Source organism: Campylobacter volucris (assembly GCF_008011665.1).
Classification (GTDB): domain Bacteria; phylum Campylobacterota; class Campylobacteria; order Campylobacterales; family Campylobacteraceae; genus Campylobacter_D; species Campylobacter_D volucris_A.
This window is the reverse complement of record NZ_VOWJ01000023.1, coordinates 54198-111868: the sequence shown is the minus strand read 5'-3', so window position 1 is coordinate 111868 and position 57671 is coordinate 54198. Positions and strand designations below refer to the sequence as shown.

Annotated in this window: 60 protein-coding genes and 1 tRNA gene (2 of these 61 cut by a window edge); 30 read left to right on the top strand and 31 right to left on the bottom strand. The window is 28.1% G+C overall.

Going from position 1 to position 57671, the window contains the following annotated elements; all coding sequences use genetic code 11:
- Both FPD38_RS04805 and FPD38_RS04800 read left to right on the top strand, forming a co-directional pair.
- Positions 1-511, top strand: the 3' portion of a protein-coding gene (locus tag FPD38_RS04805; RefSeq protein WP_147555610.1) for an outer membrane beta-barrel protein. 137 nt of this gene lie to the left of the window's left edge; only the last 511 of its 648 coding nucleotides appear in the window; its start codon lies beyond the left edge, outside the window; its stop codon occupies positions 509-511.
- Positions 512-519: 8 nt separating this feature from the next.
- Complete coding sequence (locus FPD38_RS04800; protein WP_039664888.1) at positions 520-729, top strand: alkylphosphonate utilization protein; 210 nt, start codon at positions 520-522, stop codon at positions 727-729.
- A 15-nt stretch (positions 730-744) separates the two neighbouring features.
- On the opposite strand, the gene thyX is transcribed toward FPD38_RS04800, so the two are convergent.
- Positions 745-1371: an FAD-dependent thymidylate synthase gene (gene thyX, locus FPD38_RS04795; protein WP_147555609.1), complete on the bottom strand. Its 627-nt coding sequence runs from the start codon at positions 1369-1371 to the stop codon at positions 745-747.
- A 99-nt stretch (positions 1372-1470) separates the two neighbouring features.
- Between thyX and pyrG the strand changes: the two genes are divergently transcribed.
- The 3 genes from pyrG to FPD38_RS08290 all read left to right on the top strand — a co-directional run bounded on the left by pyrG (position 1471) and on the right by FPD38_RS08290 (position 4917).
- Positions 1471-3111 carry a CTP synthase gene (gene pyrG / locus FPD38_RS04790; RefSeq protein WP_147555608.1) on the top strand — a complete coding sequence of 547 codons (1641 nt, stop codon included), beginning with the start codon at positions 1471-1473 and terminating at the stop codon, positions 3109-3111.
- The gene (gene recJ, locus FPD38_RS04785) at positions 3101-4672 is read left to right on the top strand and encodes a single-stranded-DNA-specific exonuclease RecJ (protein WP_147555607.1); all 1572 of its coding nucleotides are present in this window, start codon (positions 3101-3103) and stop codon (positions 4670-4672) included. Before pyrG ends, recJ begins: the two co-directional genes overlap by 11 nt.
- Positions 4673-4788: 116 nt before the next feature.
- Positions 4789-4917, top strand: a complete 129-nt coding sequence (locus tag FPD38_RS08290) for a hypothetical protein (protein ID WP_261798292.1) — start codon at positions 4789-4791, stop codon at positions 4915-4917.
- Positions 4918-5206: 289 nt separating this feature from the next.
- Here FPD38_RS08290 and prfA read toward each other — a convergent pair whose 3' ends face one another.
- The 5 genes from prfA to rsmA all read right to left on the bottom strand — a co-directional run bounded on the left by prfA (position 5207) and on the right by rsmA (position 10165).
- Positions 5207-6274 (bottom strand): peptide chain release factor 1, encoded by a 1068-nt coding sequence (prfA, locus tag FPD38_RS04780; protein WP_147555606.1) that lies wholly within the window; start codon positions 6272-6274, stop codon positions 5207-5209.
- 4 nt (positions 6275-6278) lie between these two features.
- Positions 6279-6542 carry a 30S ribosomal protein S20 gene (gene rpsT / locus FPD38_RS04775; RefSeq protein ID WP_147555605.1) on the bottom strand — a complete coding sequence of 88 codons (264 nt, stop codon included), beginning with the start codon at positions 6540-6542 and terminating at the stop codon, positions 6279-6281.
- A 122-nt stretch (positions 6543-6664) separates the two neighbouring features.
- Positions 6665-7426 carry a pseudouridine synthase gene (locus tag FPD38_RS04770; RefSeq protein ID WP_147555604.1) on the bottom strand — a complete coding sequence of 254 codons (762 nt, stop codon included), beginning with the start codon at positions 7424-7426 and terminating at the stop codon, positions 6665-6667.
- 11 nt (positions 7427-7437) lie between these two features.
- Positions 7438-9378: a ribonuclease J gene (locus tag FPD38_RS04765; protein ID WP_147555603.1), complete on the bottom strand. Its 1941-nt coding sequence runs from the start codon at positions 9376-9378 to the stop codon at positions 7438-7440.
- Positions 9344-10165 (bottom strand): 16S rRNA (adenine(1518)-N(6)/adenine(1519)-N(6))-dimethyltransferase RsmA, encoded by an 822-nt coding sequence (gene rsmA, locus FPD38_RS04760; protein ID WP_147555602.1) that lies wholly within the window; start codon positions 10163-10165, stop codon positions 9344-9346. Before rsmA ends, FPD38_RS04765 begins: the two co-directional genes overlap by 35 nt.
- A gap of 99 nt (positions 10166-10264) precedes the next feature.
- Between rsmA and FPD38_RS04755 the strand changes: the two genes are divergently transcribed.
- The 4 genes from FPD38_RS04755 (at position 10265) to FPD38_RS04745 (ending at position 12330) form a co-directional block, all read left to right on the top strand.
- Positions 10265-10789, top strand: a complete 525-nt coding sequence (locus FPD38_RS04755; RefSeq protein WP_187153106.1) for a purine-nucleoside phosphorylase — start codon at positions 10265-10267, stop codon at positions 10787-10789.
- A 10-nt stretch (positions 10790-10799) separates the two neighbouring features.
- Positions 10800-11855 (top strand): dual-specificity RNA methyltransferase RlmN, encoded by a 1056-nt coding sequence (rlmN, locus tag FPD38_RS04750; RefSeq protein ID WP_147555600.1) that lies wholly within the window; start codon positions 10800-10802, stop codon positions 11853-11855.
- Positions 11852-11962 (top strand): hypothetical protein, encoded by a 111-nt coding sequence (locus FPD38_RS08285; protein WP_261798291.1) that lies wholly within the window; start codon positions 11852-11854, stop codon positions 11960-11962. The genes rlmN and FPD38_RS08285 overlap by 4 nt, the downstream gene beginning before the upstream one ends.
- Before the next feature lie 158 nt (positions 11963-12120).
- Positions 12121-12330, top strand: coding sequence for a hypothetical protein (locus FPD38_RS04745; protein ID WP_147555599.1), 210 nt, complete (start codon positions 12121-12123; stop codon positions 12328-12330).
- A 165-nt stretch (positions 12331-12495) separates the two neighbouring features.
- Here the strand turns inward: FPD38_RS04745 and FPD38_RS04740 are convergent, their stop codons facing one another.
- Together FPD38_RS04740 and FPD38_RS04735 are read right to left on the bottom strand one after the other, a co-directional pair.
- Positions 12496-13086: a glycosyltransferase family 9 protein gene (locus FPD38_RS04740; RefSeq protein WP_147555598.1), complete on the bottom strand. Its 591-nt coding sequence runs from the start codon at positions 13084-13086 to the stop codon at positions 12496-12498.
- A 488-nt stretch (positions 13087-13574) separates the two neighbouring features.
- On the bottom strand, positions 13575-14465 hold the full coding sequence (locus FPD38_RS04735) for an RluA family pseudouridine synthase (RefSeq protein WP_147555597.1): 891 nt from the start codon (positions 14463-14465) through the stop codon (positions 13575-13577).
- A gap of 90 nt (positions 14466-14555) precedes the next feature.
- Here FPD38_RS04735 and purB point away from each other — a divergent pair, with 90 nt between their 5' ends.
- The 7 genes from purB to FPD38_RS04700 all read left to right on the top strand — a co-directional run bounded on the left by purB (position 14556) and on the right by FPD38_RS04700 (position 24633).
- Entirely contained in the window at positions 14556-15884 is a 1329-nt protein-coding gene (purB, locus tag FPD38_RS04730) for an adenylosuccinate lyase (protein ID WP_147555596.1), read from the top strand.
- A gap of 14 nt (positions 15885-15898) precedes the next feature.
- Positions 15899-18268 carry a ribonucleoside-diphosphate reductase subunit alpha gene (locus FPD38_RS04725; RefSeq protein WP_147555595.1) on the top strand — a complete coding sequence of 790 codons (2370 nt, stop codon included), beginning with the start codon at positions 15899-15901 and terminating at the stop codon, positions 18266-18268.
- 16 nt (positions 18269-18284) lie between these two features.
- Entirely contained in the window at positions 18285-20270 is a 1986-nt protein-coding gene (locus FPD38_RS04720) for an OPT family oligopeptide transporter (protein ID WP_147555647.1), read from the top strand.
- A gap of 2 nt (positions 20271-20272) precedes the next feature.
- Positions 20273-21073: an undecaprenyl-diphosphate phosphatase gene (locus FPD38_RS04715; RefSeq protein WP_147555646.1), complete on the top strand. Its 801-nt coding sequence runs from the start codon at positions 20273-20275 to the stop codon at positions 21071-21073.
- Positions 21074-21179: 106 nt separating this feature from the next.
- Positions 21180-22991 carry a threonine--tRNA ligase gene (thrS, locus tag FPD38_RS04710; RefSeq protein WP_147555594.1) on the top strand — a complete coding sequence of 604 codons (1812 nt, stop codon included), beginning with the start codon at positions 21180-21182 and terminating at the stop codon, positions 22989-22991.
- A complete protein-coding gene (gene infC, locus FPD38_RS04705) occupies positions 22988-23509 on the top strand; it encodes a translation initiation factor IF-3 (RefSeq protein ID WP_147555593.1) in 522 nt (173 codons plus the stop codon). Before thrS ends, infC begins: the two co-directional genes overlap by 4 nt.
- A gap of 32 nt (positions 23510-23541) precedes the next feature.
- Complete coding sequence (locus tag FPD38_RS04700) at positions 23542-24633, top strand: DNA adenine methylase (RefSeq protein WP_147555592.1); 1092 nt, start codon at positions 23542-23544, stop codon at positions 24631-24633.
- Here FPD38_RS04700 and FPD38_RS04695 read toward each other — a convergent pair.
- The 12 genes from FPD38_RS04695 to FPD38_RS04640 all read right to left on the bottom strand — a co-directional run bounded on the left by FPD38_RS04695 (position 24630) and on the right by FPD38_RS04640 (position 36256).
- Complete coding sequence (locus FPD38_RS04695) at positions 24630-25496, bottom strand: helix-turn-helix transcriptional regulator (protein ID WP_147555591.1); 867 nt, start codon at positions 25494-25496, stop codon at positions 24630-24632. The genes FPD38_RS04700 and FPD38_RS04695 overlap by 4 nt on opposite strands.
- Before the next feature lie 9 nt (positions 25497-25505).
- Complete coding sequence (locus tag FPD38_RS04690; protein WP_147555590.1) at positions 25506-25811, bottom strand: hypothetical protein; 306 nt, start codon at positions 25809-25811, stop codon at positions 25506-25508.
- Between the two features lie 8 nt (positions 25812-25819).
- A complete protein-coding gene (locus FPD38_RS04685) occupies positions 25820-27514 on the bottom strand; it encodes a LeoA/HP0731 family dynamin-like GTPase (RefSeq protein ID WP_147555589.1) in 1695 nt (564 codons plus the stop codon).
- Positions 27511-29559, bottom strand: coding sequence for a GTPase (locus FPD38_RS04680; protein WP_147555588.1), 2049 nt, complete (start codon positions 29557-29559; stop codon positions 27511-27513). The genes FPD38_RS04685 and FPD38_RS04680 overlap by 4 nt, the downstream gene beginning before the upstream one ends.
- A 99-nt stretch (positions 29560-29658) precedes the next feature.
- A complete protein-coding gene (locus tag FPD38_RS04675; protein WP_147555587.1) occupies positions 29659-29880 on the bottom strand; it encodes a hypothetical protein in 222 nt (73 codons plus the stop codon).
- Positions 29881-29952: 72 nt separating this feature from the next.
- Positions 29953-30147: a hypothetical protein gene (locus FPD38_RS04670; RefSeq protein ID WP_147555586.1), complete on the bottom strand. Its 195-nt coding sequence runs from the start codon at positions 30145-30147 to the stop codon at positions 29953-29955.
- Between the two features lie 19 nt (positions 30148-30166).
- The gene (locus FPD38_RS04665; RefSeq protein ID WP_147555585.1) at positions 30167-30520 is read right to left on the bottom strand and encodes a hypothetical protein; all 354 of its coding nucleotides are present in this window, start codon (positions 30518-30520) and stop codon (positions 30167-30169) included.
- 77 nt (positions 30521-30597) lie between these two features.
- Positions 30598-32094, bottom strand: a complete 1497-nt coding sequence (locus tag FPD38_RS04660; protein ID WP_147555584.1) for a GTPase — start codon at positions 32092-32094, stop codon at positions 30598-30600.
- Positions 32091-33734 carry a dynamin family protein gene (locus FPD38_RS04655; RefSeq protein WP_147555583.1) on the bottom strand — a complete coding sequence of 548 codons (1644 nt, stop codon included), beginning with the start codon at positions 33732-33734 and terminating at the stop codon, positions 32091-32093. Before FPD38_RS04655 ends, FPD38_RS04660 begins: the two co-directional genes overlap by 4 nt.
- Positions 33731-34117 (bottom strand): hypothetical protein, encoded by a 387-nt coding sequence (locus FPD38_RS04650; RefSeq protein ID WP_147555582.1) that lies wholly within the window; start codon positions 34115-34117, stop codon positions 33731-33733. Before FPD38_RS04650 ends, FPD38_RS04655 begins: the two co-directional genes overlap by 4 nt.
- Before the next feature lie 10 nt (positions 34118-34127).
- The gene (locus FPD38_RS04645; RefSeq protein ID WP_147555581.1) at positions 34128-34964 is read right to left on the bottom strand and encodes a GTPase; all 837 of its coding nucleotides are present in this window, start codon (positions 34962-34964) and stop codon (positions 34128-34130) included.
- 191 nt (positions 34965-35155) lie between these two features.
- The gene (locus FPD38_RS04640) at positions 35156-36256 is read right to left on the bottom strand and encodes an HP0729 family protein (RefSeq protein WP_147555580.1); all 1101 of its coding nucleotides are present in this window, start codon (positions 36254-36256) and stop codon (positions 35156-35158) included.
- A gap of 144 nt (positions 36257-36400) precedes the next feature.
- On the opposite strand from FPD38_RS04640, the gene rpmI reads away from it, so the two are divergent.
- The 3 genes from rpmI (at position 36401) to FPD38_RS04625 (ending at position 37922) form a co-directional block, all read left to right on the top strand.
- On the top strand, positions 36401-36592 hold the full coding sequence (gene rpmI, locus FPD38_RS04635) for a 50S ribosomal protein L35 (protein WP_002777995.1): 192 nt from the start codon (positions 36401-36403) through the stop codon (positions 36590-36592).
- Between the two features lie 99 nt (positions 36593-36691).
- On the top strand, positions 36692-37045 hold the full coding sequence (gene rplT / locus FPD38_RS04630; RefSeq protein WP_039617097.1) for a 50S ribosomal protein L20: 354 nt from the start codon (positions 36692-36694) through the stop codon (positions 37043-37045).
- On the top strand, positions 37023-37922 hold the full coding sequence (locus tag FPD38_RS04625) for a DNA ligase (RefSeq protein WP_187153104.1): 900 nt from the start codon (positions 37023-37025) through the stop codon (positions 37920-37922). Before rplT ends, FPD38_RS04625 begins: the two co-directional genes overlap by 23 nt.
- On the opposite strand, the gene FPD38_RS04620 is transcribed toward FPD38_RS04625, so the two are convergent.
- Genes FPD38_RS04620 through FPD38_RS04605 form a run of 4 tightly spaced genes read right to left on the bottom strand, consistent with a single transcriptional unit; the run spans position 37899 to position 41632 of the window.
- Positions 37899-38714 (bottom strand): metal ABC transporter permease, encoded by an 816-nt coding sequence (locus FPD38_RS04620; protein WP_147555578.1) that lies wholly within the window; start codon positions 38712-38714, stop codon positions 37899-37901. The genes FPD38_RS04625 and FPD38_RS04620 overlap by 24 nt on opposite strands.
- On the bottom strand, positions 38707-39456 hold the full coding sequence (locus FPD38_RS04615) for a metal ABC transporter ATP-binding protein (protein ID WP_147555577.1): 750 nt from the start codon (positions 39454-39456) through the stop codon (positions 38707-38709). Before FPD38_RS04615 ends, FPD38_RS04620 begins: the two co-directional genes overlap by 8 nt.
- Positions 39456-40784, bottom strand: coding sequence for a HoxN/HupN/NixA family nickel/cobalt transporter (locus FPD38_RS04610; protein ID WP_147555576.1), 1329 nt, complete (start codon positions 40782-40784; stop codon positions 39456-39458). Before FPD38_RS04610 ends, FPD38_RS04615 begins: the two co-directional genes overlap by 1 nt.
- On the bottom strand, positions 40781-41632 hold the full coding sequence (locus FPD38_RS04605) for a metal ABC transporter solute-binding protein, Zn/Mn family (RefSeq protein ID WP_147555575.1): 852 nt from the start codon (positions 41630-41632) through the stop codon (positions 40781-40783). The genes FPD38_RS04610 and FPD38_RS04605 overlap by 4 nt, the downstream gene beginning before the upstream one ends.
- A 127-nt stretch (positions 41633-41759) precedes the next feature.
- Between FPD38_RS04605 and FPD38_RS04600 the strand changes: the two genes are divergently transcribed.
- Genes FPD38_RS04600 through FPD38_RS04590 form a run of 3 tightly spaced genes read left to right on the top strand, consistent with a single transcriptional unit; the run spans position 41760 to position 43639 of the window.
- Positions 41760-42107, top strand: a complete 348-nt coding sequence (locus tag FPD38_RS04600) for a Fur family transcriptional regulator (protein ID WP_147555574.1) — start codon at positions 41760-41762, stop codon at positions 42105-42107.
- Positions 42107-42802 (top strand): class I SAM-dependent methyltransferase, encoded by a 696-nt coding sequence (locus FPD38_RS04595; protein WP_147555573.1) that lies wholly within the window; start codon positions 42107-42109, stop codon positions 42800-42802. The genes FPD38_RS04600 and FPD38_RS04595 overlap by 1 nt, the downstream gene beginning before the upstream one ends.
- Before the next feature lie 12 nt (positions 42803-42814).
- On the top strand, positions 42815-43639 hold the full coding sequence (locus FPD38_RS04590; protein ID WP_147555572.1) for a DUF6602 domain-containing protein: 825 nt from the start codon (positions 42815-42817) through the stop codon (positions 43637-43639).
- 4 nt (positions 43640-43643) lie between these two features.
- Here FPD38_RS04590 and FPD38_RS04585 read toward each other — a convergent pair whose 3' ends face one another.
- From FPD38_RS04585 to FPD38_RS04565, 5 genes are read right to left on the bottom strand one after another with little or no spacing between them, the layout of a single operon-like run.
- A complete protein-coding gene (locus tag FPD38_RS04585) occupies positions 43644-46793 on the bottom strand; it encodes a type ISP restriction/modification enzyme (RefSeq protein ID WP_147555571.1) in 3150 nt (1049 codons plus the stop codon).
- A gap of 15 nt (positions 46794-46808) precedes the next feature.
- Positions 46809-47804 carry a dihydroorotase gene (pyrC, locus tag FPD38_RS04580; RefSeq protein WP_147555570.1) on the bottom strand — a complete coding sequence of 332 codons (996 nt, stop codon included), beginning with the start codon at positions 47802-47804 and terminating at the stop codon, positions 46809-46811.
- 10 nt (positions 47805-47814) lie between these two features.
- A complete protein-coding gene (locus tag FPD38_RS04575; RefSeq protein ID WP_147555569.1) occupies positions 47815-48045 on the bottom strand; it encodes a replication/maintenance protein RepL in 231 nt (76 codons plus the stop codon).
- Entirely contained in the window at positions 48038-48400 is a 363-nt protein-coding gene (locus FPD38_RS04570; protein ID WP_147555568.1) for a diacylglycerol kinase, read from the bottom strand. The genes FPD38_RS04575 and FPD38_RS04570 overlap by 8 nt, the downstream gene beginning before the upstream one ends.
- Positions 48400-49947 (bottom strand): phosphoethanolamine transferase, encoded by a 1548-nt coding sequence (locus tag FPD38_RS04565; protein ID WP_147555567.1) that lies wholly within the window; start codon positions 49945-49947, stop codon positions 48400-48402. The genes FPD38_RS04570 and FPD38_RS04565 overlap by 1 nt, the downstream gene beginning before the upstream one ends.
- Before the next feature lie 98 nt (positions 49948-50045).
- Between FPD38_RS04565 and FPD38_RS04560 the strand changes: the two genes are divergently transcribed.
- The 5 genes from FPD38_RS04560 to sodB all read left to right on the top strand — a co-directional run bounded on the left by FPD38_RS04560 (position 50046) and on the right by sodB (position 54538).
- On the top strand, positions 50046-50804 hold the full coding sequence (locus FPD38_RS04560) for an exodeoxyribonuclease III (RefSeq protein WP_147555566.1): 759 nt from the start codon (positions 50046-50048) through the stop codon (positions 50802-50804).
- A 180-nt stretch (positions 50805-50984) separates the two neighbouring features.
- Positions 50985-51059 (top strand) — tRNA-Glu (locus FPD38_RS04555).
- A 197-nt stretch (positions 51060-51256) separates the two neighbouring features.
- Positions 51257-53332, top strand: a complete 2076-nt coding sequence (locus FPD38_RS04550) for an anaerobic ribonucleoside triphosphate reductase (protein WP_261798290.1) — start codon at positions 51257-51259, stop codon at positions 53330-53332.
- A complete protein-coding gene (gene nrdG, locus FPD38_RS04545) occupies positions 53304-53819 on the top strand; it encodes an anaerobic ribonucleoside-triphosphate reductase activating protein (RefSeq protein WP_261798289.1) in 516 nt (171 codons plus the stop codon). Before FPD38_RS04550 ends, nrdG begins: the two co-directional genes overlap by 29 nt.
- A 65-nt stretch (positions 53820-53884) precedes the next feature.
- Entirely contained in the window at positions 53885-54538 is a 654-nt protein-coding gene (gene sodB / locus FPD38_RS04540; RefSeq protein WP_147555565.1) for a superoxide dismutase [Fe], read from the top strand.
- 30 nt (positions 54539-54568) lie between these two features.
- Here the strand turns inward: sodB and purM are convergent, their stop codons facing one another.
- A complete protein-coding gene (gene purM / locus FPD38_RS04535) occupies positions 54569-55558 on the bottom strand; it encodes a phosphoribosylformylglycinamidine cyclo-ligase (protein ID WP_147555564.1) in 990 nt (329 codons plus the stop codon).
- A 56-nt stretch (positions 55559-55614) separates the two neighbouring features.
- On the opposite strand from purM, the gene coaE reads away from it, so the two are divergent.
- The 3 genes from coaE to FPD38_RS04520 are packed head-to-tail and all read left to right on the top strand — an operon-like array spanning position 55615 to position 57637.
- Complete coding sequence (gene coaE, locus FPD38_RS04530) at positions 55615-56205, top strand: dephospho-CoA kinase (RefSeq protein ID WP_147555563.1); 591 nt, start codon at positions 55615-55617, stop codon at positions 56203-56205.
- Positions 56206-56958, top strand: coding sequence for a diaminopimelate epimerase (dapF, locus tag FPD38_RS04525; RefSeq protein ID WP_147555562.1), 753 nt, complete (start codon positions 56206-56208; stop codon positions 56956-56958).
- Entirely contained in the window at positions 56930-57637 is a 708-nt protein-coding gene (locus FPD38_RS04520) for a glucosaminidase domain-containing protein (protein WP_147555561.1), read from the top strand. Before dapF ends, FPD38_RS04520 begins: the two co-directional genes overlap by 29 nt.
- On the opposite strand, the gene FPD38_RS04515 is transcribed toward FPD38_RS04520, so the two are convergent.
- Positions 57634-57671 carry the 3' portion of an ATP-binding protein gene (locus FPD38_RS04515; protein WP_147555560.1) on the bottom strand. It continues 1021 nt past the right edge of the window, so only the last 38 of its 1059 coding nucleotides appear in the window; its start codon lies beyond the right edge, outside the window — the gene reads right to left on this strand; its stop codon occupies positions 57634-57636. The genes FPD38_RS04520 and FPD38_RS04515 overlap by 4 nt on opposite strands.

Genomic DNA, 57671 nt, shown 5'->3' with positions numbered 1-57671 from the left:
TAGAGGTACAACTCAATCAAATTTTAATGGTGATTTAGAAGGAAATATTCCTGTTTTTGGTTTAAAAATAGGTTATCGTATCAATGAAAATCATAGAGTATATAGTGCTTATAATTATTCAAGTGAAATGAGTGATGTTATCACAATTCCTAAATTTACAATAGATGGAGAATTTGATACTCATAAAATTTTATTTGGTTATGATTTTACTCCAAAAGTATTTGATAATACAAGAGCTGTTTTGGGACTTTATAGTGGTTATGCTAGAACAGATCTTACTTTAAAAACAACTCTTTTATCTCTATCTGAAAATTTTGATGGTTTTACTTATGGAGCAAAAATAGGTGCTTTATATGAGCTAAATTCTTCAAATGAGATAGAATTTGGTTTTAAAATAGAAAAAACCACCTATACTTCGGAGAATTTTTATCAAAGTGCTATAGGATCAAATTTTTATAATCCTGAACAAACTAATTATGGTTTATATCTAGGTTATACTTATAAATTCTAGGAGTAAAAATGCCAAAAGATGCAAATGGTGCAGAATTAAATGCAGGTGATAGTGTAAGCGTCATAAAAGATTTAAAAGTCAAAGGAGCAGGTGCTACTTTAAAGCGTGGCACTACTATCAAAAATATCAAATTAACAAATAAAGATACCGAGATTGAAGCTAAGGTTGATAAATTTGGTATGATAGTGCTAAAAACAGAATTTCTTAAGAAAATTTAAATAAATTCTCAAAAATTATTTTTGAGAATTTTCTTCTATGCAATGTTTAAAAATGAATTGATGTTCTTGTGGTAAATTTGCAAATAGGGCATTAGCCAAATTTCTAATCTCCCAAAGAGCTGATTTAGAGCCTCTTAAAGTAAGAAAATTTTGCAAACTTCTTGCGTTTATAGTCAAAGTGAGTTCGGTTTTATAGCTTTCTGGTAAGCAGTATTTTGCGATGTCTAAGCTTATGCTATTTTGCAAAATTAAACGCAAATTTTCCAAAGCTTTTATACTTGCATTATCTACTATTTCATTTCCTGTTAATACTAAATATCTTTTAGCATTTTCAAAGTCATTTTCTTTGAATTCACTTTCATTTTTGAGTTCTTTTAAAGTATATCTTGTGCTTTTTACACTAGGGCTAGTATGACGATGTCTTGCAACTTCTTGCAAGCAAGCTCTTGAAATATCTTGTATATAAAAAGTATAATTTAAATGTTCTAAAGTGGAAGCGTGTTTAAATTTATTTCCTACGCGATCGATTAATTCTTTATCTTTTTCTCCTCCACAATCGCCTTTATCAAAACTTTGCCAACAAGTTCTTGTAGCATGTGAGCACACGCTTAGTGGAGTGTAGTTTAATAATGTAATCTTCATCAATTATCCTTATAAAAAATAAGCTAATTTTACAAAAAAAGTTTATAAAAATAAAATTTTTTATTGGTTATAATTTTAAAAAAATAGCAAGGTAATTTTATGAAATTAAAACAAACTAAATATATATTTGTAACGGGTGGAGTTTTAAGTTCTTTAGGCAAAGGTATCGCTGCAGCTTCAATCGCTACAATTTTAAAAAATTCAGGTTTAAAAGTAAGTATTTTAAAAGCTGATCCTTATATAAATGTTGATCCTGGCACCATGAGCCCTTTAGAGCATGGAGAAGTTTTTGTAACTGATGATGGAGCTGAAACGGATCTTGATTTGGGTCATTATGAAAGATTTTTAAATGAAAGTTTGTCTCAAGATAATAATTTTACCACAGGAAGAGTTTATCAAAGCGTCATAGAAAAGGAAAGAAGAGGAGATTATCTTGGTAAAACTATACAAGTTATCCCTCATATAGTGGATGAAATAAAAGATCGTATAAAAAAAGCTGGGGTAGATAAAGATATTTTGATAGTAGAAATTGGCGGAACGGTTGGCGATATAGAAGGTTTGCCATTTTTAGAAGCCATTAGAGCTTTAAAGCTTGAAGTTGGAAAGCATAATGCTATTAATATACATCTAACTTTAGTACCTTTTATAAAAGCAGCAGGAGAGCTTAAAACTAAGCCAACTCAACATAGTGTTGGAGAGCTTCGTCGTATAGGTATAAGTCCTGATATGATTATATGTAGAAGTGAAAAATCTTTAGATAAAGACTTAAAAGATAAAATTGCAATTTCATGTGGAGTTGAAAAAAATTGTGTTATAGAAAGTGTTGATGCAGCAAGTATTTATCAAATTCCATTGAATTTTTTAAGTCAAGATATTTTAAGTGCTATTGCAAATTTGCTTGATTTAAAAGATTTAAAGCCAAATATGAATGAATGGGATATTTTAGTAAAAAGGGTTATAGCTCCAAGCAATGAACTAAACATTGCTTTTGTTGGAAAATATGTTGATTTAAAAGAAAGTTACAAAAGTTTAACTGAAGCTATTATCCATGCTGGTGCAGCTTTAGATGCAAGGGTAAATTTAAAATGGATTGATAGTGAAAAATTAGAAAATTCTAATATAGAAGAAAATTTTAAAGATGTAAGTGGGATTTTAGTAGCTGGTGGTTTTGGATATCGTGGTGTAGAAGGTAAAATTCAAGCTATAAAGTATGCAAGAGAAAATAAAATTCCATTTTTGGGAATTTGTTTAGGGATGCAGCTTTCTTTAATAGAATTTGCAAGAAATGCTTTAAAACTTGAAGATGCAAATTCGAGCGAATTTGACAAAAATTGTAAAAATCCTATTATATTTTTGATTGATGAATTTATTGATTCTAGTGGTAAAAAACAAATTAGAACAAGCAAAACTCCACTTGGTGGGACTATGAGACTTGGATCTTATGAGTGCCATATAAAAGAAAACACCTTGCTTAGTAAGGTCTATAATGGTCAAAAAATAGTAAAAGAACGCCATCGTCATCGCTATGAAGCAAATCCAAAATATAAAGATATTTTTGAAAAAAATGGACTTATGATTAGCGGAGAAAATGATGGATTAGTTGAAGCTATAGAATTAAAAAATCACCCATTTTTCTTAGCAGTGCAGTTTCATCCAGAATTTACTTCTCGTTTGGTGAAAGTAAATCCTGCGATTTTTTCTTTTATAAAAGCATCGTTAGATAAAAAATATGTTAAATAAAGCACAAATTAAACAAATTTTACATCAGCGTTTTGAAAATGATGTTCATGTAAAACTTTGCGATCTTCCGATGCCTTCTTGCTTAAAAGATGTTTTTAAAGGGGCACTGCGTATAAAAGAAGCTATAGAAAAAAATCAAAAAGTTGCTATAGTCGGTGATTATGATGTAGATGGAGTCATTTCTTGTGTCATACTTTCAGAATTTTTTGATGATATAGGTTTTGATTATATAGTTAAAATTCCAAATCGCTTTAAAGATGGATATGGTTTAAATGAAGAAATCATTAATGAACTTGGATCAATTGATTTAATTATCACTGTGGATAATGGCATAGCTGCTATTGAAGCTGCAAAAATGTGTAAAGAAAAGGGTATTGATTTAATTATCACAGATCATCATATGCCACCTGCTATTTTACCTGATGCTTATGCTATTATTAATCCAAAACAGCAAGATTGTGATTTTCCTAATGTTGAAATTTGTGGAGCTCAAGTTGCGTGGTATTTAATTGGAGCTATAAAAGAAGTTTGTAAAATTAATTATGATATGTGTAAATTTATCGAGCTTTTGGCTATTGCTATTATAGCTGATATGATGGAGCTTAGGGATTTAAATAGAGCTTTGGTAAGAAAAGGCATAGAATGTATTAACTCTTCTAATCGTGTTGCATTTAAAGCCATGCGAAAATATTTTGGAAAAGATAAATTTGAAATTGACAATATTAGCTTTTTAATAGCACCATTAATCAATAGTGCAGGAAGAATGGATGATGCCATCATTTCTTATAAATTTTTACACTCAAAGAATATGGATGAGGTGATGGATTATTTAGAGCAAATTGTTTCTTATAATAATAATCGAAAAGATGAAGAAAGAGAACTTTTTAAACAATGCTTAGAACAAATTGATGGGAATAATAATGTAATTATTGCGAATGGCTGTAATTGGCATGAAGGAGTTTTAGGCATAGTAGCAAGTAGATTGGCAAAACATTTTAATAAACCTGCTTTTGTATTCTCAGAATGTGAAGATAGAGCTAAAGCAAGTGTTAGAAGTGTTGGGCAAATTGATATTTTAGAAGTTATAGAAAAAGCCAAAGAATTAGTTTTAAGCTATGGCGGACACAAAGGTGCTGCTGGAGTAATGGTTCATATAGATCAACTTGAGTTATTTAAAAATAGACTTAATGAAATTTGTGCTCAAATTCCAAAAGAAGATTTTTATAGTTTAGATGAAGTTCTTGGTAGTATTGATCCTAACGATGTTGATTTTGAACTTTTAGAACTTTTAGAATTTTTTGAGCCATTTGGTCATAAAAATCCAAGACCATATTTTAAATTTAATCAGCTTTTTGTAAAAAATAAAAAATATATAGGTAAAAATGAAAAACATATTAAATTGATTTTAACCTATGATAATAAAACATTGGAAGCTTTGTTTTTTAATTATGATTATGAGCCAAATATAGGTGAAAATATCAGTTTAATTGCAAGTATTTCCAAAAATAATTTTAGAGGTTTAATTACTCCTCAGCTCACTATAAGAGAGATTATAAAATAGTGTTTTTGGAATAGTTGATTCAAAAATTGCTATTATTGATGATATTTCAAGGTATTGTTTATACTTATGAAGTAAAAATTTTTATTAATGATACTTAACCTGAAATTTTTACAGGTATGATAAAAACTTTAAAAGTACATCTAAACAATATACTTATATTTTTGCTAAAAGCTATAGCTTTGACTGAAAATGTTTCTTTTGAGCGTTATAGCATAGGTATTATAAAAAACCAAAATTATGGATGAATGCAAATTAATAGCATCTATTTGAAGAGTTATGGAATTAGCAAAAAATAACAAAGAGCTTGATACAGTAGCAAGAATTGCGATATGAAATTACATAAGAATATGGTTTAATTAGAATATACTATAACCATCTCTCTAATAAAAAATGTAAAAATCTTAATAAAGTAGCAAAAATTTTTATAACAGTAGTGTTTAAAGTTATAGTAGTAGAAAAATTAGGATAACAAAATTTATGTATTTATTGCTTAAGTTTAACGAAAAATAATACTTGATCTAACAAACAATTAAATTATAAATTTTCTTGTTTTAAAGCTTGAGCTTGATGATAAGCAATCAATGGTTCTATGATTTCATCAAAAAGACCACCTTCTAAAATCGCATCAAGTCTATATAGAGTAAGATTTATTCTATGATCGCTAATTCTATTTTGAGGGAAATTATAAGTGCGTATGCGTTCGCTTCTATCACCGCTTCCAACTTGAGATTTTCTTGCTTGACTTTCTTTTGCTAAGCGCTCTTGTTCTTGCATTTCAAAAAGTCTTGCTTTTAAGACTTTCATAGCACTTTCTTTATTTTTATGCTGACTTTTACCATCTTGATTTACTACTACTATGCCAGTTGGGATATGGGTAATTCTTACAGCACTATCTGTGGTATTTACACTTTGTCCACCATGACCGCTACTACGCATTACATCAATTTTTAAATCGTTTGGGTTGATTTGAATTTCTATATCATCAACTTCAGGCATAATAGCTACTGTAATAGCTGAAGTATGAACTCTTCCTTGTGATTCAGTTTCAGGAACTCTTTGAACTCTGTGAGTACCACCTTCATATTTTAACCTAGAATAAGCTCCATTTCCTTTTATAAGAATGATGATTTCTTTAAATCCACCAACACTTCCTTCGCTTGAACTGACTATTTCGTATTTATAATCACGATTTTCAGCATAGCGTATGTAAGCTTTTACCAAATCTCCAACAAATAAAGAAGCCTCATCACCACCAGTTCCAGCACGAATTTCTAAAAAGATATTTTTATCATCATTTGGATCTTTTGGTAATAAAAGGATTTTTAATTCTTCTTCAAGTTTAGGTTTTAAAAGTTCTAAATTTTTTAATTCTTCTTTGGCTAATTCTCCAAGCTCAAGATCAGATAATAGAACCTTATTTTCTTCTATATCCTCTAAAGTTTTAAGATATTCTTGAGCTTTTTCTACTATAGGTTCTAAATTTTTTTGCTCTTTTGATAGAGCAGTCATTTTGGAAATATCATTGGAGATATTAACATCGATCAAGAGAGCATTAAGCTCATCAAAGCGTGCTAAAAAGGGTTTGAGTTTATCAGCTAACATTAAATTATGCTATTTTATTTACCAACAATGCTAATCTACTTACACGGCGTGAAGCGGTTTGTTTTTTCAAAAATCCACGACTTACCATAGCATGGATGCTTTTATTTGCTACTTTTAATGCATTTATTGCTGCTTCTTTGTCGTTATTTGCTGCTGCCTCGCGAACTGTTTTAGTAATGTTTTTTAATCTTGTTCTATAAAATCTATTTCTTTCAGTTCTTTTTATAGTTTGTCTTGCTCTTTTTTCAGCAGATTTATGGTTTGCCATAATGTTCCTTTTTTATAAATTAAGTTGATAATTATACAAAAAATAAATTAAATTTTTATAAATTTAAGCGATATTAAAGTATTTAGAATGCGAACTATTAAAGTTTAAATTGCTTACTTGTTTTAATATTTTATATTATTAAATTTTAGAAAATCTCTTAATTTATCATACTCTCCATTTTCTAAATAGCGATATTTTCCAGCTTTTAATACACCAAGATCTAAAGCACCAAAAGCCACTCTTTTAAGATCCATTACTTCTAGATCAAAATGTCCAAAAAATCTTCTAAGTTCTCTATTTTTACCTTCATTGATAATTACTTTTAGTTTGGTAAATCCTCCACTTGATCCAAAAATTTCAAAATCCAAAAAAGGAGCAAAACTCATAGATGTTATTTTGGTTTTTGCGTGAGCTCCTTTTGTTTCATTTTGAATTTCTAAACCATTTTGCATAGCCTCTATGACATTTTTATCTACAATACCTTTAACTTTTAAATAATACTCTCTTTCTAAATCACTATGCATTAACGCATTAGCTATTACAGGAGAGTCTGTTAGTAAAAGCAAACCTTCACTTGCAAAATCTAATCTTCCCACACTAAGCCAAGTGCTAAATTGTTTTGGCAGGGTATGATAAATAGTTTTTCTATCTCTATCATCTTTTTTACTAACTATTTCACCCTTTTGTTTGTGATAAATGATGACTGAAAATTGTGTTTTTTTATGTAATTTTTTACCATTTATAAAAATTTTATCATCTTCTTTTACACTATCGCTTAATTTTGCAATCTTGTGATTTATTTTAACCAAACCTTGCTTTATAAGCTCATCAGCTTCACGGCGTGAATATTTGCTATTGTGTGAGATAAATTTGTTAATTCTCATTTTCACTCATTTTATACTACAAATATTGTTGGAACTATGGTTGGATATTTTTTAATTTTTTTAAATATATGTTTTTTTAACACTTGTCTAATTTGTGCTTCTAAAATTTTTGGATTGTTTAAAATTTCATCCTTTATATTTGGTAAAAATTGACTTAAAACATCACTCATTTCTTTAGAAAATGCTCCATCTTGCTTATCTGCTACCAAGCCATAACTAAAAACTCTTGGTTTATTTATAAGTGTTTTGGTTTCTTTATTTAGTTGAGCAATAATGACTACTATACCACTATCTGCTAATTTTTGTCTATCTATTACAACATCATCAGCGATTTGTTTATTGATTTGATTGTCTACAAAAACCTTACCTGTTTTGACTGTTTTTACGCGTTTGATGTATTTTTGACAAAGCTCTACTTGATCACCATCACTCATTAAATAAATATTTCTTTCAGGAATTCCACATTTAATAGCCGTTTCTTTATGTTTGTTTATGTGGTTATATTCTCCATGGACAGGTAGAAAAAATTTAGGTTTTACTAAGGTTAGCATTAGTTTTTGCTCTTCTATACTAGCATGTCCACTTACATGAATTTCGCTAAATTCTTGATAAGCTACTTTTGCTCCTGCTTTTAAAAGAAAATCAAGCACAGCAGAAACATTTGCTTCATTTCCAGGTATAGCTTTAGCTGAGATGATCACTTGATCACTAGGTTTGATTTTAATAAATTTATGCTCATCTGTGGCCATTCTATATAAAGCACTCATTGTCTCGCCTTGACTTCCTGTGGTAACTATAAGCACTTCATTGTCTTTATATTTGCTTACCTCATCTGCATCAATGAAAATTTTTCTATCTAGTTTAATATATCCAAGTTCCATGGTTGTATATAAATTTCTTTCCATGGATCTACCAATGACGCATACTTTTCTTCCATATTTTAAGCCATAGCTAATTGCTTGATAGACTCTATGTATATTTGAGCTAAAAGTACTCATTATTACTCTACCTTTAGTTTTAGAAAAAATTTGATCAAAAGTAGGTCCCACTGAACTTTCACTTTTAGTATAGCCTTCTTTGTATGAGTTTGTACTATCACTTAAAAGGCACAAAACCCCTTCTTCTCCATATTGAGCTAAACGATTTAAATCTGTTGGATAGCCATCAATTGGAGTTTGATCTATTTTAAAATCTCCTGTATGTATTATAGTACCTGCTTTAGTTTTTATGGCTAATGCTGAAGCGTCAATGATAGAATGGGTTATATGTATCCATTCTATATCAAAATCACCTATTTCATAAATTTCTCTTTTGGTAACTGGTCTAAACCATTTGCGTTCAGCTTTTAGTCCATGCTCTTCAAATTTATTTGAAATCATTCCAAGAGCCAATGGAGTAGCATAAATTGGAAATTGAAATTCTTTAAAAAAATACGGTACAGCACCTATATGATCTTCGTGTGCATGAGTGATAATAATAGCTCTAATTTTATTTTTAATCTTTCTTATATAATCAAAATCAGGTATGATAATATCCACTCCATGCATAGTTCCATCAGGGAAACTCATCCCAATATCAACAACAATTGCATCATTGTTTGTTTCAAAAACGGTTATATTTCCACCTATTTCTCCAAGCCCACCAAGAGGTGTAATTTTGATTTTATATTCACTTTGATTATTGTGTTTTAAAGGGTGTAATCTTAACTCATGCATAAGCTTATTTGCTTCTATGCTTTTTGCAAGCTCTATTTGCCAATCTTCATTGCCATTCAATTTTGAAGGTAAATTTCGATTTTTCTTTTTTTTCTTTTTATCATCAGAATTGGTAGAATTTTCTATGTTATTAACACCTTCTTCTGTTGTATTTTCAAAATTTCTTTTTCTTTTATTTTTAAATTTATTAAATTTTCTAGCTTTATTTTGCTCTAAAGTTTTGTTTTCCTCGTTCATAGTTATCCTTTAAATACTTAAAAATTTTAAGGTATTGATCAACGCTTATTTCATGAGCCCTTGAAGTAGGCATTATTTTTAATGTATTGAAAATTTCTAAAATTTTTTCTTTTTTATCTTTAAAATTTGATATTAATTGTTTTCTTGGATTTTGAAAACAAATTCTAAGAAAAGCTTTAAAATCTTCTAAATTTTCAATTTTTTGCTCATAAGTCGCTATTTTTTTGAGCTTCATTACAGCTGAAGTAACTTTTGGAGGCGGATTAAAACTTTCTGATTTGATTTCAAATAATAAATTTCGTTTGCAAATCAACTCACAAAGAACACTTAATGCTGAAAAATTACTTTCTTTAAAATTTGCACAAAATTTTTGCGCGACTTCTTTTTGCACCATAACAATTAGCCCTAGACATTTGTTATCCTCTAAGGCTTGTAAAATTAAATTTGTAGCAACATAATAAGGTAAATTTGCTACCAAAAAATACTCTTTCTTGCTTAAATTTCCATTTTCAAAAGCTAAACTAGCATCTTTATGTATAAGCTCGAAATTTCCACCTTGAATTTCATTTTGAAATTTTTTATCTAAAATAGGAATTAAATCTTTATCGATCTCATAAGCTCTTAGTTGGACTTGTGGGATTTTCAAAAGTTCTTGCGTTAAATCACCTAAGCCAGGCCCAATTTCAACTATATTTGTAGTATCTTTGGGTATGGCTTGAGTGATTTTCATTATCACACCCTTATCGCATAAAAAATTTTGTCCAAAATGTTTTTTTGCTTTTATCATTGATATATTCTATCTAAAATTAATTAATTATAGCATTATTTTAAGCACCAATTAGATAAAATTTACCTTATTTTTTATAAAAGGTTTCAATTGGATAAGTTGATAGTTTGTGCAGGCGGTAATGAGGAATTTGAATTTGCACAAAATATAGGAATAGGCCTTATAAATTCTGCTTTTAATTTAGGAAAAATTTTAAGCAAAACAAGTGCTAAACAAATCATTTTTATAGGAACTTGTGGAATTTATAAAGATGGAGAAATTTTGGATATTTATGAGAGTTCTTGTGCTAGTAATATAGAATATTCTAATTTTTTTGACGGATTTTATACTCCTATAGAAAATAAAATTATATTAAATGTTTCACATGAAACTATTATCAATTCTTCTAACTATATATGTAAAGATAAAACTATAGCTCAAAAATATGCACAACTTGGACTTAGCATAGAAAATATGGAGGCTTATTCAGTGCTTTCTTGTGCAAAAAATCATAATATAGATGCAATTTGTTATTTATGTGCTACAAATTTTTGTAATGAATTTGCCCATGAAGATTTTTTAAAAAATCATAAATTTGCTAAAGAAAAATTAAAAGATTATTTATTTGATAAAAAATTAATATAAAAGGTTTAGATTGATAAATATTTTAGATTACACAAAAGAAGAATTATACGAAATAATAAAACCAAATTTTAGAGTAAAACAAATTTTCGAATGGATTTATAAAAAAAATACAAATGATTTTTTGCAAATGTCTTCTTTACCAAAAAATTTGAGAGAAGAATTAAATAATACTTATCATTTTTCTCCATTAAAATGTATAAAAAGTGAAGAAAGTAAAGATGGTAGTATAAAATATCTTTTTGAGCTTTTAGATGGCATGAAAATAGAATCAGTTTTACTTCCTATGAAAAAAGAGCTTATAGATGAGAATGGAAAAATAATTAAACATGCTAGATATACTATATGTGTTTCATCTCAAGTGGGTTGCAAAAGTGGTTGTAGTTTTTGTTTGACAGCTAAAGGTGGTTTAAAAAGAAATTTAAGTGCTGGTGAGATAGTAGGACAAATTTTATGGATAAAAAAGCACAATAATATCCCTTATGAAAGAAGAGTAAATATAGTCTATATGGGTATGGGAGAGCCACTTGATAATCTTAAAAATGTATCAAAAGCTGTAAAAATTTTAGCTGATAATGATGCATTAGCTATAAGCCCTAGAAGACAAACTATAAGTACTAGTGGATTGGCAAAGCAAATAATCGAACTTGGAAATATGAATTTAGGCGTTCTTTTAGCCATTTCGCTACATGCTGTAAATGATGAGCTTAGAACTAAGCTTATGCCTATAAATAAGGCATATAATATAGCTAGTATTATGGATGCTGTTAGAGCTTTTCCTATAGATCAAAGAAAAAGAGTTTTATTTGAATATCTTTTAATAGATGGTTTGAATGATAAAATAGAGCATGCAAAAGAATTGGTAAAACTTTTAAATGGTATAAAAGCTAAAGTAAATTTAATACTTTTTAATCCACACGAAGGTAGTGAATATAAAAGACCAAGCATTGAAAATGCTGTTAAATTTCAAGATTATTTAAGCGCAAAAGGTGTTACTTGTACTATAAGAGAAAGCAAAGGACTTGATATATCAGCAGCTTGTGGGCAGTTAAAAGAAAGGTTATCATGACACTTTTAGATATTATGCAAATTATATTTATTGCTATAGTTGTTATAGTAAGTATTGGTGGAATTATTTATGTATTGAAAAATGAAGGAAAAAATGATGACAAATAAACAAGATTTGATAAATAATGAATTATTTCAGAAAAGATATATTAAGCCAAATATATTTTAAAATAAATTTATATAACACTATAGACTATTGATATGATATAGATAAAATTTACAAATATAATAAAACTAAAGAGATATAATAAAAATTATTAAAAAGATTGGAAAATAAATCTTTAGTACCAAATGGAGCTATTTTTGTATACCCTATTTATAGTTCTTTATCAAGACTTAAAGGTTTAGATGAATTTAACGGAGATTTTATAAATTTAGATGATAATAGAGAAAGAATTTTAGAATTTTATATACAAAATTTTTATAAATCTTGTAATTATTGTAGAGATTTTAGCAAGCCAAATAAAAAATTCTAATAGCAATACAAACAGACAAGATTTTAAAATTAGAAAAAGATTAATTTTTATAATTTGTATTATATAAATTTATGTTTCTTATGGTGATATTTATTTAATGAGTTTAGTAGTATTTAAAATATCTTAAAATTAATAATAGTGTCATTGTAAAATATATAAGTTTTTCTAGCTTATATATTTTTGCAATTTATTTATAACATCAGATATGATTTTATCTGCATCATTGCGTGAAAATTTATTATGTATTGCATCAATAAAAACATAATTTTTATTATATGTTGACCAATATATACTATCTTTTTTTGAATATAGTCCCATGCTAGAAATTTTTAAATTATTTGCTATATGTATAACTCCAGTTGAAGGACTGATTACGCATTTTGATTTAGATATTAATTCTACAAGATTTAAAATATCGTTGTTATTTTGAAAAATAAATATTTTTGTCAAAAGTTTTGAATCAAATTCTGTAATTTTTTCTATAAAATATTTATAAACCCTATTATAAGTTGGAATAACTATACTTATATTTTTAGTATTTAATATTTTTTGAATCAGATCAAAATATAAAAATATATTTAAATTAAATTTGGTAGATATGCTAAATGGATTGATAATGATAAAATTATTAATTCTATTGTTATATAAAAATTTATTTATTAAATTTTTATTTTTTTTGTACCGTTTGTATGCTAATATTAAAATATAAATTTTTAATCTTTTTATTAAATATTTTTGGTTGTATTTTTCTTGCATAATATAGCATCAAATCTTCAATATTTTTATTGTTGTGTATTCTTTTTAATATATTAAAAAATACAACTTTACATTTCATAGATAATATGCTTTTAAATTTTGCTTTTATTATATTTTTTAGCGTTTGTTTGTTCTAATAATTGTATTATCGAATATGTTGAAATATAGCTTATAAGGTAATCTAATTTATGATTATTGATTTTTTGTATTATATTGTTTTTATTTATTAATTGTATTTGATTAATAAAATTTAAGTTTAAAAGATTTTTTAGATTGTGATTTTCTATAAAAATAATAATTTTGGCATTATAAATATGCTTAATAGAATAAAGCATTTTAAGACTTAATATTGTATCTCCTATTTGGGTTGAGCAATAATATCCTATATTAAGCTGCTTACGCCCCCCCCCATAATATCTCTAGTTTTTGTGTATATATTTATTAAATTGTTATCACTTTTTTGTTTAGCCATTAAAAATTCCTGTTTTTTAAAAAAATTCTTCTTTTATATCTTTTTTTGATTTTATGAAATAATTTTCATTATTATAACTAAATTTCAAGCTATGAGAATGCAAAAGCAATCTTTTGGCTCCTGTTATTTGCACCCTTTCTTTTTCATTTAGTTTGTTATCTAAGATTTTTTCTATATCTTTTTTTTCTAAACCATATAAAGGTTCTCCAAAAATTTTATGTTTCACATGAAACAAATGAAGGCGAATTTGATGTTGTCTTCCCGTTAAAGGTTTTGCTAAAATTAAACTAGCATTTAAATGATCTATATATTCTAATGTTTCAAAATGCGTAATAGCATTTTTCCCATTTATGTCTATACACATTCTAGTTTTAATATTATCATAGTTTTTTTCTAAACTCATACTTTCATTTACTGCAAAAAATGGTTGTGTTTTACCATTTACTAAAGCTATATAATTTTTTTCTATAAGTCTTTTTTCAAACATAGTTTTAAATTCTATTTGAGATTTTTTATTTTTTGCTATGAGTATAAGTCCGCTAGTTTCTTTGTCTAGTCTATGAGCTACACAAGCTTTCTCTCCCCATAAATGCCAAATTTCATCGCAAAGGCTATATGTACAATTTCTTCCATTTGGGTGGGTTAAAACTCCGCTTGGTTTTTCAACTACTGCAAAATCATCATTTTCATATACTATATCTATGCCTTTGGGGTTGTTTTCATATGTTATCAATTCTATTGATCCATCTAAAATTTTATTTTTTTCTTCTACTAAATTTCCATTGCAAAAAAGTCTTTTTTTATCTATGATTTTTTGAGCTTCATTTATAGAAATTTTTAGTTCATCCATAAGCACTCTAAAAGCTTTTTTTCCATTATTTGAAAGTTTAATTTTTATATAAGGCAATTTTAATCCTAGTGTAAAATAAAGTTAGATAAAATAAATGCTTTTTTATAAAAAAGTATTTATTTATATAATACAAAAAAAGGTCTTAAAATGGTTGAAAGATATAGCAGAGAAGTTATGGCTAAAAAATGGGATATTCAAGCAAAATATGATGCTTGGTTAAAAGTAGAATTAGCCGCGGTAAAAGCTTGGAATAAACTTGGACTTATCAATGATGAAGATTGTGAAAAAATTCTAAAAAATGCAAAATTTGATATAGCAAGAATCGATGAAATAGAAAAAACTACCAAGCACGATGTTATAGCTTTTTTAACCAATATTAGTGAAAATTTAGGAGATGAAAGTCGTTTTGTGCATTATGCGATGACAAGCTCAGATTGTATCGATACGGCTGTAGCTTTGCAAATTAAAGAAAGTTTAGAGTTGATACTACAAGATTTGGATGAGCTTTTAAAAGTTATTAAAACTAGAGCTTATGAGCACAAAAATACTCTTATGGTTGGAAGAAGTCATGGAATTCATGGAGAGCCTATAACTTTTGGTTTGGTAATGGCTATTTGGTATGATTCTTTGATACATGCTAAGGATTTAATCATCCGCGCTAAAGAAGTTATCAGTCATGGTAAAATTAGTGGAGCTATGGGAAATTTTGCTCATGCACCGCTTGAATTTGAAGAAGAAGTTTGCAAAAATTTAGGTCTTAAACCCGCTTTAGTTTCTAATCAAATCATACAAAGAGACAGATACGCTCAAGTGATTTCAGCATTAGCGATTTTAGCTTCAAGTTGTGAACAAATTGCTGTAGCGATTCGCCATTTTCAAAGGACTGAAGTTTATGAAGCTGAAGAATATTTTTCAAGCGGGCAAAAAGGAAGCTCTGCTATGCCGCATAAGAGAAATCCAGTTTTAAGTGAAAATATAACAGGACTTTGTAGGATTATAAGATCTTATGTTACTCCAGCTTTGGAAAATGTAGCTTTATGGCATGAAAGAGATATATCCCATTCTAGTGTTGAAAGATTTATATTGCCAGATGCTTTTATAACTACTGATTTTATGTTATCAAGACTTTGTGGGGTGATAGAAAAATTACTTGTATATCCAGAAAATATGATGAAAAATTTAAATTTAACAGGGGGTCTTGTATTTTCTCAAAGAGTATTGCTTGAGTTACCATTAAAGGGCATCAGTCGAGAAAATGCTTATAAAATAGTTCAAAAAAACGCAATGAAAGTTTGGCAAGATTTACAAAATGGTAAGTCGGCTTTAAATGAAAAAGGTGAGAGTTTGTTTTTGACAGCACTTTTAAACGATGAAGATCTTAAAAAATCTTTAAATGAGGCAGATATAAGAGAGTGTTTTAATTATGATTATTACACAAAAAATGTAGATAAAATTTTTAACAGAACATTTCAATAAGAGGGGTTGGAAAAATGAAGGTATTAAAAAGAAATGGACGCACAGAAGAATTAGATGTGTCTAAAATTAAAAAATATACCACAGATGCTGTAGCAAATTTGGATAATGTAAGTCAAAGTGAGCTTGAAGTTGATGCTAAAATTCAATTTCGCGATGGTATAAGTACTGAAGAAATCCAACAAACTCTTATAAAAACAGCTGTAGATAAAATAGATATAGATAGGCCTAATTGGACTTTTGTTGCTGCAAGATTGTTTTTATATGATCTTTATAAAAAAGTAAGTGGATATAGCGGATATAAGCATTTAAGAGAATACCTTGAAAAAGGTGAGAAAGAAGGTAGAATTTTACTCGGTCTAAAAGAAAAGTATGATTTAGATGATTTAAATTCCTATATAGATCCAAACAGAGATTTGCAATTTACCTATCTTGGGATTAAAACTTTATATGATAGATATTTAATTAAAGATTCTAAAGGCAATCCCATAGAGCTTCCACAGCATATGTTTATGGCTATTGCGATGTTTTTAGCACAAAATGAGCTGGATTCCCAAACTTGGGCTAAGAAATTTTATGATTTAATTTCCAAATTTGAAGTGATGTGTGCAACTCCAACTCTGTCTAATGCTAGAACCACAAGACATCAATTAAGCTCATGTTATATAGGAAGCACGCCTGATAACATAGAAGGAATTTTTGATTCTTATCAAGAAATGGCGCTTTTGTCTAAATTTGGTGGTGGTATAGGCTGGGATTGGTCTAAAGTGCGTGCTATGGGCGGAAGTATAGATGGACATAAAAATGCGGCTGGTGGGATAATACCATTTTTAAAAATTACTAATGATATAGCAGTAGCAGTAGATCAGCTTGGTACTAGAAAAGGTGCGATTGCAGTTTATATAGAACCTTGGCACATGGATATAAATGACTTTTTAGACTTGCGTAAAAATTCAGGTGAAGAAAGAAGAAGAGCTCATGAGCTTTTTCCGGCTTTATGGGTGAATGATTTATTTATGAAGCGTGTAAGAGAAAATGGAAAATGGACTTTATTTGATCCAGCTGATACGCAAGATTTGTGTGATTTATATGGTGAGGCTTTTGAGCAAAAATATGAAGAATACGAAAAAGATGAAAGCATAGCTAAAGAAATAATTGATGCTAAAGAGCTTTGGAAAAAAATACTGCTTAGTTATTTTGAAAGCGGTTTGCCATTTTTGTGTTTTAAAGATAGTGCAAATAAAGCAAATCCAAATGCACATAGTGGGATCATAAGAAGTTCAAATTTATGTACAGAAATTTTTCAAAACACAGAGCCAAATTACTATCAAATAAAAGTTACTTATGAAGATGGTAGTTTTGAAAATTTTAATGAAGACGATGAAATAATCATCGATGGTGGTTATGAAAAATTTGCTAAGAAAATTTCTACCTTAGATAGCATTAATGGTAAAAAAGTTTATATAGTAGAAAAATTTAAAAACGAAGGTAAAACCGCAGTTTGTAATCTAGCTAGTATAAATTTAAGCAAAATTAATACAAAAGAAGATATCCAAAGAGTTGTCCCAACAGCTATTAGAATGCTTGATAATGTAATTGATTTAAATTTTTATCCTCATTTAAAAGTAAAAAATACCAACTTGAAATCTCGTGCTATAGGACTTGGTGTAATGGGTGAAGCACAAATGCTAGCACAAGATCAAATTCATTGGGGTTCTAGTGAGCATTTTGAAAGAATAGATCGCATTATGGAAATGATTAGCTATGAAGCTATTTTGGCTAGTTCTAATTTGGCTTTAGAAAAAGGAAAATATCCTGATTTTGAAGGTTCTAATTGGAGCAAGGGTATAGTTCCTATAGATGTGGCTAATGAAAATGCTAAAAAACTTACAATTAGCGATGGATTGTTTTCTCAAAGTGAGTGTGATTGGGAAAAATTAAGAGAAAAGCTCAAAAGAGATGGTATTAGAAATGGTTATTTGATGGCTATAGCACCAACTTCTTCTATATCGATTTTGGTTGGAACTACTCAAACCATAGAGCCTGTGTATAAAAGAAAATGGTTTGAGCAAAATTTAAGCGGTATGATACCTACTGTGGTTCCAAATTTAAATCTTGACACTTGGCAGTATTATACCCCTGCTTATGAATTAGATCAAAAGATTTTAGTTAAAGCTGCTGCTATACGCGGTAAATGGATAGATCAAGGTCAATCTTTAAATATCTTTGTATCTTTAGATAAAGCAAGTGGTGGATATTTAAATGAAATTTATCAACTAGCATGGGAGCTTGGTATAAAATCAACTTATTATTTAAGAAGTGAAAGTCCAGATAGTGAAAAGGTTAATGTAGCAGATCGTTCTATAGAATGTGAAGGTTGTCAGTGAAAATGGAGAGGCAAATATGTATAGGAAAAATTCATTACCAGAGCTTACGCTTAGAGGTATAATTTTAGGAAGTATTTTAACGGTTATTTTTACAGCTTCAAATGTTTATTTGGGGCTTAAGGTGGGTCTTACTTTTTCTACTTCGATTCCTGCTGTTGTGATTGCAATGGCAGTTTTAAAATTCTTTAAAGATTCAAACATTTTAGAAAACAATATGGTTCAAACTCAAGTTTCTGCTGCAGGAACGCTTTCGGCAGTAATTTTTGTCATCCCAGGTCTTTTTATGTGTGGATATTGGTTTGAATTTCCTTTATGGCTGACTTTTATGCTTTGTCTTTGCGGTGGAGGTTTAGGGGTGCTTTTTACCATACCTTTGAGAAAAACTATGGTTGTTGAAAGTAAATTAGCATATCCTGAAGGACGCGCTGCGGCTGAAATTTTAAAGGTTGCTAACAAAGATCAAGCTGATAAAAAAGGAAAAATTGGTTTAAAAGAAATAGGCTTAGGGGCCATTTTAGCATCGATAGTGAGTTTGTTTTTAAGTGGATTTAAATTAATTGCAGGTGGGAGTAGTTTTGCTTTTATGTGGCAAAAAATGGCTTTTGGTTTATCTATGGGATATTCCGTAGCTTTATTAGGAGCTGGGTATTTAGTAGGAATAGCTGGTGGAGTAGCTTTGCTTGCAGGGATGATTTTAGCTTGGGCGGTATTTGTCCCTTATTTTTCTGCTAAAGAAAGTTTTGATATAAGCTTAAGTGCTTTAGATATAGCTAATCAAATTTGGGCACAAAAAGTGCGTCTTATAGGTACAGGTGCTATAGCTATAGCAGCTTTATGGACTTTACTTGAACTTGCAAAACCTGTATATGAAGGAATAAGAAATTTACTCAAAACAACATCTTTTAATGTTTATAAAGATTCTAAAGATACAGATTTATCTTTGAAGGTGATGTTGATTTTATTTGCATTAATGGTTTTTGGTTTGTTTGTATCTTTTTATGCTTTTGTGGCTGATTCAAATTTGTCTAGCTCTCATCAAGTACTTTTTGCGTTTTTGGGGACTTTATTAGCTGTTTTTATAGGATTTTTTGTCGCATCAGCTTGTGGTTATATGGCAGGATTGGTTGGATCTTCTTCATCTCCTATATCAGGTATAGGCATTATAGCTATTATGGTTTCTTCTTTGATTATATTATTAATAGGATATAAAATAAATTTATTTAGCGATCCTTTAATGGCTAAATTTGCAATCGCTTTTGCTATTTTTACCACCAGTGTTATTTTAGCGACTGCAGCTATATCTAATGATAACTTGCAAGATTTAAAAACAGGTTATTTGGTAGGAGCTACTCCTTGGAAACAACAAGTTTCTTTGATTATAGGATGTTTTTTTGGGGCCTTAGCTATAGCTCCTGTTTTAAATTTGCTTTATCAGGCCTATGGTTTTGTAGGTGCTATGCCAAGAGAAGATATGGATGCGGCAAATGCTTTAGCAGCACCACAAGCAAATTTAATGAATACCATAGCTCAAGGTATTTTTAATGCCAATATGGATTGGAATTATATTATTATAGGAGCTTTTGTAGGAATTGGTGTTATTATCATAGATCGTTTATTAAGAAAGAAAAATATGTCTTTACCTCCTTTGGCCGTTGGTATAGGTATTTATTTACCACCTGTTGTAAGTACGCCTTTGTTTATAGGTGGCTTAATAGCATATTTAACCAAAAAGCGTCTTGAGAGAAAATATCACAACAACGCACACAAAAAAGAACTTATACAAGAGCATGAACAAAAAGGCATTTTATTTGCTTCAGGATTGATAGTAGGAGAAAGTATTTTTGGTGTGCTTATAGCTGGTTTAACGGTATTTTCTGTGAGTAAATATGGCATTGAAAATCCACTTGCAATAACAAGTTCTTTTCAAAATAGTGAAAGTATTGGTTTAATTGTTTTTGTAATGATTATATTTATTTTTATAAAAAGAGTGCTTAAAAAATGAATATAGAATATTATTATGCTTTAATCCTAGGAATCATAGAAGGTTTGACTGAATTTTTACCTGTTTCTTCTACAGGTCATATGATCTTAGGAGCAGAGCTTTTGCGTTTGCAAATTGATGATTTTTGGCGTAGTTTTTTTATCATAATCCAGCTTGGATCTATCCTAGCTGTGATTTTTATATTTAAAGATAGACTAGCCCAAAAAATAGACATATGGCTTAAATTATTTGTGGGTTTTTTACCAGCAGGTGGTGTAGGCTTTATAATGTATAAATTTTTAAAAGAATTATTTAATGGTTATACGGTAGCCACTATGCTTATTATAGGGGGTATTATATTTATCATTATAGAGCTTAAACATAGAAAAAAAGATTATGCTATACATTCTTTAGATGAGGTAAGCTATAAGCAGGCTTTTTTAATAGGCTTAACTCAAGCTTTAGCTATCATACCAGGGACTTCAAGAAGTGGTGCTAGTATTATTGGGGGGTTGTTGTTAGGACTTGATCGTAAAATTGCTTCTGAATTTTCATTTTTACTTGCGATTCCTACTATGATAGCTGCAACTTCTTATAGTATTTATAAAGAGCCAGAAATTTTAAATAATGTGAATAATTTCATACCTTTGTCAATAGGTTTTATAACAGCATTTATAACAGCATTTATAGTGATTAAAATTTTTTTAAAGCTTATTGGTAAGATAAATTTTATACCATTTGGAATTTATAGGATAATTTTAGGTTTAATCTTTTTATGGCTTTTTACAAATGGAATTTTAGATACAAGTAAAACTAGTATTTAAAAACATAAAATATGCTTAATTTAAAATAATATTAAGTTTTCATAGCTAAAATTGTCTTTAGAATTTTAAATGAAGCTCACAAAGTAGGTGAGTGATAAGGGTAAAAATGACAAAAGATATTATCGCATATATAGATAATGGTGCTTTGATAGACACTCAAAGCTGTAAAGATAATGCAAATTTAACTCCGATTTTTTTTGATAATTCTAAAGATAGCTTAGAAGTCATTCGTCATTCTTGTGCGCATTTGATGGCGCAAGCTATTAAAAGCTTATATCCAGAAGCTAAATTTTTTGTTGGTCCTGTTATAGAAGATGGATTTTACTATGATTTTAGAGTAAATAGTAAAATTTCTGAAGAAGATCTAGCTAAGATAGAAAAGAAAATGAAAGAACTAGCTCAATTAAAGCTAGATATAACCAAATATGAGCTTTCAAAACAAGAAGTCAAAGAAAAATTTATAGATGATGATTTAAAACAAGAAGTTTTGTTAAGAATTCCAGATGGTAAGGTAAGTGTTTATAAACAAGGCGATTTTGAGGATCTATGTAGAGGTCCTCATGTGCCCAATACAATATATTTGAGATTTTTCAAATTAACACGAGTTGCTGGAGCATATTTAGGTGGCGATGAAAAAAGAGAAATGCTCACTAGAATTTATGGTGTGGCATTTGCTGATAAAGAAAGCTTAAATGAATATTTAAAAATCATAGAAGAAGCAAAAAAAAGAGATCATAGAAAGCTTGGTAATGAAATGAAACTTTTTGCTTTTGATGATGAAATAGGAGGCGGACTTCCTATATGGCTTAGTAGTGGTGCAAAATTAAGAAGTAAGTTGGAGCATTTATTATACAAAGCTCATAGATTAAGAGGATATGAGCCAGTTAGAGGTCCAGAGCTTTTAAAAGCTGATGCTTGGAAAATAAGCGGGCATTATGCAAATTATAAAGAAAATATGTATTTTACTCAAATTGATGAGCAAGAATATGGTATAAAACCTATGAATTGTGTGGGGCATATCAAAGTTTATCAAAATGATGTGAGATCTTATAGAGATTTACCTTTAAAATTTTTTGAATATGGCGTGGTTCATAGACATGAAAAAAGCGGTGTTTTGCATGGGCTTTTTAGAGTTAGAGAATTCACTCAAGATGATGCACATATTTTTTGTATGCCAAGTCAAATCAAAGAGCAAGTTTTAGAAATTTTAAGTTTTGTTGATACTTTAATGAAAGCTTTTGAATTTGACTATGAAATGGAAATTTCTACTAAACCAAACAAAGCAATTGGTGATGATGAAATTTGGAATATAGCTACTAATGCTTTAAAAGAAGCTCTAAACGAGCAGGGTTTAAAATATGGCATAGATGAAGGCGGTGGAGCTTTTTATGGTCCAAAAATAGATATAAAAATAACAGATGCACTAAAAAGAAAATGGCAATGTGGAACCATACAAGTAGATTTTAATTTGCCAAATCGTTTTGAACTTGAATATACCGATGCAAATAACGAAAAAAAGCAACCTGTAATGCTTCATCGTGCGATTTTAGGTTCTTTTGAAAGATTTATAGGAATTTTAATAGAACATTGTGGCGGCGAGTTGCCATTTTTTATAGCACCAACTCAAGTGGCTATAGTACCAATTTCACAAAATCACCATGAATATGCAAAAAAAATTGCCGCACAGCTTTTAGAGCTTGGTATCGATAGTGAAATTTATGCCAAAAACGAAAGCTTAAATAAAAAAATTCGCTTAGCTGAAAAAGCACATGTTCCTATGATACTTGTATTAGGCGATGAAGAAGTGGCAAATGAAAGTGTTGCATTAAGAGATAGAAGAGCAAAAGAACAAAAAACATTGACTTTAGATGATTTTATAACCCTAACAAAGGAGAAATTAAGTGAGGTACGCTTTTGAGTAAAGAAAAAGAAGTTTTGCTAAATGATGAAATCGAGGCAGATGAGATTAGATGTATAGGTGATGATGGAAAAGTTTATGGTATTATTAGTTCAGATGAAGCTTTAGATATAGCAAATAGACTAGGGCTTGATTTAGTGATGATAGCTCCTGATGCAAAACCACCAGTATGTAAAATAATGGACTATGGAAAATTCCGCTATCAGCAAGAGAAAAAACAAAAAGAAGCCAAGAAAAAACAAAAAGTTATTGATGTTAAAGAAATCAAACTTTCTGTAAAAATTGCTCAAAATGATATAAATTATAAAGTAAAACACGCTAGTGAATTTTTAGAACAAGGCAAGCATGTTAAATTTAGAGTTTTTCTAAAAGGTCGTGAAATGGGTACTCCAGAAGCGGCTATAGCTTTGCTTGAAAAAATTTGGCAAATGGTACAAGAGATATCAGATAGAGATAAAGAACCTTTACTTGAAGGTCGTTATGTAAATATGTTAGTAACTCCTAAAAAGAAAAAGTAATTACAAGCCTTTAAGGCTTGTGCTTTAAATTGATGAAAAAAGAAAATCCTGCTTTTTTAAAAGAACAAATCATAACTTATCTTGGAAACAAAAGATCTTTGCTCGAATTTTTAAACCAAGGCTTTAAATTTGTACAAAATGAGCTAAAAAAAGACAAATTTAGCTTTTGTGATATATTTAGTGGTTCGGGTATAGTTTCGCGTTTTGTGAAGCCTTATGCGAGTTTTATCATAGCAAATGATTTGGAAGATTATTCTAAAATCATTAATGAGTGCTATTTGACCAATCAAAATACAGATTTTTTACAAGAACTACAAAAATATTATGAAATTTTAACTTCTAATCTAACACTAAAAAAAGGCTTTATCAGCAAGCTCTATGCTCCTAATGATGATGAGAGCATTAAAAAAGAAGAAAGGGTATTTTATACACTTAAAAATGCGATGTATTTAGATACCATGAGACAAAATATTTCAAAATTACCTTGTGATATGCAAAAATACTTCATTGCGCCACTCATTTATGAAGCTAGTGTTCATGCAAATACTAGCGGGGTTTTTAAAGGTTTTTATAAAGACAAAAATGGCATGGGAAAATTTGGTGGAGTAGGTGAAAATGCACTAACTCGTATTAAAGGTGATATCGCTTTAAAAATGCCTATTTTTTCAAATTATACTTGCGATTTTAAAGTATTTCAAAAAGATGCAAATGTTTTAGCCAAAGAGCTTGATGGTTTTGATGTGGCATATTTAGATCCTCCTTATAATCAACATCCTTACGGATCAAATTACTTTATGTTAAATTTGATTGCTAATTATAAAAAACCAAAAGATATTTCTAAAATTTCTGGCATTCCAAAAGACTGGAACCGAAGTGCTTTTAACAAGCAAAATAAAGCTGAAGACGCTTTGTTTGATTTGATAAATGATTTAAAAGCCAAGATTGTTTTACTTTCTTATAATTGCGAAGGTTTTGTAAAAAAAGATAGTTTTTTAAAGCGTTTACAAAGTCTTGGAAAATGCGAAATTTTAGAGCAAAAATACAATGCATTTAGAGCTAGTAGAAATCTTTCTAAACGCTCTATACATATACAAGAACAACTTTATGTGCTAAAGAAGTATTAATCTTTCATATATAAGGTTAATTGCTCATATAGCTTTTCTTTTAAGATTAAAGGTTGGCAAATCTTTATATATGGTATCCAATATCTTACTAAATTTAAAAGTTCATCATCGTAAGAATAAAAAGTTTTTATATACAAAAATTCTTCATTTTCTTCTATAAGTTTATATTTGTTTGAAGCATTTTTTCTTAAAAAATACTCTTTTGCTTTTTTATCTATTTTTAAAATAGCTTCTTTTTCTTTTTCAACTATCCAATTGTTTTGATTTTTTTCTATTTGGCTGATAAATTTTTCTTTAGGTGTGAAATTTTCTTTTTTGTTTATTTTTAATTTGCTTATTTTGGAAAAAGTAAAGGTTTTTAAAGTATCATTTTCATCGGCTAAAAGATACCATATATTATCTATATTTATAAGTTTGTAAGGATAAACTTTTCTATATTTTTCTTTGTAGTAAAAATTAATAGTGTATTTTGCTATTATAGCTGTACTTAGATCTTCAAAATTTTCTCTATTGAGAATTTCATAATTTTTATTTTTTATTAAAAATGCTTTGTTTATTTTTTCATTTAATAAATCATTTAAAAATTCTTTATCTAAACTAGGATAAAGTTTGCCAATACCGCTTAATATAGCAAAATTTTGCATATCTTTAAAGCTTAATTTCCCTAGAGCGTAACTTTCTAAAAAGTATTTTCCATTTTCTTTTTTTATAGGCATAAAAGCAAGACGCTCATGCAAGTCTCTTTGTATGGTGCGAATGCTGACATTAAATTCTTGTGCAAGTTCTTCTAAGCTAAAACGCTCACCATTGTTTAAACACTGCAGTATAGATACTAAACGCGTAGAAAGTTTGTCTTTGTCCATAATATGCCTTTATTTTAGCAAATCCTTTATATTTTGTTTGATTGATTTTGGATCTTTTTCATAAGTAACTAAAAGTTCTTGGATAAGCTTTAAAAAATCATCAAAATCATCAGGATTTTCTTTTTTAAATTTAAGCACTCTATCTAGGATAATAAAAGCAGCTTCGGTTTTGTCGTTTTCTTTTTCATAAAGTTCTTTAAGCTCAAAAGCAAATTTGGTGTAAGTATAAGCTTGCTTTGGCTTTGAGATGATATCAAAGATGTTTGATTTATAACTAAAAAGCAGTGAAAAAAGTTGAGGTAGTTTGTTTAGCATGGTATTACCTATAAAACTATTTGGGTGTCTATAATTTCTTCACCCTTTTTAAGCCAATTAGAAAAAGAATTTTTACGATTTTCTTCTTCTAAGATATTATCTTTAATATGCTTTAAGGCTGATTCTAAATCGGAGACTTTTGGAAAAAATCTCTCCTTAAATATTTTTTCATCATTAATTAGTTCTATAATTTCTGATTTTTGCTCGTGAAAATTATTTTCCATTTTTTGTTTGGTTAATTGAAATTCTTTTTCTCTCTGTGCTTGCTTATAACTATCCCAAAGTTCTATACCAATTCCAATAACTGTAATAACCACATTAGCTTTATTTGCTAAATTAACCGCACCCCAAGGTTTAAATTTTAATCCTAGATCAATTCCTATGTATTTAGCACCTTGAACTACAACATCTCTTGCGATTTTTATATTAGTAGCATTTATCACCCCGCTGTGGCGCAAAAAATTTACCCCTTGTTTTCCAAAAGCTGAAATGCTGTTTTCAAAAAAAGAAAGTTCTGTTGTAAAATTAGTTTTAATTCTAGAAAATTGAGTATGGATTCTATGTGTTTGCTTATCAAAAGCATTTTGAATTTTAGTGTCTATATTGATACCATTTTGTCCTATTTCTCTTGTTATAAAAGCACCAAAAGTATCTAGTGTTGTTCCTTGTAATTGTTCGCAAAGTCCATTAAAATAATCCATTATAAACTCTCTTAGTTTTATACGAGCATGAGCTATATCACTATCAAGTTCATCGATATTATCTTGCATATTTAAAGCAGTTTGTTTTAATCTGTCTAAACCATCACAAAAGACATTGTGTAAATTTTTGGCCACTGGGAGTTGTTTTGTTAGTATATCCTTAATAATACTTTCTTTAGTATCTTCAACTATCGCTAGTTTTCCTCCATTTTCACTAATCTTCTTCTCTGTTTCATTTTGTAAATTTTTTATATGAGAAAGTTTTTGGAACTCATCTTTATGTTTAAGCCAATATTCAACCCCTTCATCAAAAGGGTTTGCTGATACCGCAACTATACTTAGTTGTTCCTTTTCTTTGTCTGATAAACCAATTAAATCATTTAATCTCTTTTTGATATTTTCTTGTTTAATAGCTAGATTATGATTATAATCTAGCTCATCTTCTATATCTGCGATTTCATCAAATTTACTTAAAACAAAAATTGTTCTTGGTAAAAGATTAAGAGTTCTAAACATCCAATTTAATTCATCTTTATGTGAATCTTTAATAGGATTAGACGGATTTAAAATATAAAGGATCAAATGTGCTTCGCTAATATATTTTTTAGTAATATCTTTATACTGTTCAATTTTATTTTCATCATTTATTTTTTCTTTAAAACCAAATAATCCTGGAGTATCCACAAGCTCTAAATCATCATCAATTGGATAAATTTGAATAGCATCGCTTGACTCTTGATGATTTATTTTCATACTTTGTTTATCTAGTCTTTCAACCCAAGCAGCTGCTATAGATGTTTTGCCTTCTGAAAAACCTCCTATCAAAGCTACTTTTAGCTTTTCATTGTTTACATTATTAATAGTATTTTGTAATTTCTTAATAAAAGAACTATCTACTTCAATACCATAACTTTCTCCTTCTGTTACAAAATTTAATAAGCTAGTTAAAAGCTCTAAATTTTTTTGCTGCAAGGTTTTAAATTCTGCAATAGTTTGATTCATATAATATCCTTTCTTATAGTATTTGCTAGTTTGTCTAAATCATTTTTTATTTTATCAAGATCACCAATAGTTGTTTTTAAATGTGTTATAGGATGTAGTAGTGTATTTTTTATATTATTTATAGGATCTTTAATATTTTTATCATTATCTTTTAATTGTTTTTTAATATCATCTTGTAATTTAGATAAGATTTTTCTTAAATTTTCATCCACTGATTTTTTTTGTTGAGAACGCTTATAGTTTTTGTCAAACATTTTTCTAATAGACTTAAAAACTCCAATAAATCCAGAGATAACAGAAAGAGCTAAAACTACCCACCCACCAGGATTCCAAAAATTCATTGCAGCTACTGCTACTACCATGCCACCTAAAGCACCAAAAAGAGCTGTTTTGTCTAAACCACTATCTATATTTATACTAAGTGGTATTTCGTTGTTTATTTTAAAATTATTTTCCGTACTTATTTTTAATTTTTCTTGAAATTTTTGTAAAATTTTTTGCAGTTTTGATTCAAACTCTACTATTAATGACTTAAAACATTTGTCTGTATTTTGCGTCAAAAATTCGATTTGTTTTTTAATTTCTTGCTCAAAATAATCTTTAAAATCAGCATCTGTAATATCTTGTTCTATAATTTTATACATTATACCTCTTGTTTTATTTTGGAATTTTTCAATTTGTAAATTAGAATCATTGTCTAAATCTAAAATAAAATTTTTTACTAATAGATCTAAATCTTTGCTGGTTGATTTTTGTATGTTTTGAAAATCTTGAAGCAAAGAAATATATTGCTTGTTAATTACATCAATGTTTTGTATAAATTTTTCAACAACTTTTAAAGCTTTATTATAATTTGATATTTTAATTTTCTTTTTGAAATTTTTAAACAAGTCTTGTTGTAAAAATTCTACAAATTCGTAAAAATAAGATTTTTGTAATAATTCTTCAGGTTTTAATTGTTCTAAAAATTTAGCCCTTTGTTTATAAAGATCGGTGTTTTTAAACACACATCTTGAAACACCATAAAATGCTACTTGAGCACTGATAATTTTGCAGGTTTTATAATTATTGTGTAATATCTCTTGCATCTTTTCATCTAAAATTTTTAAACTTTCTTCTTCATTTTCATTTATTAATCCACGCGATAAGGCTCTTACATTGTTGATTGGTTTATTATAGATAGTATAGACTTCGGTATGCTCACTTAAATGCTCTTGAATTTTTTCGATAGTTCCTTTATTACTAGTGCTACCTTTTTGAGGAGGAGTTGGTTCTCTTTTTATGTAAAAAACGGCATGTGCTTTTTTTGTTGCCTTGGATATTTCATCTATGACTATCTTTTCATTGCCTTCTATGCCAGGAACATCTAGTAAAGTAATACACTCTTGATTATAAGTAAGACTATAAGCAGAAAGATTTTTTGTAAAATCACTTCTACCATCACCTATAATAACTCCATCTTGAACTTCTAAAATTTTATCTTCTAAATCTTGTTTTTCTTTGCAATATCTTTCTTTTTCTTGAATAATAAAAGCAATATTATCATCAATTTCTAAAAGATTTTTTTTGAGTTTTTTTAAATTACCTACAAAAAAAATTAAGATTTTAGAAAATATTCCCTTATTATTTAAATCCTGCAATTGTAGTTCTATAGATTCTTTGTTTTTTGAGAGAGTTATTATTTGCTCTTCAAATGCTTGAATTTTTTGCTCACTATCTTCAAAACGCTCGTTATATTCCAAACTAAATTGATTGAATTGTTCTTCTTGTTCTAGTTTAATTTTTTCTTTAAAATAAATTCTTAAAGCTTCTATAAGCGTAGATTTGCCCGCGTTAGTTTCTCCATAAAATGCTATAGTAAAATTATTCCATTCTTGATTATCTTTTAAAACATCAAGCTCTTTTATACTATTTTGTTTTAGATCTTTAAATATAGATAAGGCGTTTTGGTTTAAATCACTTATCTTATCATTATCATTGGTATTATTAAATATATATTCTAAATCATCAATGTTAACTTTTATTTTTTGATAAATATTTTCCAAAAATTCTCTCCAATTATTATTGTATGGATGCTGATTATATCAGTCTAATTATGAATTTTATTCAATTTTTAATTTATTTTTTATTATATCTAAATTTGCTTAAGTTTTATTGCTTTTAATAATTCTTATAAGCACCACTAAGCCTGCTAAAATTAGCACATAAGACACTGCTACATTTATAATTCCGTATTTTTCTATTAAAAATAAACTCGGCAAAATAACACAAAATAATACAAACACAAGCAAAGCCCAAAAGGCTCCGCAAACTATAGCCCATATAGCAGTAGCTATCATCACTATGATGCCAATTATAATCGCCATTTAACTCCTTTATTTCAATGTAAAAAGAATTATATTTTAGCTTTGTGACAGGTTGTGTCGCGTAAGTTAGCATTATCTTTTAAAAGCGCTTAGTATGGTGCTAAATGCCATTTCTAAGGCATTAGCGTTTTTTCTTTGGAGAGGTTTTTTGCATTTTGGGCAAGTAAAAACATCACCCATAAATGGCATAACATCAGATTTTGGAACTATTACTTTAGAATACCCGCATTTTTTACATACTTTTTTAAACGGCATAGGACGTATCATTCAATTTCCTTTATATAATTTAATTATTAACATTATCTAATTTTTGCTCTTTCGTTTCGTTTGGATTTGCGTTTTCAAAAATCTCTTTTATGTTAGTGCATGTTTGTTCGTATTTTTCTTTGAGTTCAGGATTGTTTTCTATGGTTTCTTTTCTACCAAATAAATCTGAAACAATTAAAGGTTCGTTGAAAAATTTATCATCTACTGCATTATAGACTTTTTCAGCAGCTTGCCCAAGCATTTCGCATGCTATGTCTTTTGGATCATCAGTCCAGTATGCATTTTCTTCTTTGGTCTTGTCATACCATTTTTTTAATCCATATCCAGTTGCAGCTAAAGCAACTCCACCTAAAATAAAACCCAATTTTCCCATAAATAACTCCTTTTGTTTTGATCTACAAAAGGAATTATATTTTAGCTTTATGACAGGTTGTGTCGTTTTTTATAAATTTATGCAGTTGGTAATTCGTGGTTTAGTTCTCCGATACGATTTTTTATATCTAGCAACTTAGCATTAAGCTCTTCTGTGCTTAATTTCTCAGATAATTTACTATTGATAATCGGATTATAAATATCATTAACTTGTTCAGTTATTGCTTTTGTAAAATTACCTTCAATACGAAGAATTATATTTTTTATTTCATTGATAATGTGCATTTGTTTTGCTTTATTTTGTCTGTTTTGTTCTTCTGTTTCATTATCTGAAAATATATTGGATAGGAATAAATTTATAGACTTAACAAAAGATAGGGCTATTTTGGCAAGAGGATGCGGAATTGTTGTAAGTACAAGCTCTAGTCCATTTAACCATTTTTTCGCATCATTTTTTAAGAAATCTGTTATACCAGCATCTTCATCAGAGTCAGAGGTATTAAATTTAATTTCATCACATTTACTTAATTTATCAAAAGTATAGTTGATATTTTCAATATTTTTTTTGAGATTTTCAACTTTTTCTTTCATGGTATTTTCTAATTTTTGTTTTATTTCATCTATACTTTGTTTTATCACATCTTCAAGTAAAGCTGTGTTGCCTTCGCTTTTATCATATAACTCATTTTCTAATTTAGAACATTTTTCATTGACAATACCTAGTAATTCATGTTTTACTACTTCTTTTTCGCGTTGAGTGTTGCTGATGAAATTTTCTATAATTTCTATAGATTTATCATCTAACTTTTTATCTATAGATATATTAACATCATCTATAAAATCATTAATATTTTTATTACATAATTGTATTATTTCTTTTTCGCCACTGCTATAGAATAAATCTTTGATTTTGTTTTCAAGTTCATAAAATCCACTATTTTCATATAAAAGATTTTTATTTTCAGATTTACCTTTATAAGCACTTAATGCATTAACCGAATAAACTGATATTTTTTCTTTAGCATCTTCTTTATCAAAACCAAATTTTTCAAGATTTAAGTAAATTACTTCGCGTTGCTTAATATCATCTTCATCGCTTACATTTTGTTTTTTATTTAAGATAATAATAGCTGATTTTTTATCATCTATAATTTTTTTTATTTTTTCATATAAAAAGGTTTGCTCAACATTTTCATTGCTCATTACAAACAAAATCAATTCACATTGCTTATAATAATCATCTGCTATTTTTTGATCTTCTTCGGGTGCATTTACTCCTGGAGTATCAAAAATTTCAAGATCATTATATTTGTAAGATTGTACTTGTTTTGTTTCAGGAGCATCACCTGTTTTTGCCACTTCTTTACCTACTAAGGCATTTATCAAGGTGCTTTTTCCAGAATTATATACCCCATAAACCATCATTTTTGGTTTAAAATTTTCTATTTTATCTTGCAAAGTATTTTTAAGATGAGTTATTTTTTCTTGATTGCAAATTTGATGATCAATTAGTTCTGATTCTATATTTTGTAAAATTGTAATTTTGTTTTTGTATTGTTCAATTATATTTTTCATTTATTTTCCTTTAGTTTTAATAATTTGTTTTCTAGGCTTATAATGTTTATTTTTAATCCTTCTGCTATTTTTTCACAAGGAACTAAAACATCATTATAAAATGTTTTAATACTCTCATTTGCTACCTCCTCATAGTGTTTTTTTAGCAATTGGATATTTTTTTCTATCAATTCAGACCTATTATCACCTGCTTTGATTTTTTTATTTGTTGTTTCTTCTTTGTAGAAATAGTCAAAACTGATGGTATTTATAATTTTTTCAAAAAAGCCTCTCGGTATGGTATATTTGTATGTTTTATATTTTGTTTCTATTTTTGAATCTAAAGCAGGAGCTATGATGTTAAATCGCATAACAAAATCATTTACTAGTTTATTAACTTCAGAGCATATTTGGTTATTTACTTTTTCTGCTATAGTTTTTGCTGTGTTTTTAAATTTTTCCTCTGCATTAAATTCATTGAGTTCATTTGTTATGGTAGTTAGCTCTTCATGTAATAATAAAGAAATTTTATTATTTAAATCAGATTGTATAGTTTGTCCTTCTCTCTTTTTTTCTTCGATTAGATTGTTTAAAGCTTGATAATCTTCTTTAGCGCTTGATTTTTCTAAAATATGATCAATTAAAGAATTTAATCTTTTTTGAGGCACTTCTTCTTTTAACTTTTGAGCTTTCTTTGTTAGCACTAAGGACATAGAATTATAAAATTCTTCTATATTGCTGTTTTTAAATAATTCTGTATTATTTGTTTTAATCCCTTCTTGTGCTGTAAAAACTGAAATTGACATAATTTTTTCATTTTGTTCTAAATTTGGAATTTTTTCTTTGATTGTGTTTAAAATATATTCTTCTTGTTTTTTTCTATCTTCTTCTTTTTTATTTTCCAATACAGCAACTATTTTTCCATCCACTTCATCTTCTGTTGTTTTGTCTGATTTTGTGATGATTAATCTCAAGGCAGAGCCTTTACCAGAATTTACTAATTCTTTGATTTGCTCTGTTTCATCATTTTGTAAAGGTGCATCAGAGCTAGTTGGAAAGATGATATAATCAGCAGCTTCAATGTATTGTTTGGCTAAATTTCCATTTTCTTCTGTTGTAGATAACAATCCAGGAGTATCTACCCATGCTATACCACCATTTTCATTTTTTCCACCTAGTTTAAATAATTGTATAGAACTAGTGCATTCTGTAATATCTGTTTTAAATTCTTGAATTTCTTCTAGTTTTTCACTTTCTCTTTCTTTTCCCGCTTTATCATAGACTTTAAAATAAGGTTTTTGATTTTCTAGGCAATTGCTAGCTACAAAATTTCCTAAAGTGCTTTTGCCAGCTTTTACTTTTCCATAAATGATAACGATGAAATTATTTTCTAATTCATCTCTGAATTTATCTTCATTGGAAAGTTTTAAAATTTCATTTTCCCAGTTAGATATAGCTAGATGTATTGAATCTAGTTTTTGTTTTAGAAATTCACCAATTTCTTGATTTTTAGCTTCTAGTTGAGCTATATTGATTTTTACACAATTTTCTTTAAATTCTTTTATATAATTTTCTACCTGCTCTCTTTTTTTAAGTAAATTAGTTCCTATTATGCTTAATTTTTCTAGGTCGTGATAGAATTGATTTAATTGTTCTTTCATAAAATTTCCTCTAATTTTGTTTTTAATTTATTTTGAATTTCTTTTAATTGTTTAATATCGTTTGTAAGTGAATGTATTTGTTCATTAAGCTCATCAAGCTCTTGGCTTTTAATAAATTTTATAAAATTATTGTTTGTATTAGATTGGCAGTTAATAAAATTTATAAAATTATTGTATAGTAGCGATGATGATTTAAATTCAACTTCTATATTTTTGGATTTAAAATATTTTTTATACTCATTAAGCAAATTTTCATATTGTCTTTTTTTATCAGATTGTTCTTTTTGTTCAAAACTATAACTATCATCATCATTTTCGGTAACGCTATCATATATTTTTTTACCAACAAAAATCGCAGCTGCTCCTATAATCCATGGTAACATTTTTTCTCCTTTATTGTAAAATTTTTGCCAATTTTTCATTAGCTTCTTTAATTTCTTGATTAATTGTTGTTTTTAATTGTTCTTTTTTTATAGTCTTATCTTCTAGTTCTTTATTTTTTTGAGAAATCAACTCATTTATTTTTGTAAAAATTTCATGATTTTGTAGTTTGTTTTTTCTATTTTCATTTGCTGTTAAATTGGATTTTAAATCATTAAGCGTTTGATTTAATAATTCTATATTACTATTTTCTATAAGTAGTTTTTTATTTTCATTACAACCTTTGATGTAGCTTTCAGATGAAATGGTAATTATTTTCATTTTATCAATAGCTCTTTGATCTATAAAATTTAACAATTGATTTTTTATATTTTCTTTCACCTGCTTGATTTTTTCTCTATCTATCCCATCAGATTTTGACAAAATAATGATTAAATTTTTAACAAAATTATCATCATTATCTTTAACTAATTTTTTCAAATATTCAAATTCTTGCTTATGTAATTCTCCTGTTGAAACATTATGGACAAAAAGATATATATCAGATTGCAAAAAACCTTTAAAAGCATTGACATCATCATTTTTATCGACATTTAATCCAGGTGTATCAATAAAAATAAAATCTTCATATTCTAAAGATTTAATTTCTTTTGTTTCTACTCTATCTGCAACTGAAAAATTACTTTTATCTAAAGAATTTGTTAAAGCATTTAACAATGAACTTTTGCCACTATTGTATAAGCCTATGACACAAATTGTTGGTTTTTTATTAATCGTTTCTAAGATGGTTAAGAAATTTTCATATTCATTTTGTATATTAAATTGAGTTAATATATGGTTATTTAGCATTTTTATCCTTTATAAAATTAAAATTATACATATCCCCCCCCCCTATGTCAAGATATTTAACTTTTTTAACAAAATTATATTTTAGCTTTACGACAGGTTATGTCACATAAGAGTTAAATTTTCAAAAATATAAAAAGATATGTTGATAATATTTTATTAGTTTATTGGTGTAGCAAACAAGTATTGTGATGTTACAATACTTGTTTATCGTTTAATTTTGGTTTTTGAAGTAAAATTCCTTTTAGCATACTAAAAGTATCTATACCTAGGATAATATTTCTTAGCTTTATAGCTTGATGTAACGAAGGAATTTTTTCATGAACAGCTGAATTCCTTATATCTTGTAAAATATTTATATGTTTTGATAAATCATAATTTATGAAATTTTTACATTTTATATCAAGTAAATCTTGAATTTGTTTATTTTGCAATAAAAATTTCATAGTTCCTATGTTTGGTTTGTGTTTAAAAAAATCATTTAATGTATAAGATTTTTGTTGCACACTATAGTTTATATTTTTTATATTTTCATTTTTTTGGCAAAGTTGAAAAAATATTTTTTTGCAAAAATCATAAATTTCATATTCTAAGGTTTTAGAGTATTTAACAATGATGGAGGTAAAATCATACACAGGATCTTGGTGATTTTTATCAAATTCCATTTCAGCATATATTATATTGTTAATACTATCAGGATGTAGAAGATAAAAAAGCTCATTACCAAAAATGTATTTTTTGAAAATATCTTGAATTTGTAAATATTCTTGATTTTTATAAGCATCTAAACAATGCTTTGTTTTATCTAAAAAATAATCAATTTTACTTTTTTGCTTAACTATTAAAGGATATACATAAGAATTTCCATAGATAGCGTAAGAATTGTTTTTATAATTTGGTGTGGTAAAATTTGATAGATAATGATTTTTAACCGTTGTAAAGTCTTCACAAACTAATTCTCTTAAATCTTCTATGATGAAGTAATGCTCGATGTTAAAATTTTTTTCTTTATAGTAGCTTGGTAATAAACTTTCATCATCTAAGTTTTTGCTCACCTTTGTAACCTTTGCTACAAATAAATTTGCATAATCGCTTAAAAAAAGTTGCAAGGGCTTATCTTTACTAGTATTTGTATAAATTTCATTTAAATCTTTTTCAAAAGAATTATTTTGATCGTTGATTTTTGACTTTACCTTGGCAAATGCAACTTGACCTTTATCGAGTAAAATTTGTAAATGTTCTTTTATGACATTTTCTTGATAGTAAGGATTATAAAGGATTAAAAGATTATGCATAGTTTTCCTTGAAATAATATTTGTGTTTTGATATTTTACTTAATTTTAAAGAAAATTTTTAAAAGATGAATTTAATTTCTCTAAAGCATAGTTGTGGTAAAATAGTAGCTTTCTTTTATGAAAAAATTTATCCAAAGGATACACATGCCAAAAATGAAAAGCGTTAAAAGTGCTGTTAAACGCTTCAAAGTAGGTAAAAATAAAATCAAAAGAGGCTCAGCTTTTAGAAGTCATATTTTGACTAAAAAACCTGCTAAGAGAATGCGTGATCTTCGCACTGCTAAGTATGTTCATTCGACCAATGTTAAAGCGGTTGAAAAAATGTTAGGAATTTAAGCTTACTTAAATTTAGTTTTTGACAAAAAGTCATTCAAACTCCCCTTGTAAAAAAGGGCAAGATTCGTTTAACGAACGCCAATTTGTGAAAGGATAAATATGGCAAGAGTAAAAACAGGTGTTGTAAGACGCCGCAGACATAAAAAAGTTTTAAAACTTGCGCGTGGTTTTTATAGTGGTCGCCGCAAACATTTTAGAAAAGCTAAAGAACAATTAGAAAGAAGTTTGGTTTATGCGTATCGTGATAGACGCCGCAAAAAACGCGATTTTCGTCGTCTTTGGATAGTGCGTATCAATGCAGCTTGCAGACTAAATGATATTAGTTATTCAAGATTTATAAATGGTCTTAAAAAAGCAGGCATTGAGCTTGATAGAAAAATTTTAGCTGATTTAGCGATGAACGATGCAGCTGCTTTTGCTAAAATCGCAGATGCTGCTAAAAAAGCACTTTAGTTTCACTGCAAGGCTTTTTATAAGCCTTGTTTTTCTTTGCCTACTCTCTTTAAATTCTCTTTTTGCAAAAGATATTTTACTTTTTAAAGTTTATGATGAAAAGCTTTTTATAGATAAAAATTTAAGCCATTATTTAATGAGTGAAAAGCTTGATGGTATAAGAGGACTTTGGGATGGAAAAAATATGCAAACAAGAGCAAAAAACACTATAAAGCTTCCTAAATTTTTTACAAAAAATTTTCCAAATTTTAAACTCGATGGTGAGCTTTGGATCCAAAGAAATGCTTTTGAAGAAATTTCATCTTTAGTGCGTCAAGAAAATCCTGATGAAAACCTTTGGAATAAAGTAACTTATAATGTCTTTGATGTGCCAAATGCTTGTGAAGAATTTAAAATTTATCCTTGTACTTTAGAAGCTAGACTTGATGTTTTAAGAATGTATTTGGCTAAAAATCCTAGTAAATTTATAAAAATCATTCCTCAAATCCGTATAAAAGATAAAAAACATTTAGAGCAATTTTACCAAGAACTTATAGCTCAAAAAGCAGAAGGTGTAATCATAAGAAAAAATGATATGCCTTATGAAAAGAAAAGATCAGACAATGCTTATAAGCTAAAACCATTTGATGATGCAGAATGTATTGTAAAAAAGCATTTTGAAGGCAAGGGTAAATTTGAAGGCAAAATGGGATCTTTGCTATGCGAAGCAGATATCAAAGGTAAAAAAGTAAGCTTTAAAATAGGTTCAGGTTTTAAAGACAAAGATCGTATAAATCCTCCTGCTATAGGATCAATCATCACTTATAAATACAATGGTTTTACAAAAAATGGCACCCCAAGATTTGCTACTTATTTAAGAACGAGAGAAATTTTTTAAAGCATTGATTCCTAAATATACAGCAAAAGCAATACATGAGATCATAATGATACTAGCGCCACTTGAAATGTTAAAATAATAACTCGCCATTAAACCACTTAAGCAAAAAAATAAACTCAAAATACTTGAATAAATCATCATCCAGCCAAGTTTTTTACTAATGCCTTCTGCTATAAAGCTTGGTATGCTTAATAAAGCCATAGCTAAAATTAACCCCACAAGCCTAATGCTAATAACCACACACAAGCTTATCATAAAAATCAAAAGATAATAAAATAAATTAATGCTAATCCCTCTAGTTTGAGCAAATTCGCTATCAAAACTTATGATTTCAAATTGTCTATAAAAGCATAATAAAATAATGATAAAAATAATATCTACACCAAGCATAAGCCAAATATCTTCATTAGAAACAGTTAATATATTACCAAATAAATATGCCATTAAGTCGTTATTGTATTTTGGGCTTAAATCTATAAGTATGATTCCTATAGCCATGCCAAATGCCCATATGACAGCTATGATACTATCGCTTCTGTTTGGATAGTGTTGGCTTAAATAAGCCACTATAAAGGCTAAAATCAAAGTAAATAAACTTGTGCTAAGTAAAATAGGTAAAGAAAAGTAAAATGCCACTCCAATGCCACCAAATGCCCCGTGTGTAATACCACCAGCCATAGACATAAGCCTATTTACCATTACCAAACTTCCTATACAGCCACAAGCAATGCTTACTAGCACACAAGAAAATAAAGCATTTTGAAAAAAGTTAAAATTTAAAATTTCAAGCATCACATTCCTTACATAGGCAAGAATTCAAACTCATTTCAACATCGCAAAAATGAGAATGATTTTGGTATAAATGTTTTATATAGTTGATTTTATTTGGATCTTTGATGTTTTTGTGTATGAAAATTTCTTTGTTTAAATATGCGATTTTATCACTATATGCTAAGGTTATATTAATATCATGACTAATGCATATAATACCTATACCATTTTGATGAAGTTGTTTTAAAAGTTCAAAAATTTGTATAGCATTTTTAGTATCTACACTTGCTGTAGGTTCATCTAGTATAAGTAATTTACACTCTCCTACTAAAGCTCTTGCTATAAGCACTCTTTGTCTTTGACCGCCACTTAAAGAGCTGATGGTTTTATCCCAAAAATCTTGCATAGATACTTTTTTTAGAGCATCTAGGGCTAGTTCTTTATCTTTTTTTGCATAAAAACCAAATGTTTTATGATTTACTCTTCCCATTAGTACGACTTCTAAAACTCTAGTTTGAAAATTGGTATTAGTTAGAGTGTTTTGTGGGACATAGCCTATTTGATTTAAATTTATATTTTTAAATTTAATTAAATTTTTGCTTTTTAAAAGTCCAAATATGAGTTTTATAAGAGTTGATTTTCCACCGCCATTTGGTCCTATGATAGATAAAAAATCATTATTATCATAGCTTAGATTGATATTTTTTAGCACAAGTTCTTCGTTATAGGAAAAATTTAAATTAGATATTTGAAATAATTCCACTAAAATACACCTTCTTTAGTATTGATAAATAAAAATAATCCAAATAATATCATAAATATCAAAGCTAGACACGCTAGTGAAGTTCTTATTTTTGTAGTTTTTATATTTTGATGAATTTTATTTGCTCCTATAGCAAATAAAAATAATACAAAACACATTCCTAAAGTTACAAATATAGCAGAACTTAAAGCATATAAAAAGTTAAATTTATACGCAAATATAAAAAGCAAAATAACGCCAGGACAAGGCACTAAAGAAGCTCCTAGTATGACTACCCATTCACTTGTTTTATGTGAGTGACAAGAGCAAGAGCAAGAGTTTTTATGTAGTATTTTTTTACTTAGCATAAAAAGAGCTATAAAAACTATAAGCAAACTTGTAAATTTGGTTAGGATAAATCCAGCCATATTGATATCTTTAAGTAATTTTTCAAGCATAATTATGCCAATGCTTACAAGTAAAAATGCACTCATTATATGCACTATACCTATTTTTAATACAAAATAAAATATTTTTGAAAATGAACTTTTGTGTGTTAAAAAATACGAGCTTGTAAGCATTTTAGAATGACCTGGTGCGCTAGCATGAAAAACGCCATATCCAAAAGATATGATTAGCAACAATAAAAATGTTTGTATGTTAAATTCTTGCTGAAGAAGTTGCTTGATATATAATAAAATATTTTCGTTAAAAATTTGTAATTTATTTAAAAAATTATCCATAAAACTTGGATTTTGCTTGGTTTGAATTTCTGTAAAGATTGTGTTTGGTGCTTTGCCTTTTTGTGCTTGTAAAAATATGAGATTTAAATTGGGATTTGCACTTAGGTAGTAGCTTGAATTTAAAGTGATAAAATCTTGCGGTATAAATTTAAAATTAAAAAATCCTTCCTTATCTTCAAATCTTATGCTAAATGTGTTATTTTCTTTTATAGGGATGTTAAGCTTTACTTCAAAAGTAAAAAATAGTTTTGTTTTATCTGAAATTAATTTAGCGTTTGAAAATTTTTCTATGTAAATTTTTTCATCTAAATTATAAAATTGAAATTGCATTAAAAATTGTTTTGGCTCTATATAATCTAAAAGAGTATATTTTATATCGGTAAGTTCGTCTTTGTCTAAGGTGTCATTATAGTTTATATCATAGTTTTGAAGCAGTATTTTTACAAAATCTTGCGAAAATTCCCAAGTTACATAAATTTTATTGATGCTATCATTGCTTGCATTAAAGTCTAATCTTACATTTGCCGTTGGAGTATAAGCTGCACATAAAGCACAGCTTAATACTTTTTGAAAACATATAAAGGCTAGTATTAAAATGACTTTCATTCTAAAGCCATTTTTAAAGCTTGAGTGCTTTTTAAAAGCTCTTTATCCCAGTCTTTGGCTAAATGATTGATAAAAACAATTTTTGCGTTTAATTCTTTAGACAATACTTTGGCTGAATTTTCACTAAAACCAGATTGAACAAAAATAACTTTGATATTTTTTTCTTTGGCTATTTTTATTAGTTTTTGAAGATCTTGAATTTTTGGTTCTTTCCCATCGATTTCTACAGGAATTTGGATGAGGTTGTATCTTTTTGCAAAATATCCCCAACTAGGATGATACACTATAAATTCGCGATTTTTTATATTTTGCAAATTTGTTTTGATTGTTAAATTTAAATCGTCTAATTCTTTGAGAAAATTTTCTAAATTTTTTGCATAAAAGTCTTTGTTTTGTGGGAAATTTTGGCTTAATGCTTTATAGATATTTTGTGCTTGTATTTTTACCAAGACAGGATCTAACCAAGTATGAGGATCGTTTATGCCATGCTCATGCTCATGTATATTGTTTTCATGCTCGTCATGTTCTTCATTTTCTAGCAATGATATACCATTGTTGATATTAACAATCTTGACATTTTTGAGTGTATTTTTAAATTTGCTTTCTAGGATCTTTTCAAGTTCTAAATCAGCAAGAAAATAAATTTTACTTTTTTCAAGATTTTTAATTGCTGCGGGTTTAAATTCTACATTATGTTCATTAGAGTTAGGCTCTATAAGGATATTGATTTCCACGCTATCTTTGGCTATTTTTTCTACAAAAAATGCTTGAGGGGGTATGCTCACACTTACGATAGGTTTTGAAAAAGCAAATACGCATAGTAGCGATAACAATAGCATTTTTAACATCATTTGCTCCTTGATTGTAAAAATTTTCGTAATTATATATAATGCAACTTAGTTGCAACTTAAAAATAAAGTTGCATTTATAAAACTTTTTTGTGATAAAATACATTTATTTTCTAAGGTAAGATTTATGGAAGCTGTTGATTTGCTAAAAAAACATGATATTGCTATGACAACTTTAAGAGTAGAAATTTTGCAAATTTTATCTCTTGCTAAAACCCCATTAAGCTATGATCAATTTAATCTTAAAGCAAATAAAACTAGCTTTTATAGAAATATGGAACTTTTTGAAAAAAAAGGTATAGTAAATAAAAGCCAACTTGATCGCAAAAGTTTTTATGAGTTAGCAGATCACGCTAAAGCACATTTTATATGTGATGTGTGTCATGAGATTAGTGATGTAAAAATGCCTAAAGTTAAAGGGACTATAAAAAGTGTTGTGATTAAAGGAATTTGTCAAAAATGTGAGAGTGAATAATGAATTTATGGGATAAAAAAGCAAAAACTTATACAAGATTTTCTTTAGAGTTAAATGAAATTCAAAAAGCAACTTTTGAAAAAATAGGCTCTTTAGATGGTAAAAATGTAGTAGATATTGGTTGTGGAAGTGGCGTTTGGACTTTGCATTTAGCAAAAAAAGCTAAGGAAGTTTTAGGCGTGGATAATGCTAGTGCTATGCTTGAAATTTTAAAAGAAGATGCACTTAAAAATGGTATAAATAATATCAAAACTATAAATTTAAACTTTGAAAATTTTTACAAAAACAATACTTTGAAATTTGATTTAGCATTTTTAAGTATGTCTCCAGCTTTAAAAAGTGAAGAAGATTTTAAAGCTTTTTTAAATTTAGCACCAAAAAGAGTTTATTTAGGTTGGGCAGATAAACGCAAAAGTAGCTTTTTAGATCCTATATTTAAGCATTTTAAAACAGAATTTAAAGGCTTTTATAAAGAAGATTTTCAAAGCTTTTTAGATACTCAAAATATACCTTATGAATTTGAAATTTTTAGCGAAACTAGGGTGGTAAAAAGAGACAAAGAAAGTGCCATAGAAAACGCTTTGTGGCATTTAAATATGAATGGCATTAATGCAACAAAGCAAGATTTAGAATCTTTTATAAAAGATGATATTGAAGAGGCTATAAGCTCAAAAATAAAACTGATTATTTGTTGATGAAGGAATTTTGTGAAATTTAGTGTTTCTGATTTTTTAAGAAATATAGGTCAAGAGTTAGTCTTAAAATTTAATAATGCTTCAAATAATAGCCACCCTCATGCAATAGGAAGAGCTAGAGAATGTGGTGTTATAGAAAAACTAGAAGCATTATTGCCTTCAGGTGTTGGCATTGGTAGTGGTTTTGTTATAGATCTTTATGGTGGAGTATCAAAACAAAGCGATATTATTATTTATGAGAAGAATTTTGCAAGTAGATTTATGCAAAATAATGTTGAAGACTATGCGTATTATTCTTGTGAAAATGTATTAGCAGTTGGTGAAGTTAAATCAAATGCCAACTCTAATGATATCAAAGATTCTATAGAAAAATTAAAGATTGTTAAAGAAATACAAAGAGAAAAATCAGAAGAAAAAGGAGTATATAGAAAATTTTTTACTTCAACTTCTATACAAGGAGTAGAAAGTCAAAGTTTTGATCCTGTTGCTAACGAAACAGATCAGATTTTTACTTTTTTAATAGCAAAAACTCTTCCATCGATAGAAATAATTCATAAAAATTTAAAGGATATATGTGGCGATAAAAAATATTTATCTCCAAATTGTTTTGTCTCTATAGAAGGCAAATCATTTTATTTTGCAAGTGATGAAGGAATTAGGATTAGTGCTATAGATTCTAAAGGTATTTATGAATTTATACTTGAAAATCCTTTTGCGTATTTTATAAATCATCTGACAACTTTTATTCAATGTGCAAGAACTACAAGGTTGAACAATTACAAATATCTTAGTTATTATAAAGAGACAATTGTATCAAATAAACATATAATAATCTAGCAAATTATGCCAGATTGATTTTTGAAATTTCATTTTGAATTTTTAAAGTTGCATCTAAAGTTTGTATGATTAAAGTAAAATGAGCATGATCGATTTCTTCTTCTTTGTGACTTTTTAGGTATTTATCTAGCACAGCATAACCGCCTATTTTAAATTCATAAATTTCAGGACTTACTTCATTAAAATACAAATTTTCGTTTATGAAAAGTTCTTTTGTGGTTTTGTCGTATTTGATTTTTTCTATTTTTAAATTTTTATTTTTTGTATTTTTGATTAAAGCTTCGCCTACACTAGAGTCTAATTCTTCATCTTTTAATAAGTGTAGATCTATAAGCTTTAAGCCTAGTTTGCTTAATTTTTTGAAAGTTTTTTTGTCTTTTACAAAAGGAATTTTTGGAAAATCAATTTTTAAAAAATCAAGGTATTTTTCTCTATAGTTTTTATGAAAAAGCACCGCATAAATATAGCCTAGTATATCTTTTGGTGAGAATTTCTCTTTGTAAAAATCATCTATGAAGATTCTAAAGCTTTCTTTGAAATTTTCTATTTTTGAGGTGAAATTTTCTTCTTTAAAATTTGGACTTTCTTTTTTTAGGAATTTTTTACTTCTAGTTGTAGGGTAAAGATAAAGCGGGAAGATATAGCTACCACTACCTACTAAATGTAAATCTATAATTGTATCACTAATGAAAATATTACTAATATTGTCTAATTTTGTTCCTCTATCGCAAATCAATCCAATATTTTCATTTTCTAAAAAATGCTCCATTGTTTCAATTCTGGGTCTTTCTATTTTTTCTATATCAAAATAAATTTTTTGCGTATCAAAAGGTCTATATGCTATTTCTTTTATATATTTCTTATCAAATTCATTATAATAACTATAAATTTGTTGTTTTAATTTTTCAGTATTAGTTGATATTAATATAGAATCTTTAGCACTTACAATTCCTACGCTTGAAAGCATAAAAATATCTTTTACACTTATGCCCTTGTTGTATTCTTCTAATAAGTCATTATTTTGCGGTAAGAAAAGATAAAAAGGCTCATTATTTTTTACTAAAGTCCATTCTATAGAATTTAAGTCATTTTCATATAAAAATTCGTATTTGTTTTTTCTTTTTCCGTATAAATCATAGTAGTAAATTTTTGTATTTTTGGTTTTTGCATTTTGTTTTATAAAGATATTTATACTCACACCTTGCATTATATCAAAGACATTTTCATCTTTGCTTCCATCTGGAGCTTTTTCTTTTTTTCTCGTATCGCCGTGTAAATTTAGTATGTAGATTTTATCAAAGCTTTGCATCAGAGAATATCTCATACCTCTAAAGGTAGGATTATCTAAAAAGCCATTGTTTGAAATAAAAGCAAAAATTCCACTTTCTTGAGAGTCGATTTTGCTTTGGGCAAAGCGTATGAATTTTACATAATCATCTAAAAGCCATTTTGGATTTTTTTCATTTTCTAGTTTGTGTTTTTCATATATGGCTTTGAAAGTGCTTGTGTTTTGCTTTGTTTTTTCTTGAAAATATAAATTTATATATCTTTTTTGCTCATCGTTAAGATTTGCTTTGCTTGGCTCTAATCCATAACTTATTTTGATCTCATCTTCATATAAGCCTTTGTTGCTACTTGCTCCGCTATAGGGTGGATTGCCCGTGATGATTAGGATTTGTTCTTCTTTTATCTTTTGGGCTTTTTTAAATTCTTTTGTTAAATCAGCAAGAGTAAAAAGTGTGTTTTGATTATATTGTTCTTTGGATATGCTTTTAGAATACAAAGTATTAGTTAGTGCTATTTTAAGGCTTTCATCATCATTTAAAGCAGAGTTAAATTCTTCTTTAAAGCTTTGAGAAATTTTTAAATGTGCTATAGTGTAAGGTGCTATTAAAAATTCAAAACCACAAAATTTATTAAGTAAGGCTTTTGGGTTGTATTTTAGACTTTTGTTGGATATGGGCTCTAAGGCTTTTTTGAAAGCTTCTAGCAAAAATGTGCCAGTGCCAGTAGCAAAATCAAGCAAGGTTATGTTTTTGTCTAAAGCTTCGCTTAATCCTTTTTTGTGATTAAAATCTTGTTTTAAAACTTCATCTATAGCATTGATGATAAAATTTACCACAGGTGCAGGGGTATAATACACTCCTCTTACCTCTCTAAGCTTTGGATCATAACTTGCCAAAAATGTTTCATAAAAATGCAAATAAGGATCTTTGTGAGTAGATAAAATATTGCGATTAAATAAATCTTTTTCGCTAGCTTTGTTTAGTTCTTTTATGATGCTTGTAATGTCTATATGATTTATAATGTTTATGATTTCTTCTAAAAGCCATTTTATACTTTCTAAATTTTCAAAACTATCATCTAAAAATCCACTCATAGCACGGATTAATGGAAATGATTTTGGTATGAATTTTTTAGCATTGTTTAGATCTATTTCTTTTGTGGTATTGTTATTTAATTTGGCTAAAAATAAACTATAAGTTAAAGTTTGCGCAAAAGAATCGCAAAATTCTTCATAGGATAATTCTTTATAAAGTGTTTGTTTGAAAGTATTAAATAAGCTTATCAATGCTTCGTTTTCATTAGATAATAAAAGTTCATCTTTTAAAATTCTTGTTCTTAGGCTTAAGTGATTTGCAAATTCTAAGGCTGAATTTATAGGGTTTGGAATTTTAGAAAAAAATATAGCAAAAAGTTCGTTTAGCTCTTGTGTTTTTGTTTCTAGTAAAGATTGGTTTTTAATAACACTTTTGATTTCCCCAAGAGAGCAAATTTTTACTTCTTTACAAATAATGATTTCATTTTTATCGTTTAAATTTAATAATATAAATTTCAAATAATCCGTAAGAATGATATTTGGACTAAGTTTGGTGTATTTTAAAATTTGATTACTTTGGATTATAGCGTCAAGGTTTGCATTGACTCTTTTATTTTCTATATAGCCTAAGGTTAAAAAATCTTTTGTGATTAAAAAATCAGGAGCACCATTTCCTTCTTTGTCATTGTTTGGTTCTTGTTTTATGTGAATTTTATTTTGTTTATCTTGAGTATCTTTTATAGCTAATAATAAATTTTCTAAAGCAGTGCGATGAGTATGTTCTTTATCATTTATAGAAATATCTTTGATTTTTTCTAAATAGATTTTTAGCATTGAAATCCTTTTTTGCTAATGAATGGTTTTAAAATTTAGAGTTTTTTCAGCCATAAATGGCACTATATCGCCATATTTTTGTGGAACTTGCCATGTGTTTTTTTCTAAAGTTATGATTTTTTCTTTTTCAAATTTGAGATTATGAATTTTGCAGGCATTGTCGCTTATGAATTTTTGTAAATTTTCTTTGTTTGAATTTTTTTCAAAAAGTTCAGCTAAAACAGGTAAAATAACAGGTGCACTAAATACTCCAGCTGCACATCCACAGCATTCTTTAGTGTGCAAAGGATGAGGGGCACTATCGCTTCCAAGCATTACTTTTTCATATCCGCTAAAAGTAAGCTCACAAAGTGCGTCTTTGTCTTCATAGCGTTTTGCTATAGGTTTACAAAATAAATGAGGATCCATTTTTCCACCTATAACATCATCTAAAGTTATGATTAAATGATGTAAAGTTATAGTCGCATATAAATTTTCATAATCTTTTAACAACTCGCATAAAGTTTTTGTTGTGATATGTTCCATGATTATTTTTAATTTAGGAAAATTTGTGGCTAATTTTTCATAAATTTTGGCAAAGTTTGCTTCTCTGTCCATCACAAAATCATTTGTTTCACCATGAACTAACAATGGTATATTTAGCTCACTCATTGCGTTTAAAGTGTGTTTTAACTTTTCTATATCAAAGCTTGAAATTCCATTATCTGAATTTGTAGTGATGCCAGCAGGATAGAGTTTTATAGCAAAAATTTCATCTTTTGCTTTTTCTAAGAATGTTTCATTATAGTTTTGAAAAAATAAAGTCATAAGTGGTATAAAATCTTCATTTTTAGAAGCTTTTATAATCCTTTTTTTGTAAGCTTTTAAATTTTCTAAATCCGTTAAAGGAGTGATTAAATTTGGCATTATAACACCTGCTTTGAAATCTTTAGCACTAAAAGGTGTGACTAGCTCAAGCATTTTATCATCTCTTAGATGTAAGTGCATATCGAGTGGATTTTTGAGTGTCATAATATTTCCTTTATTTGAGTTTGTATAAACCATTTTTTAATTTTTCTAATAAAGATTTTTCTTCTAAAAATTTAAAAGTATTGATTATGGTTGGTTTGCTTGTGTTTAATCTTTTGCCAAGCTCGTCTATGCTGATAAAAACAAAACCATTTTCATCAGCATTTAAAGCTAGGAATTCGATGATCTCAAAGCGTTTTTTACCATGAATTTTTTCACATATTTTTTTTACTCGTTCATCCATAAAACCACCATTTTGCCAAAACAAAACACCAAGTGATTATAGCTAGTACTACACTAAAAAAAACACTTGCGCTAGCACAATCTTTAGCTTTTTTAGCTAAGATGTGAAAATCGTTTGTGTATAAATCTACACAGGCTTCTATGGCTGAATTTAATGCTTCTACTATCAAAATTAAAACCAAAACAAAAATCAATACAAAATGTTCTATAAAGCTTATGGGTAAAAAAAAGCTTGCCATAATAAGTGGCAAAATGATAATACTTTCAATTTTAAAAGCCATTTCGTCTTTTAGTAAAAATTTAATTCCGCTTAATGCATATGAAGCGTTTTTAAATAAGCTATATTTAGGCTTCATTAAGGATTTTCCTTTAAATTTTTACTGAATAAGTCATAGTTTTCTTCGTATTCTTTGCTTTGGACATTAAAATATCCTAGTAAGCTTGAAAAAATATTATCATGAGAGAGCTTATAGTCTTTTTGTGGTTTTAATTTTGTGCTTAAATTTTCATCTTTACTCCAAAATATCATTGGAATATGAGTTTGTTCTTGTGGTGCTATGAAGTATGGCATCCCATGAAGATAAATTCCATTTTCTCCTAAGCTTTCTCCATGATCTGATACATACAACAATGCAGCATTTTGCAAAGGACTTTGTTTGAGTAAATCTATAAGACTTTTGATAATAAAATCTGTATAGAGCAAGGTATTGTCATAAGTATTGGCTAGTTCTTCTTGAGAGCAAGTTTGTAACTCATTTGTGTCGCAAGTTGGAGTAAATTTTTTAAATTTACTAGGATAGCGTTTAAAATATGCTGGTCCGTGAGAGCCTTGCAAATGAACAACTATGATTTTATTTGAAGATGTATTTTGCAAAGCTTTTTTTACAAATTCAAGCAAGCTTTCATCGTAATCTTTTGATAAAATTTTGTTTGAAATGCGATCGCAATTTCCTTTGCAACCTCCTGAATTATTATCAAGCCAAATGCTTTGCACTCCAACCCTTTGTAAGATATCTAAGACATTTTCTTCATAAAGACTATTATCAAATGAAGCTTTTTTGTGTCTTGAGAATATACAAGGTAGGCTTCTAGCAGTAGCAGTTCCACATGAGCTTACTTGACTAAAATATATTAAATTTGGTTCATTTTTAGTATAAAAATTTGTATCATTTTTAGTATATCCACCTAAAGAGTAATTTTTTGCTCTAGCAGTTTCTCCGATAACTAAAATCATTGTTTTGTTTAAATCTTTTTCCAATGTTGCATCTAATGCTATCTTTTGAAGTTCTTTTTTGGGAATGATTTCTAATTTTATGTATTTAATTGCTGAATAAATTTGATAAAAAGGAGTGTTATAAACTCTTACTTCATTGTAGGTTCTCAAAAAAGGCACTATGTTTTTTGAAAAAATTCCAAGTAATCCAAAAGCAATGATTAAAGCAATGATTAAAGTGCTAAATTTGACAATTAGATGTTTTTTTAAGCTATAGTAGTTTATTTTAGTTTTTATGATTAAAAATGTTGGAAGTAAAAAGGTAAAAAATATATAAATAAAGATATTAAAATGAAGCAAGTCAGATACTTCTTTTTGATCCGTTTGTACTGCATTTCTTATCATATCCGAATCTATTATAACGCCATAATTTATCATAAAATAGCTACTAATAGAGCTTACAATGATTAAAAAAATCATTAAAAATTTACTAAGATAGGGTATAAATAAAAGAGCAAAAATTCCAACTAATAGTGTAAAATAAATGATGATATATAAAATAATAGAAATATCATTATTAGTAGAGTGTAAATTTTCGTAGATATAAGAAAATAATTTTAAGTTAATACTGGTTATATAAATAGCACTTAAAAGAACAAATTTAAGCCAAGATATGTTAAAAAATTGCATAAAATCCTTTCGTGATTGCTTGATTAATTATAAATTAAAATAGTTAATTTAATGCCTTTATGGTATGATTTTGCTTTTGTAAATTTAAGGACTAAGTTATGAAATTACTTTCTTGGAATGTTAATGGTTTAAGAGCTATATGCGATAAAAATGCACTAGATTGGATAGATAAAGAAAATATAGATTTTATAGGTTTTCAAGAGATTAAAGCACATGAAGAAAAATTTCCTAAAAGAATTTATGAATATGATTTTAAGCATATGTATTTTAATAGCGCTAAAAGAGCTGGATATTCTGGTGTTATGAGTTTGTGCAATTTTGATAGTGAGGTTAAAAAGTGTGAATTTTTTGATGATGATGAGGGTAGAGTTTTAGAGCATAGATTTAAAAATATAGTTTTATTTAATATATATTTTCCAAATGGCCAAAAAGATGAAGAGCGCTTGAATTTTAAAATGAAATTTTATAATGATTTTTTAGTGTATTTAGACAAAATTTTAAAAGAAGGCAAGGAAATTATAATATGCGGTGATGTAAATACAGCTCATTGTGCTATAGATTTAACTCATCCAAAAGCAAATGAAAAAACTTCAGGATTTTTACCCATTGAAAGAGCTTGGATAGATGAGCTTTTAAAACTTGGATTTGTTGATACTTTTAGGTATATAAATGGCGATATAAAAGAAAAATACTCTTGGTGGAGTTATAGAATGAAGGCAAGAGAAAGAAATGTAGGCTGGAGAATTGATTATTTTTTCATTTCTAATGGTTTAAAAGATAAGCTTAAAAATGCCTTTATAAGAGATGATATTTTTGGATCAGATCATGCTCCTGTAGGAATTGAAATAGATATTTAAAACAATAAAAGCATATAAAATTTACTTTTATATGTTTGTTTTTGTTTTATTTTGTGATATTAATGGTAAAATTATGATTTAAGATTAAAGTTGTATAAATGGATAAATTTTAAAAATTAATCATTTATTAAGTAAAATATATATATAATTTTAATTTTTTAAGAATTATACTAACAAATTGGCCCATTCGTCTAGCGGTTAGGACATCGCCCTTTCACGGCGGTAACACGAGTTCGAGTCTCGTATGGGTCACCACCTCTTGCTACCAAAAAAATCAAAATTTTTTTATACACTTTATGAGATTGTCTTATAGGACTTAGGCTTTATTTGATACAAAAAAGGTATGATTTTTTATAGATTTTTTTAAGTTTTTCATCAAGTTTTTGTACTACACTTAACTTTTTAAAGTGCTATATAATAGTGCTTAGAGATTATTTTTTAGGAAAATTTTTATGAAGATAAAATTTCTTAAGCAAGAAAATGAGTGTAGTGTTGGTTTGAATGAATTAAATCTTAAAAAGCAAAATAAAAATTTAAATGATTATTTGCTTAGTGTATATGATGATTTAACTTTTAAAGATTCTAAAGATGCAGATTTAAAAAGAGAAAATGCAAATATCAATTCAGATAGCGCTATGGGTATGATGCTAAAATATGGTTCAGAAGGCGCAAAGCATTATATAGATGAGCGTATTTTGCCAAAGCATATAGCATATGCTCATAAAAATGGTGATATCCATATACATGATAAAGATTTTTATATGCTAACTCAAACTTGCTGTCAGATAGATTTGATTAAACTTTTTGAAAATGGTTTTAGCACAGGACATGGTAGTTTAAGAGAGCCAAATGATATACGATCTTATGCAAGTTTGGCATGCATTGCTCTACAAGCTAATCAAAATGAAATGCATGGAGGTCAATCTATACCAAATTTTGATTTTGCTATGGCTAAGGGTGTAGCAAAAACCTTTCATAAAGAATACAAAAAGGCCTTAAATGCATTTTTTGAGATTAAAATCGATCAAAATTTAAATGAGCAAGATGTTGCCAATGCTTCATTTAAAGTTTCTTGTAAGGATTATTGTTTTAATGAACTTTTAAAAGTTTTTCCAAATTTAAAACCCAATTTGTTAAAACAAGCTAGTGTTTATGCTTATAATAGGGCCTTAAAAGAAACTAAAAATACTACTTTTCAAGCTATGGAAGCTTTAATCCATAATCTTAATACTATGAATTCAAGAGCAGGAGCGCAAGTGCCTTTTAGCACTTTAAATTATGGCACTGATACTTCTTATGAGGGACAAATAGTCATCGAAAATCTTTTACTAGCGACTATAAAAGGTTTGGGAAATGGTGAAACTCCTATTTTTCCTGTGCAAATTTTTAAAGTCAAAGAAGGAGTTAATTATAATGAAAAAGATCCAAACTATAAACTTTTTAAGCTTGCTATAGAATGTTCTTCAAAAAGACTTTTTCCAAATTTTAGCTTTTTAGATGCAAGTTTTAATGCTAAATATTACAAGCAAGGAGACTATAATAGCGAAGTAGCTTACATGGGTTGTAGAACTAGAGTTATGGCAAATGTGTATGATGAGAGCAAAGAAATCACTTGTGGTAGAGGAAATTTAAGTTTTACTAGTATTAACCTTGTGCGTTTAGCCATAAAAGCTAAAGGAAATGTAGAGCTTTTTTACTCATTTTTAAAAGAAAAATTAGAGTTAGTTTGTGAGCAGTTGTTACATCGTTATCAAATTCAATGTCAAAAAAAAGTAAGAAATTTCCCTTTTTTAATGGGTGAGGGAATTTGGCTTGATTCTTCAAATTTAAATCAAGATGATAAAGTAGAAAAAATCATAGCACATGGGACTTTAGCCATAGGCTATATAGGACTTTGTGAAACTTTAATAGCTTTAATCAAAACTCATCATGGCCAAAGTCAAAAAGCGCAAGAGCTCGGTTTAAAGATTGTCCGTTTTATGCGAGAATTTGTAGATGAAAAAGCACAAAAAACCAAGCTTAATTTTTCTCTTATTGCAACACCTGCTGAGGGTTTAAGCGGGAGATTTTTAAAGCTAGATAGACAAAAATATGGAATTTTAAAAGGTATTACTGATAAAGAATTTTATACCAATTCTTTTCATATACCTGTGGATTTTCCAATTAGTATTTATGAAAAAATACAACTTGAAGCACCTTATCATGAGCTTAATAATGGCGGGCATATTACCTATGTCGAACTTGATGGAGATGTGAGTAAAAATTTAGAGAGCTTTGAGTGTATAATTAGATTAATGAAAGAAAGCAATATAGGCTATGGTTCTATCAATTTTCCATTAGATAGAGATCCACTTTGTGGTTATAGTGGCATTATAGATGAGGTTTGTCCAAAGTGTCACCGAAAAGAAGGTGATTATCAATTTGAACGCATACGAAGAATCACTGGATATTTAGTTGGAACAATTGATCGTTTTAATGATGCAAAAAAGGCTGAAGTGTATGCAAGAATTAAACACCATTTTGATTAAATTAGCAGGAGTTGTAAAAGAATCAATAGTCGATGGATATGGTTTGCGTTATGTGATTTTTACTCAAGGTTGCCCTCACAAATGCAAAGCTTGTCATAATCAACATACGCATGATTTTAATCAAGGTTATTGGCAAGATTTGGCTTTTTTACTAAAAGATATTGTTAAAAACCCTTTGTTAAAAGGTGTTACTTTTAGCGGTGGAGAGCCTTTTTTGCAAGCTGAAAAATTAGTTATTTTAGCTAAAAAGATTAAGTCTTTTGGGCTTGATCTTACTGTTTATACGGGTTTTACTTATGAAGAATTGTTACTTATGGATAAAAAAAGTGTAAAAGAATTGCTTTTTTTAGCAGATTTGCTTATAGACGGGCGTTTTATTTTAGAGCAAAAAGACTTATCGTTAAAATTTAGAGGAAGTTCAAATCAGCGTATTATAGATACTAAGGAAAGTTTTAGACAAGGAAAAATTGTGCTTTTTGAAAAATAAAGAGTTATTTAGTCTTTTTTAACTTAACTATGTTAGAATATTTTAAATTTTAAAAGGAGAAAAATATGTTTGAATTAAGAAAATTACCTTATGATGTGGATTCTTTTGGAGATTTTTTAAGCGCAGAGACTTTTTCTTTTCACCATGGCAAACACCATCAAACTTATGTAAATAATCTAAATAATCTTATCAAAGATACTGAATTTGCAGGTAAAGATTTAGTGTATATTATAAAAAATTCAAATGGTGGGATTTTTAACAATGCTGCTCAAGTTTATAATCATGATTTTTACTTTGATTGTATAAAACCAAAAACTTGCTGTGGTTGTGGCTGTTCTTTAGATGAATCATTTAAAGCAGCAGTTGAAAAAGATTTTGGATCAATGGAAAATTTAAAAGAAGAATTTATTAAAGGTGCTACGACTTTATTTGGTTCAGGTTGGTTTTGGCTGGTTTATAATACTCAAAATCAAAAATTAGAATTAGTTGCTACTAGCAATGCTGCTACGCCTATTACCGAAGATAAAATTCCACTTTTAGTAGTAGATGTATGGGAGCACGCATATTATGTTGATCACCGCAATGCTCGTCCTGCGTATTTAGATAAATTTTATGCGCATATTAATTGGGAATTTGTTTCTAAAGCTTATGAGTGGGCTATTAAAGAAGGTATGAATTCAGTAAGTTTTTATGCAAATGAATTACACCCTATAAAATAAAAATAAATCTCTTAGATTATTTCTAAGAGATTATTCTAATACAATTTTTTCATTTAATACTACTTCACCTATAATAAAAGCGTTTGAATTTTCTAAAACTTTTCCAACATTGCAAGGACTCACAGCCATTACTAATCCAACTCCCATATTAAATGTCCTATACATTTCATCTTCATAAACATCTTGTCCTATTTGGTAAAAAATTTCTGGGGTTTTTAGATGGTGTTTTTTGATGATTGCTCCCATACCTTTTGGGAAAATTCGTGGTAAATTTTCTATTAAACCTCCACCCGTAATATGCGCAAGAGCATTAATAAAAGGTTTTAATTTTAAAAAATCTTGAACATAAATTTTTGTAGGTTCAAGTAAAATATCAATAATATTTTTTCCATCGATTTTATCATCAAATTTAAGCTGCTGTTTTTCAAATAAAACTTTTCTAGCTAAAGAATACCCATTTGAGTGAAGCCCACTACTAGCTAAAGCAAGCAAGATGTCTCCATTTTTGACAAAATTTCTTCCATCTATCTCTTCTTTTTCTGCCATGCCTACTGCAAATCCTGCTAAATCAAAATCTTTTCCATGATACATACTTGGCATTTCAGCAGTCTCTCCACCTATTAGAGCACAATTTGCTTTTTTGCACCCATTTGCTATACTAGTTATAACTTTTTTTGCCACTTTTATATCTAATTTGCCACTTGCATAATAATCTAAAAAAAACAAAGGAGTTGCAAAATTACAAATGAGATCATTGACACACATTGCTACTAAATCTTCGCCTATGCCATCATATATTTGAGCATCAATAGCAAGACGAAGTTTTGTTCCAACTCCATCAGTGGCTGCTAACATGACAGGGTTTTTAAACTCTTGTGGCACAGCAAAAGCACCAGAAAAAGAACCTATATCGCCTAAGACATTTTTATTAAAAGTTTCTTTTGCTAAAGGCTTTATCGCTTTTACAAAATCATTGCCATCATCAATACTTACTCCAGCATCTTTATAACTTATAGCCATTTACTTTCCTTTAAGAATTTGAATGTATTTTAACCAAAAACTTTTAAGGCTAAATTATGAAAAATGCTTACTTTGTGACTTCAAGTATAGCAGGTGGAAAATCAAGTTTTATGAAAATAGCTAAAAAATTGGGTTTTTGCACTATAAACGCAGATGAAATTGCCCATAAATTATTAAACAAATACTCTCACGATATAGCAAAAAAATTTAATGATTATACTCTAATAATAGATGGAAAAATAGACAGAAAAAAACTAGGAAATATAGTTTTTAATGATAATCTTGCTAGGAAAACATTAGAAGAATATCTCCATCCAAAAATCAAACAAGAAATTTTAAAAAAAGCTAAAAAATTGGATGAGCTAAACAAAGCTTTTTTTATAGAACTTCCGTTATTTTTTGAAAATGATCATTATCAAGGCTTAGGAAAAAGCATTTTGATATATGCTCCAAAAGATCTTTTGATTCAAAGACTAATGAGTAGAGAAAATATAGATAAATCACAGGCATTAAAAAGAATAAATTTGCAAATGGATATAGAAGATAAGAAGAAATTTGCAGATTATATTGTAGAAAATAACTCTAGTTACGAAATGTTTGAAAAAAATGTGTTAAATTTGTTACGATATAGCTTAAAGGTTTTTTAAATGAAATACTATAAATATTGTGCCAGCGGAAATGATTTTGTAATATTTACAGATACAGAAAAAAAAGATAGACAAAAATTAGCTCAAATTCTTTGTAATCGCTATGAAGGCATAGGTGCTGATGGACTTATAGTGGTAGTTCCACACGATAGGTATGATTTTGAATGGCAGTTTTATAATTGTGATGGAAGTAAAGCAAGTATGTGTGGAAATGGTTCAAGAGCTGCAGCACATTTTGCACATTATTTTTTAAAAAAACCTCAATATTTAAATTTCATGACAGGTGCAGGATTGATTAAATCTCATGTAGAAGATGATATGGTTGAAGTTAGATTAAGCAGTGTAAAAAATATCAAAGATCCTTTTAAAGAGAAAAATAGACAATGGCAAATGTGTGATACAGGAGTGCCACATCTTGTAACTTTTGTAGAAAATTTAGAAGAATTTGATGAGGATTTATGCGGAGAACTCCGCAGAAAATATGATGCAAATATTAATTTTGCAAAAATTGAAAAAAATGACTTATTAAGAGTAAGAACTTTTGAGCGCGGTGTTGAAAGTGAGACTTTAGCTTGCGGAACTGGAATGGGAGCTTGTTTTTATTTAGCTTGGTTAAATAAAAAAATAAAAGATAAAGTTATGGTTAAACCAAAAAGCGACGAGGAGTTATTTTTTAGATTGGAAGATGGTCAGATATTTTTTAAGGGAAAGGTAAAATGCTGTTTTGAAGCTAGTTATAATTTTTCTCATTAGTTGTATTTTTTTAAAAGCTGAATTTGTTTCAGGATTTGATTCTAGTTTTTACACTTTGAATATGGATCAAAAACGAGAAATTTTTATAGGAAAAATCAATACTTTGCTTGATGAATCTTTTAAGTGTATAGAAGAAGAGCAAAAATTTGTGGATAGTTTTTTCAATGAAGCATTGAAAACTAATTTTAGAAACTTAAATTCCAATGCTTTGGCTAGATTGAACAATTTAAAAGAAAAATATCGCATTAAAAATTTATATGACATTGAAGAATTTAAAAAAAGAATTCAAAAAGTTCCAAAATCATTAGCCATAGCTCAAGCTATCATAGAAAGTGCGACTGGAACTAGTCGTTTTGCCAAAGAAGCAAACAATCTTTTTGGGGAATGGACTTGGGGAGATAAAGGTTTAGTGCCTAAAAACAGAGAAGCAGGTAAAACCCATAAAATCCGAATTTTTGATACCTTGCAAGAAAGTGTGGATTCTTATGTATTAAATTTAAATCGTCATTTTGCTTATGAAGATTTTCGAACTTGGCGTCAAAGAATTTTAGAAAAAAATAAAAAATTAGATGGTAGAGAAGCTGCGGGATATTTGGAAAAATATTCTGAAATTAAAAGCAAATACACACAATTGATTTTATCAATTATTGAAAAACATCAGCTTGATAAATTAGACTAAATTCCCAAAGCCCATTCATCAAATGGTAATAATA

Excerpts from the sequence above, each read along its gene's own strand:
- dapF (WP_147555562.1), top strand. The coding sequence starts at position 56,206 with ATGAAATACTATAAATATTGTGCCAGCGGAAATGATTTTGTAATATTT.
- pyrC (WP_147555570.1), bottom strand. The coding sequence starts at position 47,804 with ATGACACTCAAAAATCCACTCGATATGCACTTACATCTAAGAGATGAT.
- FPD38_RS04770 (WP_147555604.1), bottom strand. The coding sequence starts at position 7,426 with ATGAGAATTAACAAATTTATCTCACACAATAGCAAATATTCACGCCGT.
- FPD38_RS04720 (WP_147555647.1), top strand. The coding sequence starts at position 18,285 with ATGTATAGGAAAAATTCATTACCAGAGCTTACGCTTAGAGGTATAATT.
- FPD38_RS04695 (WP_147555591.1), bottom strand. The coding sequence starts at position 25,496 with ATGGACAAAGACAAACTTTCTACGCGTTTAGTATCTATACTGCAGTGT.
- rpsT (WP_147555605.1), bottom strand. The coding sequence starts at position 6,542 with ATGGCAAACCATAAATCTGCTGAAAAAAGAGCAAGACAAACTATAAAA.
- FPD38_RS08290 (WP_261798292.1), top strand. The coding sequence starts at position 4,789 with ATGATAAAAACTTTAAAAGTACATCTAAACAATATACTTATATTTTTG.
- FPD38_RS04575 (WP_147555569.1), bottom strand. The coding sequence starts at position 48,045 with ATGGATGAACGAGTAAAAAAAATATGTGAAAAAATTCATGGTAAAAAA.
- rsmA (WP_147555602.1), bottom strand. The coding sequence starts at position 10,165 with ATGATAAAAGCAAAAAAACATTTTGGACAAAATTTTTTATGCGATAAG.
- FPD38_RS04600 (WP_147555574.1), top strand. The coding sequence starts at position 41,760 with ATGGAAGCTGTTGATTTGCTAAAAAAACATGATATTGCTATGACAACT.
- FPD38_RS04645 (WP_147555581.1), bottom strand. The coding sequence starts at position 34,964 with ATGCTAAATAACCATATATTAACTCAATTTAATATACAAAATGAATAT.
- FPD38_RS04655 (WP_147555583.1), bottom strand. The coding sequence starts at position 33,734 with ATGAAAGAACAATTAAATCAATTCTATCACGACCTAGAAAAATTAAGC.
- FPD38_RS04570 (WP_147555568.1), bottom strand. The coding sequence starts at position 48,400 with ATGAAGCCTAAATATAGCTTATTTAAAAACGCTTCATATGCATTAAGC.
- pyrG (WP_147555608.1), top strand. The coding sequence starts at position 1,471 with ATGAAATTAAAACAAACTAAATATATATTTGTAACGGGTGGAGTTTTA.
- FPD38_RS04740 (WP_147555598.1), bottom strand. The coding sequence starts at position 13,086 with ATGCAAGAAAAATACAACCAAAAATATTTAATAAAAAGATTAAAAATT.
- thyX (WP_147555609.1), bottom strand. The coding sequence starts at position 1,371 with ATGAAGATTACATTATTAAACTACACTCCACTAAGCGTGTGCTCACAT.
- FPD38_RS04585 (WP_147555571.1), bottom strand. The coding sequence starts at position 46,793 with ATGCTAAAAATCTATTTAGAAAAAATCAAAGATATTTCTATAAATGAT.
- FPD38_RS04610 (WP_147555576.1), bottom strand. The coding sequence starts at position 40,784 with ATGAAAGTCATTTTAATACTAGCCTTTATATGTTTTCAAAAAGTATTA.
- sodB (WP_147555565.1), top strand. The coding sequence starts at position 53,885 with ATGTTTGAATTAAGAAAATTACCTTATGATGTGGATTCTTTTGGAGAT.
- recJ (WP_147555607.1), top strand. The coding sequence starts at position 3,101 with ATGTTAAATAAAGCACAAATTAAACAAATTTTACATCAGCGTTTTGAA.
- purM (WP_147555564.1), bottom strand. The coding sequence starts at position 55,558 with ATGGCTATAAGTTATAAAGATGCTGGAGTAAGTATTGATGATGGCAAT.
- FPD38_RS04565 (WP_147555567.1), bottom strand. The coding sequence starts at position 49,947 with ATGCAATTTTTTAACATATCTTGGCTTAAATTTGTTCTTTTAAGTGCT.
- FPD38_RS04550 (WP_261798290.1), top strand. The coding sequence starts at position 51,257 with ATGAAGATAAAATTTCTTAAGCAAGAAAATGAGTGTAGTGTTGGTTTG.
- FPD38_RS08285 (WP_261798291.1), top strand. The coding sequence starts at position 11,852 with ATGACACTTTTAGATATTATGCAAATTATATTTATTGCTATAGTTGTT.
- FPD38_RS04665 (WP_147555585.1), bottom strand. The coding sequence starts at position 30,520 with ATGGGAAAATTGGGTTTTATTTTAGGTGGAGTTGCTTTAGCTGCAACT.
- thrS (WP_147555594.1), top strand. The coding sequence starts at position 21,180 with ATGACAAAAGATATTATCGCATATATAGATAATGGTGCTTTGATAGAC.
- FPD38_RS04690 (WP_147555590.1), bottom strand. The coding sequence starts at position 25,811 with ATGCTAAACAAACTACCTCAACTTTTTTCACTGCTTTTTAGTTATAAA.
- purB (WP_147555596.1), top strand. The coding sequence starts at position 14,556 with ATGGTTGAAAGATATAGCAGAGAAGTTATGGCTAAAAAATGGGATATT.
- FPD38_RS04560 (WP_147555566.1), top strand. The coding sequence starts at position 50,046 with ATGAAATTACTTTCTTGGAATGTTAATGGTTTAAGAGCTATATGCGAT.
- rplT (WP_039617097.1), top strand. The coding sequence starts at position 36,692 with ATGGCAAGAGTAAAAACAGGTGTTGTAAGACGCCGCAGACATAAAAAA.
- FPD38_RS04660 (WP_147555584.1), bottom strand. The coding sequence starts at position 32,094 with ATGAAAAATATAATTGAACAATACAAAAACAAAATTACAATTTTACAA.
- FPD38_RS04725 (WP_147555595.1), top strand. The coding sequence starts at position 15,899 with ATGAAGGTATTAAAAAGAAATGGACGCACAGAAGAATTAGATGTGTCT.
- FPD38_RS04625 (WP_187153104.1), top strand. The coding sequence starts at position 37,023 with ATGCTGCTAAAAAAGCACTTTAGTTTCACTGCAAGGCTTTTTATAAGC.
- FPD38_RS04620 (WP_147555578.1), bottom strand. The coding sequence starts at position 38,714 with ATGCTTGAAATTTTAAATTTTAACTTTTTTCAAAATGCTTTATTTTCT.
- FPD38_RS04765 (WP_147555603.1), bottom strand. The coding sequence starts at position 9,378 with ATGAACGAGGAAAACAAAACTTTAGAGCAAAATAAAGCTAGAAAATTT.
- FPD38_RS04685 (WP_147555589.1), bottom strand. The coding sequence starts at position 27,514 with ATGAATCAAACTATTGCAGAATTTAAAACCTTGCAGCAAAAAAATTTA.
- FPD38_RS04670 (WP_147555586.1), bottom strand. The coding sequence starts at position 30,147 with ATGATACGTCCTATGCCGTTTAAAAAAGTATGTAAAAAATGCGGGTAT.
- FPD38_RS04605 (WP_147555575.1), bottom strand. The coding sequence starts at position 41,632 with ATGTTAAAAATGCTATTGTTATCGCTACTATGCGTATTTGCTTTTTCA.
- nrdG (WP_261798289.1), top strand. The coding sequence starts at position 53,304 with ATGCAAGAATTAAACACCATTTTGATTAAATTAGCAGGAGTTGTAAAA.
- prfA (WP_147555606.1), bottom strand. The coding sequence starts at position 6,274 with ATGTTAGCTGATAAACTCAAACCCTTTTTAGCACGCTTTGATGAGCTT.
- FPD38_RS04675 (WP_147555587.1), bottom strand. The coding sequence starts at position 29,880 with ATGGCGATTATAATTGGCATCATAGTGATGATAGCTACTGCTATATGG.
- coaE (WP_147555563.1), top strand. The coding sequence starts at position 55,615 with ATGAAAAATGCTTACTTTGTGACTTCAAGTATAGCAGGTGGAAAATCA.
- FPD38_RS04650 (WP_147555582.1), bottom strand. The coding sequence starts at position 34,117 with ATGTTACCATGGATTATAGGAGCAGCTGCGATTTTTGTTGGTAAAAAA.
- FPD38_RS04800 (WP_039664888.1), top strand. The coding sequence starts at position 520 with ATGCCAAAAGATGCAAATGGTGCAGAATTAAATGCAGGTGATAGTGTA.
- FPD38_RS04595 (WP_147555573.1), top strand. The coding sequence starts at position 42,107 with ATGAATTTATGGGATAAAAAAGCAAAAACTTATACAAGATTTTCTTTA.
- rpmI (WP_002777995.1), top strand. The coding sequence starts at position 36,401 with ATGCCAAAAATGAAAAGCGTTAAAAGTGCTGTTAAACGCTTCAAAGTA.
- FPD38_RS04640 (WP_147555580.1), bottom strand. The coding sequence starts at position 36,256 with ATGCATAATCTTTTAATCCTTTATAATCCTTACTATCAAGAAAATGTC.
- FPD38_RS04700 (WP_147555592.1), top strand. The coding sequence starts at position 23,542 with ATGAAAAAAGAAAATCCTGCTTTTTTAAAAGAACAAATCATAACTTAT.